This is a genomic window from Prevotella sp. RM4 (assembly GCF_000701965.1).
Classification (GTDB): domain Bacteria; phylum Bacteroidota; class Bacteroidia; order Bacteroidales; family Bacteroidaceae; genus Prevotella; species Prevotella ruminicola.
On the sequence record NZ_JNKG01000013.1, the window covers coordinates 1 to 56,401 of the forward strand.

The following is a 56,401-nucleotide window of genomic DNA, read 5'->3' on the forward strand; positions in this document are numbered from 1 at the left end:
TATCTGATGATGGTTTTGCGCTTTTGCACTTTTGCAAACTTGACATTAAGGTATTGGATATTTTAGTAAAATATCTCTATTATTATATAATATATATATTATATAATAATAGGCTTTAAATTATAGATTTCTAAAAACCTTTAAGTCAAGTTTGCAAAACCGCAAAACTGCAAAAGTTATTCCGCTTCTGGGATATCACTCCACTTGGTAGTGTAGCTTGGACTGCTATCTGCCATAGAGTTTTGCGGCGAGGGCGCCGCTGATGTTGTGCCATACGCTGAAGATGGCACCGGGGATGGTGGCCAGGGGGTAGGCGGCAAAATGGAGTACGGCTAAGGATGAGGCCAAACCGCTGTTTTGCATGCCTACCTCGATGCTGAGGGCTACACGTTTGGGATGGGGTAGGCGTAGCAGGCGGCCGATGGCATAGCCTACACTGAGACCTAACAGATTGTGCAATACGACGGCTGCTACTACAATGGCGCCTCCTAACAGCAGGCGACTGGCATTATGGCTGACGATGATGCCTACTACCAGGGCGATAACCACCGACGAGAGGGCTGGCAGATAGGGGGTGACGCTGCGGGTGGCACGGGGCATGAAACGCTGGCACAACAGGCCTGCCACGATAGGGGCTATGACCACATATATAATGCTGGTGAGCATGCCGATGGTATCTACATTGACCATGGTGCCTGCCATGAGCCATACCAGCAACGGGGTGAGCACAGGCGCCAGGAGGGTAGAGCAGGCGGTCATGCCTACCGACAGGGCCAGATCGCCCTTGGCCAGATAGGTGATGACATTGGAGGCGGTGCCACCAGGACAGCAGCCCACGAGGATGACGCCTAAAGCCAACTCGTTAGGGAGCTGCAATGCCCACGAAATAAGGAATGCCAACAGCGGCATAACGGTGAACTGGGCCAGGCAGCCTAACAGGATGTCCTTGGGGCGACTGAGCACGATGCGGAAGTCGGCTGGCGAGAGGGTGAGTCCCATGCCGAACATGATGACTCCTAACATGGGATTGATGGTGTAGGTGCTCATCCAGTTAAGACTTTGGGGGGCGAACAGCGCTACTGCTGCCACCACTACTACCAATGCGCCCATCCAACGGGCTATGAAGTTACAAATGCGTTTCATGGCTGCAAAGGTACAACATTTTTAGCAGAGTGTACAACTTTCTTGTTAAAATCTATTAAAACACGCTTGTTTTCCAATTAAAATATGTACTTTTGCCCTTGAAATAATAGGTAAAAAAATATTTGTAAGTAAGATGAATAATCATTCAGTTGTAGGCGCAAAAATCAAGGGCCTTAGAGAAACCAAGAATCTCAGCATCGACGTGATTGCTGAGCGCAGCGGACTTACCGTAGAGCAGATAGAGAGTATTGAGAATGATGTGAACCTGCCATCGCTGGGTCCACTGATTAAGATTGCTCGTGCTTTAGGTGTTCGCCTAGGTACCTTTATGGATGATAACGATGCCCTTGGACCTATTGTTTGTCGCGCCGAAGATCGTGAGAAGGATAGCAGCATCAGCTTTAGCAACGGCGCTACTGATGCACGTAAGCACATGGAGTATCACCCATTGGCACAGCAGAAGGCTGGTCGCCATATGGAGCCATTCGTAATTGACATTAACCCCGAGGAGAACCCCAACTTCCAGTTGAGCGACCACGAGGGTGAGGAGTTTATCTACGTGATGCAGGGTGAAGTAGAGATTGTGTATGGTAAAGAGACCTACACCCTGAAAGAGGGCGACAGCATTTTCTACGACTCGATTGTAAAGCACCACGTACACGGTGCCCCTGGCAAGAGTGCAAAGATTCTGGCAGTAGTTTACATACCATTTTAATACATTAAACATTAAACATTAAGGATTAAGATGAGTGATGTAAAATACGATATGGCGGGCAGACCGCTGCCTGATAGAACTTATCCAGCCGAGACCGGCTCGGAGGGATACAAGCTGTGGGAAAGAACTCTGGGCGAATGGCTGGAGTACTGGGCTGAGACTACTCCTGATAAGGAATACATAGTATATTCGGATAGAGACCTGCGCTTTACATGGAGCAAGTTTAATGAGCGTGTGGATAATCTGGCCAAGGGCCTGATATCTATCGGCGTTAAGAAGGGCTCGAATGTGGGTATCTGGGCTACCAATGTGCCCGACTGGCTAACCTTCCTGTATGCTACAGCTAAGATTGGTGCAGTGCTGGTAACGGTGAACACCAACTACAAGCAGAACGAGCTGGAGTATCTGTGTAAGGACTCGGATATGGAAGTGCTTTGCATTACCGATGGTACATGGGATTGTAACTATGTGGATATGACCTACACCATGCTGCCAGAGTTGAAGACTTGCGAGCGCGGACATCTGAACAGCGAGCGATTCCCTTACCTGAAGAACGTAGTATATATAGGTATGGAGAAGTATCGCGGTATGTATAACACCGCCGAGCTGCTGCTGTTGGGTCAGAATATCGATGACGAGACACTGAACACGATGAAGAAGCAGGTGAGCTGCTACGATGTGTGCAACATGCAGTACACCAGCGGTACCACAGGTTTCCCCAAGGGTGTGATGCTGACTCACTACGGCATTTCGAACGATGGTTACTTTACCGGCGAGAATATGGGCTTTACACAGGATGATAAGTTGTGTGTATGCGTGCCCTTGTTCCACTGCTTTGGTGTGGTGCTGGCCACGATGAACTGCTTGACTCACGGCTGTACCGAGGTGATGGTTGAGAAGTTCGACCCACTGGTAGTGCTGGCCTCGATACACAAAGAGCGTTGTACCGCCGTTTACGGTGTGCCTACGATGTTCATAGCCGAGCTGAATCACCCGATGTTCGACATGTTCGACCTGAGTTGTCTGCGTACAGGTATCATGGCCGGATCGCTCTGTCCTATCGAGCTGATGAAGCAGGTAAGCGAAAAAATGTATATGACCATTACCAGCGTGTACGGACTGACCGAGAGCTCGCCTGGTATGACGCAGACCTGCCTGAACGACACTTTTGAGCAGCGTTGTACTACTGTGGGACGCGACTTCCCATTTGTAGATGTGAAGGTGCTCGACCCAGAGACCGGCGAGGAATGCCCCGTTGGCGTGCAGGGTGAGATGTGCTGTAAGGGCTTTAATGTGATGAAGGGCTATTATAAGAATCCAGAGGCTACGGCCGAGGTGATCGACAAAAACGGCTATCTGCACTCAGGCGACCTGGGTGTGAAGGACGAGCAGGGCTTCTACAAGATTACGGGTCGTATCAAGGATATGATTATTCGTGGTGGTGAGAACATCTACCCACGCGAGATTGAGGAGTTCCTGTATCACATGCCTGGCATTCGCGATGTACAGGTGGCTGCTGTGCCATCTAAGAAATATGGCGAGGCCGTGGGTGCCTTTATCATCCTGGAAGAGGGTGTGGAGATGACGCCCGAGGATGTGCAGCTGTTCTGCCGAGGTAAGATAGCCCGATACAAAATTCCGAAGTACGTGTTCTTTATCAAAGAATTCCCGCTCACGGGATCAGGTAAGATCCAGAAATTCAAACTAAAGGAGATGAGCCTGAAACTATGTGAGGAACAAGGAATTGAGGTGGTCTAGACCACAATTGAACATGGAACATTGAACATTGAGATTTTAGAGACCTATGACTAGAAGATACGCGATAATACTACTAACAGTGCTGCTGTCGATATTGACTGCAGGGGCTGTTAATGTGTCACCGCGTGTCTTCCGTAATTATACCGCAGCTAACGGTTTGGCCGATAACGGTGCCCAAACCATTCTTTGCACCAAGACAGGCCGACTGGTGATTACCACCGCAGGTCAGATTAACTTCTACGACGGCGCCTCGTTCTCGTATATCGACCCGCTGGATGAGAACATCTACGCCCTGTCGGATTATCGTGGTAATTACCATCTGTACTTCGACAAGTATCACCACATCTGGCTGAAGAACACGGGTAGCGTTACTTGTGTAGAGCTGATTACCGAACGCTTTGTGCCGAGCATTGAGGATGTGTTTGCCGAGTTTGGTGTGAAAGAGCGCGTGATGGACTTGTTTGTGGACCGTACGGGTGTGGTTTGGCTGCTGACGGCTAACGGACTGTATTCGGTTGCAACCAAGCAGTATATTAAGCCTCGTGCGGGCTTGAACCTACAGGACCTGGAGGTGTATAAGGACAAGTTCCTGATGCTGTTCTACGAGAACGGACTGATGGAGATGTACGATATTGCCAAGGGTAAGCGCTTGACCGAGAACCGACCCTATAACGACGAAATGGCCCGCCACTATGCGGCTTCGTCGCTGGTAATGATGGACAGCACCAAGGTGTACCAGATACGTAACGGTGCCAAGGAGGCCATACTGATGCAGTACGACGTGCCACGCAAGGAGTGGACCGAACTGCTGCGCACACCTTACCACCTGAACAGTTTGGTGAAGCACGACTCGCTGCTGTATGTGCCTTGCGAATACGGTTATTGGACAGTACACGAGAGCAGCTACGAGACTACCCATTTCGAGGCACTGAGTATTTTGTCCGGGCAGCCGCTCGAAACCGATATCAATGTGATTGCCTTCGACCGCCAGGGTGGTATGTGGGCCGGTACCGAGAGTCGCGGTATACTTTACTCAAGGCCCTACAAACCGCCATTTATACCCTATGCCTGGGGAACACCTACAGCTAACCAGCTGGGCTCTATGATGAGTAACGTAAACCAGTGGCCAAAATTCCGCGACCGCACCGTGAACTGCGTGTTTAAGGATTCGCGAGGCTGGACGTGGGTGGGCACATCGCAGGGCTTGCAGGTGTATCGCCGCGAAAGCGACCTGTTGCCACAGGTTTACACCACCAAGGATGGCTTGTACAACAATATTGTACACTCGATAGTAGAAGACCAAGCCCACCACATCTGGGTGGCTACCAGCTACGGTATATCGGTAGTGCTGTTTGACGAGGATGACAAGGTACACTTTATCAACAGCTACAACGAGTACGACCATGTGCCTAACGAGGTGTTTGTGAACGGTAAGGCCATGCTGCTGCCCGACGGGCAGATAGCCATGCAGTCGCTCGACCATGTGGTGCTGTTTGATCCTACCAAGATGTCGACACTCGACAACAGTTATCCGTTTAAGATTTATCCTAAGCTGATAAAGCTGATGGTTAACGGTATAGATGTGAACCCTACTACCGAGATTGACGGAAAACGCATACTGGATCGTGCCCTGAGTCGTGTCTGGGGCCTGGATCTGAATTACAATCAGAACTCGTTGACGCTGGTGTTCTCGGCTTTGAACTACTTCCGTCCGCAACAGACGTTCTATCGCGTGCGTGTGCTGGGGCTCGACGAGGAGTGGCGCATACTGTCGCCATTCAGTTCTGATATGGTTGACAAGGATGGCCTGCTGCACCTGCCGCTGATAGCGCTGCGCCCAGGACACTACACCATACAGGTACAAGCTTCGTTAGCACCCGATATATGGGATACCAAACCTTACGAGTGGACCATCGACGTGAACGAGCCTTGGTGGCGTTCGGTAGGTATGTTCGGACTGTTGGCCTTTGTGCTGGTAGTGATGGCGGGTATTAACCTGTTCTACTATATGAAGAATGCCAACCTGCGTGCTATGCGTAACAGCGAGGAGATTGGCCTGATTAACCGTATCTACGCTTTTGTGGACCGTTGTAACACCAGCGCCGAGGTACTGGAGCCAGTGGTTGAGGAATACACTTTGGCACAGCCCGACCCGCAGGTAGAACTGGATGAAGACTTCCTGAAGATATATAAGAAGATTGCCCATGTGGTAGAGTTTGAGCGCAAGAAGAAAAAGATGACCATGCGCCGACTGAGCAATGCCGCCGGCATGGATGCCAAGACGTTCTATCAGGTGATTACCACCAATATATTCAAGAGTCCGCGACCACTGATTAAGCAGGCCCGACTGCAGCAGGCCGAGCGCATGCTGCGTAACACCAAGGAGCCGCTTGAGGTGATAGCTGATAAGTGCGGATTTATTTCGGTAAACTTCCTGATATCGCAGTTCTTCCAGGTTCACCACGTTACTCCCGACCAGTATCGCAGAAAGCGCTAAGGCGCCAAGTGCGGTCGGTAGTGCCCTTGTAATAAACTAAAGCTTGATATTGATTTTCGGTTTGGTAATAGTTGCCCTCGCTGGCTAACTGTTGCCCATCGGCTGTGGTGTACTGGTAGTTGTAATAGCCTTGCTTCTGTAGGATGCTGGCTGTGTAGAGCTCGTTCACGGGGTCGTAATACAGCATGTAGTCGTCGGCACCTGTAGCAGTAGTCCAGCGGCCGCTGATGTAGATAGGTCCCTGGCGTGGTACACGCAGGCGGTAGTTTACCCACACATACTGGCCAGTGGTGCTTACCTCGTGGTAGTCGCTGTTGCGGATACAGAAGGCGCCGTTGGCATCCTCGTCGTACAGGTAGTTGGGGCGGGGGGCATCTACAAAGGTGTAGGCCTGATAGTTCTCGCCATCCCAGGTAATGTGGTCGATACCCATGGTGGGATGACTCACATCCAGCACCTCGAACTTACGATACTCGTTGCCCGCATCGAAGATGAGCTCGCGGTTGTGGCTCCACTCCAGACCGTTGCGGGTGGTGATGTTGGGTTTTATGCCCTGGCGCATATTGCGCTGCTGGTGGTTCTGCATCACTACGGCGTAAATCTGCGTATCGGGGTTGGTAACGGGCAGGCTGCCATAGTCGAGCGCCATCGCAACCTGCTGGTGACTCACTCGGGTGTCGATATCGGTGTTAGGGGTGCTGCTCAGGCTCAGGCGCATACTCTGCTCGGTAACCATAAACTCGGTTACCAATACCTCGCGGTTGTCGTCGTCCTCGTCCAAAATATACAGGCGGTAGTTGCCACTCATCAGCAGCTGGCAGCGGTCGTTGGGCAGCTGCAGCTGGTAGTGGGTGTAGGGTACGATGGTGTTTATGGAGTGGGCGTAATCCTCGATGGGGGTGCCGTTGAAGCCTGAAAGCCAGTCGCTCTCGAACAGCTCTTCGCTTGGTGTCCAGTCGGCCTCACAATGCTCGAGGCGATACACGTAGCGATGGTAGTCGTGCGAGAGTTCGTCGAACTCTACCGTCAGCACATCGTCGCTATGCAGGCGCATCACAGGGGCATTCAGCCAGTTCTGGTTCACCATCGTAACCAGCGTCTTGATGTTGGGCTGGTTAATGCGGTTCTCGGCTTGTGCGGCTAATGGCAGCAGCCACAGCAGGGCTAACAGGCAGCGGGCAATCATCGGCGGCGCTCAGTAATTATACCGTGACGATAGGCGTAAAGCAGCTCCTTCAGGTCGGCAATCTGTGTGCGCAGCTCTTCGCCCTTATCGGTATCGGCCACCAGCATGCGATGGGCCGACATCTCGATAATCTGTGTGGTAGATTTAATATCTATTTCGCGTGCTATAGCATCGCGGGCCGAGGTAAACGGCTCGTGCTGAACCAGTTGGAAACCGCGCGAGTGATATACCAGGGTGTAGCCGGCAATACCAGTCTCCTTGTGATAGGCCTCGGAGAAACCACCATCAATCACCATGAGCTTGCCGCCTGCCTTGATAGGATTCTCGCCGCTACCGGCATGTACGGGCACGTGACCGTTGATAATATGGCGGTTGGTGCCTTTTACGCCGAAGGCATCCAGTATGCGGTCGCAAACCTCCTCGCTGTCGCGCAGCTTAAAGTAATTGCCTTTCTCCTCCTTATAGGTGTCCTTATCTACCAGGAAATAGCGCTCGAAGGTGGCCATCTTCGACTTACAGAACAGGGGCGACTCCTTACCGCACCACAGGTACAGGAAGTAGTCGCGGGCGTAATCCTTATCATCCGAATCGTTCTGGAAGGCCTCGCGGATCATCATGCCGATATTGTGCATCAGCTCCTTGCCCGAGTATTTCCTGCCTGGATAGATCTCTATCTCCTTGAGCGAACCATCGTCGTTGAGCGGGATGGCGGCGTGGAACAGCAGGTTGCTGTTGCTGATGGTGTACATGCAGCCGTGCGACAGCAGCGTGTTGATATGCTTGTGCAGCTTTTCGCTGATGCGGAACGAGTGGTGCAGCTTCTGCATCAGGTCGGCCTCCTCGGCGGTGAGCTTGTTAGGATGCAGGGGATTAACGGTGGGGAAGTTACAGCTCTTCATCTCGTAATCCTTACCATCGATGTTGCAGGTGCCCTTTTCGTAGTTTACCATACTGAGCATACAACGGTCGGTCATCTGCCACTCGGGACGGCGGGTAAATATCTCGGCCTCGGTCTTAAACTGCAGCACGGCGATGGCCTTGTGCATCTTGGCGGTGAGCTGCTTGGTCTTCTCGTCCATCGTGTTGCCTGGCAGCAGCTTGGGCTGGAACTCCAGACAGGGGTCGTTGCCATACACGTCGAGTGCAAAGGTGGCCAGGGGTACCAGGTTAATACCATACTCCTCGATGGTAGTCAGGTTGGCATAACGCAGGCACAGGCGCAGCACGTTGCAGATACAGGCATCGTTACCAGCCGAAGCGCCCATCCACAGCACATCGTGATTGCCCCACTGGATATCCCACGAGTGGTATTGGCGCAGGGTGTCCATGATGATGTGGGCACCAGGACCACGATCGTAGATGTCGCCAAGAATATGCAGCTGGTCGATGGCCAGGCGCTGGATCACATTACAGATGGCGCAGATAAAATCATCAGCACGACCTGTAGAGATGATGGTGTTTACAATCACGCTCACGTAGGCGGCCTTATCGTTGTCGCTCAAACTCTCGTGCAGCAGCTCCTCGATAATGTAGGCAAAATCCTGTGGCAGCGATTTGCGCACCTTCGAGCGGGTGTACTTACTGCTCACGTCGCGGCACACTTTTACCAGTTGGTGGATGGTAATGCGGTACCAGTCCTCTATATCTTTTTCCTGAGCCTTAATCAGCTCCAGTTTCTCTTCGGGGTAGTATATCAGGGTGCACAACTCTTTCTTCTCGCTCTCACGGATATCGTTGCCAAACAGCTCGTTTACCTTACGCTTGATGTTACCCGAGGCATTCTTCAGGATATGGCGGAAAGCCTCGCTCTCGCCGTGAATATCGGCCAGGAAGTGCTCGGTGCCCTTAGGCAGCGCCATGATAGCCTCGAGGTTGATAATCTCGGTTGAGGCGTCGGCAACCGTGGGGAACGATTGTGCTAACAGTTGCAAGTAGTGCAGATCAGTTTCATTGCCGGTAAGATGTTTCATATCTTAAGATGGTTTTTCAGATTGTTACGTAATACGTCGGTCTGTTTATCGTCGAGCGGGTCGATGGGCATGTAACCCTCGTCTAATAATACCTGCTCGCTCAGAACCTGAATCAATCGGGCTGCACGCTTGGTAAGATTGGCGTCTTCGAGTGCTTCGGCCAGCTGGTCGTCGTTCACGTTGTCGCGATACAGCTCGCGTGTCAGCTCCATCATGTTCAACAGAGTAGGGGCTTTGAGCACCTGACGGATGATGCGCATCAGGTAATCGGTCTCGTCGCCCTGATAATCGCCTATCAGCTCCTTGATGGGCTGGGGGCGATGGTATTTCTTGGGGAAATAGGCCGCAATCCTCGCTACGTCGAGTAGTGGCGATGTGTAGTCGAGTATGCGGATACCGTAGTCGGTATAGTTGCTGATGTTCTCATGCTCGGCATATATCAGCAGTCGTCGCCAGTCAATCAGGCGGGCATCCACCTCCTTGGCCTCTTGCTCCACCCAGCGCTTATCGCCCATGATACCTGCCTTGATAATCACCTTGAGGGCACGACGGGTGAGGTCGTCCATCAGTTCGAGGGTGTTCGAGTCGAGTATCTTCTGATAGATGGCAAATGTTTGGGCAGCCATCTCGGCAGGACTGATGGTGTTGGTGGTAACGGCATTGTGAACCTCCTCAACCCGTGGGTTCCACCCCAGCTCCATAAAGCTCTGTCGCTCCATTTTGCCCAGGGTAATCACTGCATAGGCCCCCTCGATAAACTCGCGCTGTACCAGCGTCATAGCGGCACGCTGCTGGGCGGGCAGCATCTGCAAGGCAAAGGGCTGCAGCTGTCCGTGAGGTGTTACTACGGTACGGATATTAAGCTTACGGGCGCAACGCATGGCCTTGGTGTGCAGCATCTGGTTGGCGCCATGAATGTGGATGATATCGGCCTGGGCGTCGCGAGCCTGTTGGTAGAAGGATTTGCTGTTATCGGCCACTACCACGGTGGCACTCTGTCGTAATCCCTCTACCAACAGCTGTACATGACGTTGTATCAGCTCGTTATTCTTTGGGTAGATATGTAATATATTCATATCTGCAGAACTGGTTTTTCCAGAAAATGCGCCAACGCAAAGCCTGACGCTGAACAAACGATGGCTTGAGTTCGAAGTACTTCAGCACATCGAAGGCCACCGATTTCTTGATAACGATGAAATCGTAACGCCCCCAGCGGTAGTGGTGGCGCTTGCGGGTTCTCACCTTCTTTAATCGGCGCTCTATGCGTGTAATATGGTCACTGGCATCATCTACATCGACGAATGCCTGCAGTTTAATGCCTTTCTTGGTAAGATAGCCTAACGTCAGGTCGGCGGTGTCATCAAAGGTATCGTTGATGGCCTGCAGAATATCTGCGTTTACGGGCGCATGACTGGCGTTGGCAAAGATTAACCAATCGTTTTTCGCTGCCTTGATACCAATGTTATAGGCCTGCTTTTTGCTCATGGCATGCCCTTCTGACTTGGGTAGGAAGGTGGTATAGAGGTTGGGGTAATCTTTTTTAAGAAGCTTGAGTATATCAGGCGTCTCGTCGGTAGAAGACTCATCTACCACCACAACCTCGTAGCCAGGCGCATACTGCTGGGTGAGGAAAGCCGTTAAGTTTTCCTGCAGCTCGTACGCCTGGTCGTACACGGTCATGATAACAGAGAATCTCCGTTCGTCTTTATTCATTTTATAATTTTTACATTTTTACATTTTGCTTACAGCTCATCGCTCATGTAGCCCTTTGGCAGGCGGCGACAGTTGTACTGCGACGCCATAATCTCGCCATAGGCACCAGCCGATCGGATGGCCAGCAAATCGCCGCGCTTAGCCTTGTTCAGGTCGATCTGCTTAGCAAACACGTCGGTGCTCTCGCAGATAGGACCTACCACATCATAGGCCTCGGGTGCTTCGTCGCTGGTGATATTCTCAATCTTATGGTAAGCCTGGTAGAGTGCCGGGCGGATGAGGTCGGTGAAGCCTGCATCGACAATGGCAAACTTTTTAACTGCACCTTCCTTAATATATAAGGTACGTGTGATAAGGCTACCGCACTGAGCCACAACGGCACGTCCCAGCTCAAAGTGCAGGGTTTGTCCGGGCTGCAGTTTCAGCTTCTTGGCATAGGTGTCGAAATAAGCCTTGAAATCGGGAATGGGCACACGGTTGGGGTGCGCATAGTCGATACCCAGTCCACCACCCACGTTGATATGCTCAACACGGATGCGATGACTGATAAGCTCCTGCTGCAGCTCGTTTACGCGATTGCAGAGTGCCTCGAAATCGCCCATATCCAATATCTGCGAACCAATATGGAAGTGCAAGCCTACAAATTTTACGTTCTCCATCTTCTCGGCCTCGCGAATCACCTTTACCATATCGCCCATAGCGATGCCGAACTTGTTCTCGGCCAGTCCGGTGGTGATGTTAGCGTGGGTGTGGGCACCCACATTGGGATTCAAACGGAAAGCCACGCGAGCCACCTTGCCCTTCTGGGCTGCCAGCTCGTTGATAACCTCGAGCTCGGGGATGCTCTCTACGTTAAAACAGAAGATGTCGTTGTCCAGTCCAAGTTTGATTTCCCAATCGCTCTTACCTACACCAGCATAAACGATTTTCTCCTTGGGGAAGCCTGCCTTGATTGATGCTTCAACCTCGCCGCCGCTTACGCAATCGGCACCCAGTCCGGCTTCGCGTATGATGCGCAGAATGCGTGGGTTGGCATTTGCCTTCACGGCATAGTGCACCACAAAGCCTTCGTGCTTGCTGGCTTCGTTGTTAATCGTTTGTAGTGTCTGGCGCAGCAGAGCTGTGTCGTAGTAGTAGAAAGGTGTCTCAATCTCGTTGAACCTCTCTACTGGGAATATTCCTTTAGCCATTGTCTTGTTTGTCTCTTTCTAATTTTTACATTTTTAAATTCTTACATCTTTATTTTTTAAAGATGGTGTCGCTCAGCTTCTGCAGGGCGCGCTTCTTGTCCTCTTCGCGAATCAGGAACGAGATGTTGTAGTTAGAACCACCGTAGCTTACCATGCGAACGGGGATATCCTTCAGCGCGTCGAGGGCGATAGTCTCGAAGCCTACATTGCTCCAATCCAGGTCGCCAACCACACAGATGATACACATGTTGGTATCAACGGTAACGGTGCCGTACTTCTTCAGTTCATCCACAATCTCGCCCAGGTGAGCGCTGTTGTCGATACTCATCGATACACCAACCTCTGAGGTACAAACCATATCGATAGGAGTCTGGTAGCTCTCGAAGATCTCGAATACCTTACGCAGGAAACCGGTAGCCAGCAGCATGCGTGATGACTTGATCTTGATAGCGGTGATGTTGTCCTTAGCAGCGATAGCCTTGATCTTGCCATACTCGGTCTTGTTGCTGATGGTAGTACCCTCGGCCTCAGGATCCATGGTGTTGAGCAGGCGAACGGGGATACCAGCATACTTGGCAGGCTGCACGCAGGTTGGGTGCAGAATCTTAGCACCAAAGTAAGCCAGCTCGGCTGCCTCCTCAAAGTGCAGCTGGTGAACAGGCTCTGTGCCGTCAACCACACGTGGGTCGTTATTGTGCATACCATCGATATCGGTCCATATCTGAATCTCATCAGCACCGATAGCAGCACCAATCAGCGAGGCTGTGTAGTCGCTACCACCACGCTGCAGGTTATCAATCTCGCCATAAGCGTTGCGGCAGATAAAGCCCTGAGTCAAGAATACCTGAACACCCTCGTGCTCCTGCATCAGCGCAGCCAGCTTCTCCTTGATATATACAGGATCGGGCTCGGCATTCTTATCAGTACGCATAAAGTCGAGTGCGTTCAGCAGTACGGCCTTGATACCAATCTCGTTCATGTAGTTAACCACCATGTTGGTCGACATCATCTCGCCCTGAGCCACAATGCTCTTCTCCTCGAAAGAAGTAAAGAGCTCCTTGGTGAACGAGCGCAGGTAGTCGAACTCGCTCTTCAGGAACTCGCGGGTTGCGGCCTTGGTCTCGTCCTTGCTGTAAAGCTCGTCAACATGCTTGTCGTACTTCTGCTCCAAGCGGTTAATCACCTCGTTAGCACCATCGGGGTTCTTCTTGTAGAGATAGTCGGAAATCTCGACAAGACTGTTGGTGGTGCCCGACATAGCTGAGAGCACTACGAAAACTGGTTCGTTAAACTTGGTAACAAGTGCTGTTACCTCCTTCATTCTCTCTGGTGAGCCGACGGATGTTCCGCCGAATTTCATTACTTTCATAAGCCTTATATTTTTAATTTTCTAATGCTCAATCTTTAATGTTTAATCTTTAATCTTTAATGTTTAATGTTTAATGTCTCAAGCCTTTGGCTTGATCACCACCTGTTCCATCTTGCCATCCAGGCACTGGAAGGCTTTGCCAGGGTACTTGTTTACCAAGCCGATGTTGTGGGTCGACATAATCACAGCAGTACCTGTTTCGGCGATGCTCTTCAGCAGCTGCATAATGCTGTCGGCTGTGTCCTTATCCAGATTACCTGTAGGCTCGTCGGCGATGATGAGCTTAGGATGATTCAGGATGGCGCGGGCGATGGCCACACGCTGCTGCTCGCCACCCGACAGTTCGTTGGGCATCTTAAACAGTTTCTCATCGAGGCCGATTTGGTCCATCACCTCGCTGATGCGGTTGTTGATGGCATCGTTATCTTTCCAACCTGTGGCCTTGAGCACAAAGCGCAGGTTTTTATATACGGTGCGGTCGCTGAGCAGCTGGAAGTTCTGGAACACCACGCCCAGGTCGCGGCGCAAGCCAGGAATATCTTTGCGGCGGATGGTCTTCAGGTCGCGCTCCAGCACGATAGCCTCGTCGGCCTCGTCAACATCCAGTTCGCCGTAGAGTGTCTTCAGAAGCGAACTTTTACCCGAGCCTACGCGACCAATCACGTACACCATCTCGCCCTCGTTAACCTCAAGGTTCACCCCCTCGAGCACCTTAATGCCCGAATCCTGGTAAACGTTTACATTCTTATAATTAATCAGCATTCTATTATTTTTTTTTGCCAAAATTTACTATTTCATTTTGCCAGCGGCTTTGGCTTCGCGGCGCTGCTTGTCCCAGTTGGGATCGTGGCGCTTGTGCAGCTCGTCGGCCACCTGCTCAATACGCAAACCCTTGCTGGTGAGCAGTACGGTGAGGTGATACAGCAGGTCGCTGGCCTCGTAAACCAGGTGCTCGTCGGTACCGTTGGTAGCCTCGATCACTGTCTCCAAAGCCTCTTCGCCCACCTTCTGGGCAATCTTGTTGATACCATCCTTAAACAGTTTGGTGGTATAGCTGCCCTCGGGCATCTCCTGGTGGCGCTTGTCGATAAAGTCCTGAAGCTCGGTCAGGAATGCTACGCCGCTATCGTTGGTCTCGCCCCAACAGGTGTCGGTACCTGTGTGACAGGTTGGTCCGTCGGGTGTTGCCTTTACCAGCAGGGTATCGTTATCGCAGTCCACTTTGATATCTACCAGATGCAGGAAGTTGCCGCTGGTCTCGCCTTTGGTCCAAAGGCAGTTACGACTGCGACTCCAGAATGTAACCTTCTTGGTATCGATGGTTTTCTGGTAGGCTTCCTCGTTCATATAGCCCAGCATCAGCACGTTCTTAGTTTGGGCATCCTGGATAATAGCGGGCACCAGGCCTCCGCTCTTTTCAAAATCTATCTTCATTGTTATATTTGACAATTTGACTATTTACTATTTTACAATCTGACGTTTATACCCTCATCTTTTAGATAGCGTTTGAGCTCGGGGATGGGGATTTCGCCGAAGTGGAACACACTGGCGGCGAGGGCGGCATCGGCATGACCATCGATAAAGGTGTCGCGGAAATGCTCGCGCTTACCGGCACCACCGCTGGCGATGATGGGTATAGAGAGGTTGTCGGCCAACTCGCGCAGAGCCTCGTTGGCATAGCCTTCTTTCACACCATCGTGGTCCATCGAGGTAAACAGTATCTCGCCTGCACCACGCTCCTGGGCCTCGTGTGCCCATTCAAACAGGCCGCGCTCAGTGCGCTCGCGTCCACCTTTCAGGTAGCAATGCCATCCATCAGGATCGAATCTCGCATCAATGGCCACTACGCATACCTGCGAACCAAAGCGACTGGTAATCTCGTTAATCAATTCGGGGCGGCGGATGGCAGCGCTGTTCACGCTCACCTTATCAGCTCCGGCATACAGCAGGCGCTCTACATCGGCCAGCTCGTTAATGCCACCACCCACGGTAAAGGGGATATTTATCTCTTTAGCCACACGTGTTACCATGTCGGTAAACGTCTTGCGCCCCTCGAAACTGGCTGTGATATCCAGGAAGCAGAGCTCGTCGGCACCTTGCTCGCTGTAGGCCTTACCCAGTTCAACCGGGTCGCCAGCCGAGCGCAGGTTTACAAAGTTGGTGCCTTTAACGGTCTCGCCATCCTTCACGTCCAAACAGGGTATGATTCTTTTTGCTAATCCCATCTTTATCTATTAAGTTTAATCAGTTCGCGAAGGTCAATCTTACCTTCGTAAATGGCCTTGCCGAACACAACGGCAGGTACGCCGATTGCTTCGAGGGCCTTGATATCTTCGATACACGATACACCGCCACTGGCTATCAGGTGCAAATCGGGATATTTCTTCATCACGTCAGCATAGAGTTCAAAGGCTGGACCGCCGAGGGTGCCGTCTTTCGAAATCTCTGTGCACAACACGTTCTTCACACCAGCATCCACGTATTTCTTGAGGAAAGGCAGCAGGTCTTCTTCCGAATCCTCCTTCCAGCCGTTGATGCTGATTTTGCCATTGCGCACATCGGCACCCAGAATCATGCGGTCAGGACCGTATTTCTGCAGCCACCAGGTAAACAGGTTGGGCTGGGTAACGGCAATAGAACCAACGGTTACCATCTGTGCGCCAGCGTCAAAGGCTGCCTCGATATCGGTATGGGTCTTAATGCCACCACCGAAATCTACTTCGAGCGATGTTTCAGACGTGACCTGAGTAAGCACCTTGCTGTTAACAATATGTTTTGATTTGGCGCCATCAAGATCTACCATGTGCAGACGCTTAAAGCCGATGCGTTCAAACTCGCGGGCCATCTCTAAAGGCTCGCCGTACTCGGTTTTCTGGTCGTAGTCGCCCTTGGTCAGTCGTACACACTTACCAGCAATAATGTCGATAGCGGGAATCAGTTCAATCATAAGTCTATAAAGTTTTTAATAATCTGTTCGCCCACCTTACCACTCTTTTCGGGGTGGAACTGGCAGGTATAGAAATTATCCTTGTGCATTGAGGCCGAGTAGGGCAGAATGTAGTCTGCCGTAGCGATGGTCTCGTTACACACAGGCACATAGTAGGAGTGTACAAAGTAAACGTAAGGGTGCTGGCCTAAATTTTTTAGAATCGGGTTATCGCTCACCCGCAACTCTTGCCATCCCATACACGGCACCTTGTCCTCGTGGCGTTGGGGCTGGAAACGTTTTACTTCGGCATCAAAAATGCCTATACACTCGGTATCGCCCTCCTCAGAGTGGCGACATAATAGTTGCTGACCTACGCAGATGCCGAAAACGGGCTGCTTCAGGTCGCGTATCAGCAGGTCGAGCTTGCGGGCCCGCAGATAGTCCATCGCTTCGCCAGCATGACCTTGTCCAGGAAACAGTACCTTATCGGCCTTCATCAGCAGTTCGGCATCGTCGGTCAGCGTGGGCTCTATACCCAGGCGCTTCAGTGCGTTCACCACCGAATAGATATTTCCTGCGTTGTATTTTACTATTGCAACTTGCATTCTTTTTCTCTTTTTTGCTAAATATTAGCTAAATATAATCGTCTTGTTCTTGTATGTGAGGATTTTGCGCTGGATGTGCTTGCTCACAGCGTGTGAGAGCACGATTTTCTCCAAGTCCTTACCCTTCAGCACTAAGCTCTCGGGTGTGTCCTTGTGGGTAATACGGGTAACATCCTGCTCGATGATTGGACCGGCATCCAGCTCGGCTGTAACATAGTGGCTGGTGGCACCGATAATCTTCACACCGCGCTCGTAAGCCTGATGATAGGGCTTGGCACCGATAAAGGCTGGCAGGAACGAGTGGTGGATGTTAATGATATGATGCGGATATTCGGCTATCATCTCGTCGCTGATAATCTGCATGTAGCGGGCCAGCACGATAAACGAGATATCCTCTTTCTTCAGCAGCTCCATCTCGGCCTTCTCTACCTCCTCCTTGTTGCTGTGGTCTTTCTTAATGCTCCACACATAGTAGGGAATGCCGAATTGGTCGGCCACGTAGCGCAGATCCTCGTGGTTGGATACGATACAAGGAATGTCGCAGTTAAACTCGCCAGCCTTCCATCGTGCCAGCAAGTCGTACAGGCAGTGACTCATCTTACTAACGAAGATAGCCATACGTGGACGCTTATCGCTGAAGTACAAGCTGAATTTCATTTGGTAACGCTGCGCATAAAGGGTGGTGATGTACTCGTAAATCTTGTCGCGAGGAATCATAAATCCTTCCAGTTCCCACTCAATACGCATAAAAAACATGCCGTCCACCTTGTCAACATACTGATCCAGGTAAACGATATTCCCCTTATTATCGGTGATAAACTTAGTTACTTCCGAAATAATGCCCTGCTGATCGGGGCAGTGGAGTAGCAGAATTGCTGTTGTTTCCATCTCTACATCTTTATTTTTTTACCTATAAAATTCAAGGTGCAAAGATAAATAAAAAGATTGTAAAAACTGCCGAAATTTGAATAAATATCTAAACTTTGCCAAAAATAGTGCTCTAAATCGTAAAATATGCGTTTTTTTTGCTAATTTTGCAGCCGAATTGATAGTAAATAACACGAAATTGTATCATTATGGAATATATGTCGCAAGAAGGCTGGGACAAGCTCGTAGCCGAATTGAAACAACTGGAGACGGTAGATTTACCTGCTTGTAAGGATGCCATCAGCGAGGCGCGCGATAAGGGCGACCTGAGCGAGAACTTTGAGTATCATGCTGCCAAGCGCGAGCAGGGCCGCCTGTTGGGTCGTATCAGCTTTCTGCAGAAGGTGCTCGAGAATGCACGCGTGATTGATACCTCGCTGTTGGGTAAGGATTGCGTGGGACTTCTGAGTAAGGTTGAGATGACCAATTTAAATAACAATGCTAAGATGACTTACACCATCGCAAGTCCCCACGAGGCAAACCTTCGAGAGGGTAAAATCAGTATCAAGTCGCCTATTGCTCAGGCCCTGTTAAATAAGAAGGTCGGCGATGTGGTAGAGGTGCGTGTGCCCGCTGGTATGGTGAAGCTTAAGATTGAAAATATCACAATGGAATAAATAACACAAAAATTATGAAAAAGATTGTATTGATAACAGGTGCCACAAGTGGCATTGGTGAGGCTTGTGCCCGCAAGTTTGCCCAGAATGGCGACAAGGTGATTTTGACTGGACGTAACCAGGTCCGTATGACAGCGATAGCCGACGAGCTGAAGGCCCAGGGTGCCGAGGTGCTTACCTTGATGTTTGACGTGCGCGACCGTGAGGCTGCCCGTCAGGCTATCGAGAGCTTGCCTGCTGAGTGGCAGGAGATCGACGTGCTGGTGAACAACGCCGGACTGGCCTTAGGTCTGGAGCCCGAATTCGAGGGTAACAGCGATGATTGGGACGGTATGATTGATACCAACGTAAAGGGACTTCTGACTATGACCCGCCTGATTGTGCCTGGTATGGTGGCACGTGATCGCGGACATGTGATTAATATGGGTTCGGTAGCTGGTGATGCTGCCTACGCTGGCGGTAACGTGTACTGTGCTACCAAGGCTGCCGTTAAGGCGCTGAGCGATGGTTTGCGTATCGATGTGGCTAACACCGCCGTACGTGTAACCAACCTGAAGCCCGGACTGGTAGAGACCAACTTCAGCAACATCCGTTTCCACGGCGACGAGGAGCGCGCTGCCAATGTATATAAAGGTATCAAACCTCTTACCGGCGACGATATTGCCGATGTAGCTGTTTACGCTGCAAACGCTCCCGCTCACGTGCAGATAGCCGAAGTGCTGATTCTGGCTACCCATCAGGCAAGCGGAAGCGTGATTGTTCGCAAATAAGTCTATGCGGCTGCGCTGTTTATTGCGCGGTGGCTTGTTTCATCCCCTCAACAAACTTGGCTTGTAACTGTGCGGCCAGTAGGTTGTGGGGATTTAATTTGAGTGCTTTCTCGAAGTTCTGCAGCACATCCAGATAGTACTTCTGTCCGTTCTGCGCTGGGTTCTGCACAATACGCGTCATGTACAGGAAACCACGCAGGGTGCACAGATCCGACTGGTCGGCTCCCTTCATCTGTGCCATCTGATTGATGGTCTGTTCGGCCTGTGCCAGCATCGGTTCAGCCTGGGCGGCATGCGGGTTGGTGATGGCGAAATTCAAACTGGCCAGCGCCAATTTGTACTTAGGTGCCACGCTGTCGGGCTGCATGGCCTCCAGGCGCTTCAGCATGCCAATCTGGTTCAGCATCTCATCGGCCGATGGCTGCTGTGCCTGCTGGGCATACAGGTTAATCACACTTGCAAAAACTAACACTACTGTAGCAACTACGTGCTTAAAAATTACTGATGTCATAAGCTTTATTATTTTTAAGTGAAACTAAAATGGTTACATAGAAAAATCTGTCGCGATTAGATATGATGCCCTTTCCGTTGGCATCGTAACGATGGATGTTGGTGCGGCCCAACACGTTATTGAGCGAGGTGTAGATAATCACCTTTGGACTGAGAAGATACGTCAGGTTTACATCTACGCTGTTGTAATGCGGGGTGGTGCCCTGGGCAAAGTGTCGCCCTGTGGCATAGCTCTCGCTGATACCAAAGATGCACTTGCCGATGCTGTATTTGGCTGAAAGGCGCAGGTTGTGGCGCGAGGCAAAGCTGGGTGTGCTTAGCTCGGTATAATCCTGATACAGACGCTCTGAATCGTTCAGCGAGTAGGCGAGGGTGGTAACGAGGCGTGGACTGATAGAATGGTCCTCAACGAACACATCCACACCCCTGCTGGTGCCATAGCCATCAGCCAGCCACTCGCCCTGCGGTATTCGGGGCAGATGGCGATAGCGCTTTAGATAAGGCTCGATACGCAGCAGACTCGATGCACCCTTGTACTGCATGCTCAGTATCACGTGATTAGCTGTGCTCTGGGGTAACGTGTTGTTGCTCTGGGCCAGCTGGTCGTCGTTAGGTGTCTGACTGTACCGGCCTGCCACCAGCGATACCTGCCACTGCTTGTTGGGTATATAGCTCAGGGTGGCGCGTGGCATCAGCTGCCAGCGGGTGCGCATCAGTTCGGCACGGGCGGATAGGTTCACAAATACCTTAGGCATTACGCGCAACTGGGCATCGGCATGGGCACCAAATATGTTGTAATCAAGTGTGTACTGATAAGGCATGAAGTCCAGCGTGCTGTGGCGCAGGTAGTCTTCAATACCTGTAGATAGCTTCAGGCGATCGTTCACCACCTTGCGCAGTTCGGTCTTCAGGTGTATCTCGTTGCGATGGTTGCGGTAGTGGTCGCCAGCGCTTACGGCATCATCGATATGATTCCAAACACTCGAGTTGGCTACGCCTACAAACAGCGTGGTGCCGCGGGCGATAGGCGCCTTGTAAGTCAGGTTGGCATAGATGTTGTGCTCTTTCAGACTCAGATGGCGATCGTCCTCGTGCAGGCCTACCGAAGTCAGGTTGTAACCCACATACGATTTCAGCACGCCGCCACAGGTATATTCCTTTTTATATTGTGCCTCGCCCGAAAGCTTGCGATAGGGTCGGGTAAAGTCCTGGCGCTGGGTAAACAATCGGTCGTAAAGGGCCATGCTGGTATAGGTGGCGTTAAACGACAGAGCACTGTTGGTAAACGCTTTGGTACCGCCTATATTCCAATCCACCAGCGAGGCACTTACGCCCAGTTTGTCGCTGGTAGCCATATCGGTAGTCTCCATCGGAAGCACGGCACTCAGCGCCTGTCCGTATTCGCCGTTGTAGCCACCTAAGGTAAAATTGATACCCTTAAACAGGAATGGCGAAAACCTACCACGCACGGCAGTATTCTCGGTATTGGTACTGTAGGGCACCAGCACGTGCATGCCGTTCACAAACGTCTGGCACTCGTCGCTCTCTCCGCCACGTACGTATAGTTTACCGTCTTCGCCCACCTTCTGGGTGCCGGGCAGCGACTGCAGGGCAGCTACCACGTCGCCACACGAGTTGCCGCTCATCACTACATCCAGCGCGTCCATCGTTTTAAAACCGTCGCTCTTGCCAAAACTATAGGTGCTGGCTGTTACCACCACCTCGTTGATGGCTGTGGCACGTTCTTGTAGGCGTACATCTATATCCTTCAGCGTGCTTACAGGGGCGGTGCGGGTATAGTCGTCGTAACCCATATAGGTCACCTTCAGCGTTACCTCGCCCGTCTGGGTGGTCTTAAAACTGAATCTACCTAAGGTATCGGTCAGGCATCCGTCTATCGTACCTACAATAAATACATTGGCGGCGGGCAGGGGTGTGCGGCCGTCGGTTACTGTTCCCGTTACGGTGGTTTGTGCGGCCAGGTTGCAGGCCCAGAGCAAACCGATGATGATATGTGCAAACTTCTGTTTCATGCCGCAAATGTACGGCACGTTTTTCATAGTTCCAAATTTTGCTGACCATCAGCTAAAACTACTGACGGAAAGCTAGCTGCGCTGACGAATGACGCGTTTCGAGGACGAATGACTAAGCAATAAAATCCTTCAGTCGGGGCACGTATTGGCGCGATACAGGTATGGTGGTATAGCTGTTTGTAAGGCGCAGCTGGTAACCGTTGCTGTTGCCCTTGGCCTGGGTGATATTATTCACGTTTACCACAAACGATCGGTGGCACTGAAAGATGTTCTCGTACTGTCGCAACTCGTCGATGGCTGTCGATAGGGTGGTGTGCAGCTCAACGGTGGTGGGCTTGTCGTCGCGCAGGTAGCACACGGCAATATTGTTTTTCTGCGCCTCAATATATAATAGGTTATTAATGGGCAGCTCCAGATCGTTGCCACGCACGTTCTGATCGTGTATCGTGATGGTAATGTCGCGCTGTTCCTCGGTGGTGTTGCTCAGCAGCGCCTCCATCTGGTGCTTCAGATAGCGGTTGTACTCTATACCTACCGATATGGCTGTGATGGCGGCACCTATAATCAGCGTCCACCACAGAAACTGCAGGAACACACCCGCACTGAAGGGCACGCTGAACAACAATACCAACAGCATGAAATTGCCGATAGCAATAAACAGAATCAGTCCTAACACCGCTGCAGCATCGTGCCATACGCGCAGGGTTTTAACCAGTTTGGGTAAATTTTGCATCACCGTGTAGCCATACACTATGTAGCACACCATCGTTACCAAGCCGAAAGCGGCTGCCACCAGGCATTTGTTGCCCTGATACTGACTGAATCCGAACGGCTGCAGTAAGTAGAGTATGGCCCAGATAATCACACCATATATCACACTGTCTCTCAACCAGTGTTTGCTTTGCCCAAAGGGGTATTTTCGTGTCAACAGATTCTTCATCCTGCGTTAAAGTTTCAAGTTTCTGGCCACAAAGGTACAACTTTTTCGTAAATTCCTCAAAGAAATAGGGATTTTCCTATCCGTCGTATCGAAAAATTTCGCATCTTTGCACCGTTGAATCAATCAAAACATGAAAGCGTATGAAAGAGAATCGACTGATTGCATCGGCACTGATAGCTATAGGTATCGTGCTTTTGGGCGTGTTTATCAAGGCTGGTATTGATAACTTTGCCAACAAGGATCGTAAGGTAACGGTTAAGGGCCTAGCCGAGCGCGAGGTGCCTGCCGATAAGGTTACATGGAGCATTGGCACCAAGGTTACTGGTAACGACCTGCCCCTGCTGTACGAGAACATTAACCTGCAAACCAACAAGATTAAGAAGTTCCTGACCCAGAACGGACTCGAAGAGAAGGAGATAACGGTTAATCCGCCTACCATCAGCGACCTGGAGGCACGCGAGTGGGGCGACAACCAGAAGAACTTCCGCTACATTGTTAACACCACCATTACGGTGGCCACCAACAAGGTAACCGAGGTTAATAAGGCCATCTTTAAGCAGGCCGAACTACTGAAGCAGGGTGTGGCTATCGAGAACAGCAATCCGCAGTACGAGTATGCCTCGTTCCAGCAGATGAAGCCCGAGATGATGGCCGAAGCCATTAAGAATGCGCAGAAAACCGCCGTACAGTTTGCCGAGGCCAGCAATAGCGAGTTGGGACAGATTCAAACAGCCGGACAGGGTCAGTTTGAGATCGAGGATCGCGATCAGAACACGCCTTACATCAAGAAACTGCGCGTGGTAACTACGATCACTTATTCACTGAAAGATTAGTTTTTTAAGGCGTACGGCCATCATCAATCGATGATGGTCATACGCATATCAATATCGTTGGTAGGGCGATCGGCACGGCCTGTAGCTGTGTTCTGAATCTGCTCTACCACGTTTAATCCTTCCTCAACCTCGCCAAACACGGTGTACTGTCCGTCAAGATGGGGTGTACCGCCTACGGTAGAGTACAGCTGCATCTGCTGGTCGGTCAGTCCCTGCTTGCCAACCTTGTTCTCAGCTTCGGCTATCAGCTGGTCCTGCAGCTCCTGCAATCCTGCACGGTTGCGCTCGCGGCGCATCTGCATAATTTCTTCGCGACGGGCTTTGGCCAGGTCGTTAAACGCATCCTGCACCTTCTGCATACGTATCTGCTTACCCAGCTGGTTCAGCTGATTCTCCTTATACACCTGTCCCCATACAATGTAGAACTGCGAGCCGCTGCTACGGCGCTCGGGGTTAACCTCGTCGCCCTGACGTGCTGCAGCCAGCGCACCACGCTTATGGTACAGGTTGTCCTTAATCTCTGCCTCCAGTGTGTAGTCAGGACCGCCCACGCCCAGCATCTTGCCGGCGGGCGCTCCCTTCGAGTCGGGATCGCCACCCTGAATCATAAAGTCCTTAATCACACGATGGAACAAGGTGCCATCATAATACCCCTCTTTTACCAGTTTTACAAAGTTGTCGCGGTGGATAGGAGTCTCGTCGTACAGGCGAACGATGATATCGCCCAATGTAGTTTCAATCTTAACTTTCATATGCTCAAATTTTGGGTGCAAAGTTACTAAAAATTTGGCTTTTGGCGCACTATTATCATCATTTTGTTTGGTGGTTTAAATCTAAAAGCGTATTTTTGCACCCCGAAACTGTTATGCGTCGTAAAGAAATCATGCAAGGCTTTCGCGACGGTATCCCCATAGCCTTAGGCTATTTTGCCGTTGCTTTCTCGCTGGGCATCATTGCCAAGCAGGCAGGCTTGTCGGCTGTTATCGGTTTTGTTAGTAGTTTCTTTACCCGTGCCTCTGCTGGCGAGTATGGTGTTTATACGTTGGTGGCTGCCCAGGCCGCCTATGCTGAGATTGTAGCCATGTGTTTGGTGGTTAATCTGCGATATATGTTGATGAGTGCCGCACTCTCACAGAAAATCGCCCCTGGCACCTCGTGGTTGCATCGTGTGCTGATGGCCAGCTGCGTAACCGACGAGATTTTCGGCATCTCCATCGCCCGTCAACCTTACTGCCCGCCCGCTTATACCTATTCCGCAGCCCTTATCTCTACGCTGTTCTGGGCGTCGGGCTGTGCGGCTGGCATTGTGGCTGGCGGCATGCTGCCTGCTAACATCGTAGCCGCTTTGAGTGTGGCCCTTTACGGCATGTTCCTGGCCATTATCATGCCCCCTGCGCGTGCCGATCGTAATGTGCTGTATGCAGTGGTGGCCAGTTTTGTGCTCAGTGGTCTCTGCGCTGTAGCTCCTGTAGTGAGTGGCTGGAGTAGTGGCACCCGCACCATCGTGCTCACCATCCTTATCTCGGCTGTTGCAGCCTGGTTGAAACCTGTTGATGTCAAGGAGGAGGCTTATGGATAATCGTAGTATCATTATCTGCATCCTGCTGGCCATCATCACCACCAACCTGATCCGTGTGGTGCCCATGTTGCTCATCAAAGGCGAAATAAACAACCGCTTTGTGCGCAGTTTCCTGTATTATGTACCTTATGTCACGCTGGCCGTCATGACCTTCCCCAGTATGATACAAACCACCATCTCGCCTCTCTCAGGTATTGTGGCCCTCCTTGTAGGCATTATCGCAGCATGGCGCCGTTTGGGACTCTTTCCCGTGGCTGCCATTTGTTGTGCCATCGTTTACCTGATGGATAGCGTGATGTAATAATATTAAAACAATGAGAAATAAACTATTAATGATGCTAATCTGCTGCATGGCAGCAAATGTATTGATTGCCTGTTCGTCGGCTTCTGGTAACGTTTCCGACAGCACCATCGACGAACCTACTGAGAATGAAGAACAGAACCAACAGGATCTGCCCTTTGGCTTTTGCGCCCTGTCTTCACGTACCGACGCTACCCAAACCTATCATATCACGGGCGGCGGCTATTATTCCTACCCTGTACCAGAAAGTGCTACAGGTGTGGTAGTATTGACATCTGATGGTCGGGACATGAAAGCTGCTATCGAAAGTGCCATCAAGAACAGTAAGAACAAAGTGATTATCTTCGATGGCTCGAATGGCGACTTTATCGTGTCATCTACTATCAAAGTAACCGTTTCGGGCAAGACGCTGCTTGGCATCAACAATGCCCGTCTCTGCACCCAGTGGGATTTGACCGATGAAATGAAAAAAGCCCTGAACGATGCTGGTGTGCCCAGCATGAGTACCAGCGATGGGGGAGGAGTGTTAGTAAACGGCACTGAGGTAAAAGAGCAGGCTGAATACAACACACGTAAGATACTGATTGAGATGACAGGCGATAAAAGCGAAAACTATCGTCAGGCTGGTATTTTCACCCTTAATAACTGCCAGAACATCATTATCCGCAATCTGAAATTCGTTGGCCCTGGGGCTGTTGATGTTGGCGGCACCGACCTTCTTTCATGCACAGGCACTAAGAATTGTTGGGTAGATCATTGTGAGTTTACTGATGGATTAGACGATAACTTTGATATCACGAAGTCGTCCGACTTCCATACTGTTAGTTGGTGCACCTTCAGTTATACCAATCGTTCGTATATGCACCAGAACTCCAATCTCATTGGTAGCAACGACAACGAAGCAACAGGTTTCCTGAACACCACTTTCGCCTTCAACTGGTGGGGTGTGGGTTGTCAAGGACGTATGCCTATGGCCCGTGTTGGTAAGATTCACATGCTGAATAATTATTTTAGCAGCACCACGGCCTATAATGGCATCAATCCACGTAAGAACTCGGAATTCCTGATAGAGGGTAACTATTTCGACAAGGGCGTTGCCAAATATTACAGTCAGAACGATGCTGTGGCTGTAACTTGGGCGGCTGATAACTATATAGCCGAAGCAACCAGCGTCCCATCCTCTGTTGGCGCTACTGTTTCGGTGCCTTATCAGTATTCGGCAGTGCCCGCCAGTCAAGTTCCCACAATGGTCAAACAGGGTGCCGGCGCCACTCTCTTTCGGTAGTCATCAATTCAACAAGCTCACCCCGCTTCCCATAGAACAGCGCGCTCAGGGTGAGCCTTTTTTATTTCATGACCAGTGTTATTCATAAATGCTTAAAAAATAGAGCCGAAAGTTTTTTTGCTTTCGGCTTTTTTCGTATCTTTGCGATAGAAATCGCGAAGATACTCACGCTCGGCATAAAAAAGATTGAAAATCTTTTGTTCTGCTCTCGACTTTTTCGTATCTTTGCAGGCATGAAACCAGCTCAGATATTTTACCAGTACATCTGGATTATTAATACGCTTAGGGCCTATCATAAGTTGACCCTGGGCGAACTGAACCTGAAGTGGATGGATGATGGCGTAATCGACGGCAACCCGTTGCAGCGTTCGACGTTTAACCGCCATCGCGACTCCATCCTGGCTATGTTTGGCATCATTATCGATTGCGAGCCGAAAACGTATAAGTACTACATCAGTAACATGGAGGCTCTGAGCGATGGTGCTGTAGAAAGTTGGCTGTTCTCCACGCTTACTGTGCATGGCGTGCTGGCTGATAGCGCTGCTGTGAAGGATAGATTGGTGCTTGAAAATGCACCTGCTGGCGAGGAATATCTCGACGTGATTATCCGAGCCATCCACACGAATCGTCGCCTGCGTATGGGCTATAAGAAGTTTGAGGCTGAGGGGTACGAGAAGCTGGTTTGTCCCTATGCCTTGAAGTTGTTTCACCAGCGCTGGTACTTGTTGGCACTTAACGATGAGGAGCAGATGCGTATATACGCCCTGGATCGCATGACGATGATGGAAATAACCGACGAGACTTTTGAGATGCCCGCCAATTTCTCGCCGCAGGAGTATTTTGCTGAATATTATGGTGTGCTGACGGATAATACGCCAATGGCACACGTGGTGGTGCGAGCCCATAAGTGGATGCCGAACTATCTGCGCACGTTGCCCTTGCACCACTCGCAGCGAGAGTTGGAATCGACACCCGATTATACGGATTTTGCGTTCGATATCCGACCAACATCCGACTTTTTGGGCGAGTTGCTGCGCCACAGCGATGGCATAGAAGTGCTGGAACCACAGGAAATTCGTGTGAAAATACGTAAAATGATAGAGGAAACGCTTAAAAGATATTAAAATTCAGAGAGGTGTCCCAACTTTTGGGACACCATCCGGTTTATTTTGCACCCGATAACTTGATTGTCGAACTAAAAAATGATTATTGTTATGGAAGGTGCATTTATTATGTTTGTAATCGTGTTTGCCGTAGGTAGCATGGTGAGCGAGCTGATTAAGAATGTTGATACAGATTCAACGGTAACTGAGTAGGAATGAAGATTATTCATGTGGATATGGACCAGTTTTTCGCGGCTGTAGAGCAGCGCGATAATCCGGAACTGAAGGGCAAGCCGATAGCGGTGGGGCACGATGCCGAACGTGGCGTGGTGTCGACTGCAAGCTATGAGGCCCGACGGTTCGGGGTGCATTCGGCGCAATCTATACAGTTGGCTAAGCGTCTGTGTCCGCAACTAATCATCGTTGAGCCGCATTATCAGCGTTATAAAGAGGTGTCGATGCAGCTACACGAGATATTTCACGATTATACCGACCTGATTGAGCCGATATCGCTGGACGAGGCTTTTCTGGATGTAACGGAGAATAAGCGGGGGATAGAACTGGGTGTGGATATCGCACGCGAAATAAAGCAGCGCATACGTGAGACTACCGGACTGACGGCTTCGGCAGGTGTAAGCTACTGTAAGTTTCTGGCTAAGATTGCCTCTGACTGGCGCAAACCTGATGGACTGACGGTGATTCACCCCGACAGGGCGCTCGACTTTATTGCCCAGCTGAAGGTGGAGAAGATTTGGGGTGTAGGTCAGAAAACGGCTGAGAAGATGCACCGTATGGGCATTTTTACGGGTATGGATCTGAGGAACACGTCGCTGGCACGATTGACTCAGGACTTTGGTAAGATGGGGCAGGTGTTTTACGACTTTGCGCGAGGTATTGATACCCGTCCTGTAATCAGTGAGTGGGAGCGGAAAAGTGTGAGCTGCGAACAGACTTTTGAGACGGACATCAGCGAGAATGCTGCTGTTACCATCCACCTATATCAAACGGTGATGGAGCTGGTGCGCCGTATCGAAAAGAACGATTTTGAGGGGCGTACGTTGACGCTTAAGGTTAAATTCCTGGATTTTAAACAAATCACCCGCAGCATGACTGTGGATCATGTTCTTTGCACAAAAGATGATATTCTGCCATTGGCCAAACAACTGATGCAAGGAGTAGAGTTTCACTCGCATCCCATCCGTTTGTTAGGCTTGGGAGTGTCCAATCTGGTCACTTCAACACCACAAAAAGGTCCCCAATGGATAGAGCTAGAACTCCCCTTCGCCCCCTGGCCCGATGAATAAAAAAAGTTGATTTCGCGAACGCTACAGAGCATCACTTTTTCGATTTTTTAAGATGAAAAGTGTATTGTGTTTAATGTTTTTTTTGTACCTTTGCAGCCGTTTTTAGGATTTCGTAATTAATAGTGCTCGAAATTCTTCTCTGGATTTGTTCCCTAATCCGAGAGGTTTGTAGCGCATTGTGGCAAACGGGAGGTTTGTCCGAACCATGAAGGTTCATTATTCGTATTTCCGAGGGAAGGAATATTTTAGTACGAGTAATGAATTATAAGAGAAAAAAATTCTTTTTAATGAGTAGTCGCAAGTATTTTTGTGCTCTGACAGTCTCGATGATCGTCGGAGCAGGTTGCTGTGTACCTACGTATGCACAGCACAAGATGAGTCTTCAGTCGCTTTTTGACCTGGCTGACCGTCAGAATCAGCGCATTAAGGTGAGCGAAGCGGCATTGAAGGCTGCAGAAGAAGGGGTGGCATCGGCTAAATCTGCCATGCTGCCAAGTGTTGAATTCGGTGTGCAAGGCTCTTACACGGGCAATGCATTCCTGATGTCAAGAGGTTTCTCTACCAGTGGCACCACGGAGTATATTGTTCCGGGATTGGGGCCTCAGCAGGTGCAGAATGGCAAACAGCCCACACCACATTGGGGCAACAGCTTCACCGCTCAGGCAAGTCAGGTGATCTATACTGGTGGGGCCATCAGCTCAGGCATTGAAATGGCAAAGCTGGGACGCCAGTTGGCTGAGCTTGATGTGGAGAAGAATCGCCAGGAGGTGCGCTTCTTGCTTACCGGTTATTATCTTGACCTCTACAAACTGCAGAACCAACTGCAGGTGATAGCGAAAAACATAGAACTGACAGAGAAGGTCATAGAACAGATGAAGGCGCGCCGCGAACAGGGAACGGTGTTGAAGAACGACATCACACGATACGAACTGCAACTGCAAAGTCTTCTGCTTACAAAGACACAGCTTGATGATGCACAGAAGATTATCCGTCATCAGATAAGCACAGCCATCCATCTGCCTGAGGGTGAGGATTTCGATGTGGATACGCAGTCGTTAGAGCAGGAGAGTAGGGCACTCAAAACACTCACCTCTGAAGGCGAGTGGCAACAGACTGCAGCTGAAAACAACTTTGGCATTCGTCAGGCTTCGCTGGCCACAGAGTTGTCGGAACAGAAAATCAGAAACACGCGTGCGGCTTCACTGCCATCGGTGGCTGTGGTTGCCGAGAACAACCTGGCTGGTCCATACACCTCCGACCTGATTCCAAAGAATGCCAATGTCAACGTGTGGTTTGTTGGCATTGGTGTGAAATACAATCTGTCAAGTCTCTGGAAGAACAAGCATGCTATCCGTAAGGCGAAGCATGAAAACATTCAAGCAGATGAACGAGTGCAGTTGGCTCGTGAAGGCGTAGAGAATGGTGTACAGGCCTGCTATACCAATCTGCTGACCAGTTCAGTAGAGGTGAGCACACAGGAGAAACAGGTTGAACTGGCCAATCAGAACTACACCGTGGTGAGGAATCGTTACGACAACGACCTGGCCTTGCTCACCGACATGCTTGATGCCTCGAACATGAAACTTTCTGCCGATATGGCTTTGGTTAATGCCCGCATCAACATGCTTTACAATTATTTTAAACTTAAATATATAACAAATACACTATAAAAATGGAAAAGAATAAGATTACGACTTATATTTATAATGCGATTGTGATACTTTGTATCGTAGGCGGCGCTGTTTATGCTGCCAGTCAGTTTATGCATTTCGGTGGTGGCGAGGTGACGGATAATGCCCGTGTGTGCCAGAATATCGTACCCCAGAATTGCCGCGTGCAGGGCTTTATACGCGAGGTGCGCTTTACTGAATTTCAGGAGGTGAAGAAGGGCGATACGCTTGTTGTCATTGAGGATGCCGAGTTCCGGCTTCGTCTGGCTCAGGCAGAAGCCGATTTGACCCGTGCTGAGCGCGGTTCGCAGGGTACAGCAAGCAGTATCCATACCACTAAGACCAGTATCGGCGTGACCGAAGCAGGCATTGAAGCTGCTCGTGTGCAGATGGAGAATGCAAAGAGAGAGGATGCGCGTTTTCAGAAACTTCTGGAACAGGATGCCGTTACACAGCAGCAGTATGACAATGTCCACACGGGGTATCTGAGCGCCAAGGCCGGATATGAGCAGGCACTTCGTTCGCGCAACACACAGACGGCCGTTGTGGCAGAGCAAGGACATCATCTCTCGGCCTCCGAGGCAGCCATCGAGCTGGCACGTGCCCAGGTGGAGATTGCCCGCCTGAACCTCTCGTATTGCTACATCATTGCCACTTGCGATGGTGTGGTGGGTAGCAAGGATATTCATGTGGGGCAGCTGGTTAATCCCGGTCAGACAATGGTGAGCATCGTTGACAAACATGAGAAATGGGTGGAGGCCAACTATCAGGAGTCGCAAATGCCCAATATCAAGGTTGGCAATAAAGTAAGTTTTACTGCCGATGCTGTTCCCGATGTGGAATATACAGGTGTGGTTGAGCGTATCAGCGATGCCACAGGCAGTGCGTTCTCGCTGGTGCCTATCGACAATGCCACCGGCAATTTCGTCAAGGTGGAGCAGCGTGTGACGGTGCGTGTGAAGATTGATGTCAACGATGAACTGCAGAAGCTGCACGGTGGTTATAACGTGGTTTGTAAGGTCGAGGAGTAATGGGAAAGCTGACTGAGTTTTTGATGAAAGCACCACCGCCACCAGCAGGCATGGGTTTCGCTATGCCGATGATGAAAGGGTGGGTGCCTCGCAAGTTGCAGCCTTGGATTTACGTCCTTACGGCTCTGTGCTTCCAATTCTCGGGAGGTATATATCTGGGTGCTCTCGACGAGATTCGTGGCACCACCAACTTCATGATAGAGGATGTGATGTTCCTGCTCTATGCCACGCTTGCGGGCATGGCTATGTGGTTCCCTATGTTGTTCAGGATGAAGTTTCGCTTCACCAATCAGCAGTTGCTATGTACTTCGGCCATCGTGATGGGCATCTGCAACGTTATCACGATGCATAGTCAGTCGATGCCTGTACTCGTTGTGACATGCTTCATTGCAGGAATTGCCAAGATTCAAGGAACATTCGAGTGTATGAGCAACATCCAGTTGTGGATTACGCCAAGGCGCGACTTCGCCGTATTCTTCCCTGTGCTCCACATCATACTTCTCACAGCCATTGAAGGCGGTGGCTGGCTTGCTGCTTGGATGGGGCATCATTTTACATGGCAGATGATGCACGCTTTTACTGTGGGCACCATGTCGTTTGTGTTGCTGTCACAGATAGTGCTGTGTCGTCCGTTCTGTCCTATGCCCAACAGGTTCTCGCTGAAGGGGACCGACTGGCAGGGCGCTTTACTCATCTGCGTCACAATGCTTCTGTTCTCGTACATCTTTGTCTATGGCGATCACTACAGGTGGTTCGCAAACCGGCATATCAGAATGGTGGGAGCTTTTGCACTCATCTTTGCAGGACTCACCCTCTACCGACTGATTCACAATCGCTATCCATACGTCGAGCTGCGACTGTTGAAATGCCGCAACGTGGTACCCATACTCATCGTCACCATATTGGCAGAACTGGCTTTCGGTGCCGAGCATACACTGGAGGAGATACTCTACACAGAGGTCGTTGGATTGGAAGAACTCACCAAGGAGAGTCAATATATGTGGGCATTGCCAGGCATGTTCCTGGGTATAGCGTTCGACCTCTACTGGCTAAAGGTTCAGAAGTGGAAGGTATGGAAACTGATAGGCATCGCTTTTCTGTCCATCAGCGCTTACGCCTTGCTGATGTATTCCACGGTAAGTATGGCGGTGAACATCGAGCAATACCAACTGTCAATCATGCTCCGCGGCTTTGGTTATGGCGTTCTTGCACCAACCCTGATGTGGGCTTTGGACGAGTCGGTACCCAGTCTTGAGATGTTCTTTATGGGACTGTTCGTGTTCAACATCCCGCACATGTATCTTGGGGGTGCTATGGGTTATGGTTTCTATACCACCATTTTCTCGCATTTCCTGAATGAGGACATGATGAACTATGGTCGTCAGCTGACACTCACAAACCTCGACCTCTCACAATTTGATTTCGGGGCGTTCATGGGCAATAGTTATTTGCATTCTATGATGCTCGTAGCTATTAAACAGGTGTATGCTTACGTCATCTGGTTTGCCCTGCTTCTGGCGTCTGTCTTCCTGTTGTGTGATATTCCCGCTGTCAGAACAAACATACGCAAAGTGCCTCTATGGCCTGTATTGGCAATAGAATATCTGGCGAGGAAACATAAGAATGCTTAACTGAGTTTAATGGATTGTCAGCATAGTTTAGCGAGTTTAAATCCGTGCCAGTTTGACTTCAGCGATTGTCATTCTGGCACGGATTCCTTCAATCGGTTACCACTTCATTGAAATGTTCCTTGCCCCAAGCTATCAGAGCCGTGAGCGCTGGCATCAGCGATTTGCCTGTCTCTGTCAGGGAATACTCCACTCGGGGAGGGACCTCCGGATAGACCTCACGATGTACCAGGTGGCTCTGCTCCAGATTCTTCAGCGTCTGCGAGAGCATCTTCTGGGAACAGTCCGTCATCAGACGACGGATCTCATTAAAGCGCAATATACCCGTCATTCCCGACCCTTGGTCGCCTACCCGTTGCCTTTCGCTGGTGTGAAGCATATAGAGCACCAGCATAGACCACTTGTCACCGAAACGACTCACTACTTGCCTGATAGGACAGGCTAAATATTCAGCTTTGATATCTGCCATAACTATTGATTTTGCCGCAAGGACAGTGCAAACCGAATGCAATCGAGCTCGCTCGAATTGCTGAGGTGCAGCCTGTTCTCGCTGAGTTTACTCAGCAAAGGTAGCAAAAAGTTACCAAGTAACATCATTATACTTAGTTAATCTAAGTTAACGCCACTTTCGCAGAAGCCCGATAACATCACAATTCCTACTTTTTGGTAACTATCTCACCAAAAAGTGCCTTCTTGTGGGAATGATTTTTTCGCTGTACCTTTGCAGCGTCAAAACGAACAAATAACATTTTAAACGAATAAGAATTATGAAACAGATTGAAACAATTAAGAGTGGAAAGAACTTCAGCGCAGTAAGCGTAGGTAAGATGAGTGAGATTATCGAGCACGTGCTCCCCATGGGACCGAACGTAACCATTCAGGGCAAAGTATTTGCAGGTCAGGCCGTAGGTGCAACTGGCAGCGAACTGAGTTTCCAGACACTCGTTCCTGGTCAGGACAGCGGTTTCCTGCACACCCACAAGACTCACGAGGAACTTTACATTATCCTGAAGGGTGAAGGCCAGTATCAGGTGGATGGTGAGGTATTCCCCGTCAGCGAGGGCACCATCATCCGTGTCGCTCCCGATGGCAAGCGTGCGCTGAAGAACACGGGCAGCGAGAACCTGACTATGCTCTGCATCCAGTACAAGGCCAATGCCTTCACCGAGGCTGACAGTCCCATGACTGATGGTGTAATTCTGCAGGAAGAACTGAAATGGTAAGCGAGATGTTCGACAAAGCAATTCAGTTTCTGAAAGACCACAAAGAGATTGCCTTCGCTACCAGCGAGGGCAATTTGCCTAAGTTGCGCATCTTCCAGATTATGAAGCAGGAAGGGCATGTGCTCTACTTCGCCACTTCTGCTAAGAAGACTGTCTATCGGGAGTTACGCCAGAATCCCAATGTTGAGATACTGGCCTACGCAGATAATATTTCCGTTAGATGTTCTGGTATGGTGAACTTCAACGTCGAGGATGATGTGAAGCGATGGATATATGACAATAATCCCGTGCTGTCTCGTCTTTATACGAGCTATGACCAGATGGAATATTTCTGTCTGCCAATAGCAGAGATGGACTATTACGACCTGTCTCCAACACCGCCGGTATTCCAACATTTCGATCTCATTTCAGGCGAAATAGGAACTGGTTTCGTCGGTGAGAGATACAAGAAATTGCGATGCTCGCAGAAGTAGATGCCCTGCCATGTGCCGAGATTCAACTTTTGTTAAAACTGATGGCAAAGATAGCGATTTTACGCTGATTATTGGTAATTTTGCAACAAAAGTTCTTTTTTTTATGAAAAGCGAACAAGTTCGAGCGGCGAAAATGGGCTGCATCTCAGCAAAAAGCAAGCTTTCTGCATTCGATTTGCACCATCTTTGCCACCATATTTAAATGAATTTAGGGCAAAAGAGTATTATAAAACAAATAATATGAAGAGTTTTAAGTCAACAGCGTGGCTACTGCCACAACCAGTGCTGATTATCGGCACTTACGACAAAGAAGGTAAACCCAACGCTATGAATGCCGCTTGGGGAGGTCAGTGGGATATGCATGAGATTATGATCTCACTTGGTTCACATCAGACGACGGACAACCTTGCCGTTAATCCTGAGTTTACTCTTACATTCGCAACAGCTGACACTTTAGTAGCGTCCGACTATGTGGGCATCGCTAGTGGCAGGAACACCCCTGACAAGATGCAGAAAACAGGTTGGACTATCGAGAAGGCTCCCAATGTGAATGCCCCTGTATTCAAGGAGTTCCCTATGACGCTTGAATGCCGTGTAAAGCAGAAAATTGACGAGAGTGAGACAGGCTACTACCTCATAGCTGAAATCGTGAACATTCTCTGCGATGAAAGGTATCTGGCAGAAGATGGGAAACCAGATGTAGAGAAAATGGAACTTATCACATTCGACCCGGTACATCATACTTACATACAGTTGGGAAAGACTGTTGGTAATGCTTTCTCTGACGGCAAACAGTTCTTGGACGAGCCAAGCGGCAAAGCCGGGCGGAAATGAGCTTCATCAAGTACATAGCAGACGAGAGCCACTACAAGGAAGTTCGCAAGCTCAAGCATAAATGCTGCAAGGACTGTGGCCGTAGAGATTATTGTTCAGACCCGATAAAATAAACGAATATGAGGAAATCAAGCAGAGAAATGGATGCCACCTTCGCTTTTGAGGTGCTGGATAAGGCTCCGTATGTCACCGTCAGTTTTACACGGCCAGATGGTAGCCCTTATGGTGTACCCTTGTCATTGGTACGTACAGACGATAAGACTTTCTACTTCCATTGTGCTATGGAAGGAGAAAAACTGGACTGTATAACAGCTAACCCGATTGTTGCATTGTCGGCAGTCACCAGATGCACTCCTACCGTTGGCCCAAAGGACGGAAGTTTTTCACTCCAATATAAATCAGCGATGGCAGTTGGAAATGCAGAAATCGTATCAGATAGAGAAGAGAAGATAGAGGCTCTGAGGGCAATATGTCTGCGTTTTCTCCCCAAACATATGGATGCCTTTGATGATGCAATCCAGCGTAGTTTAGAAAGAACGGCAGTAGTTAAGATAACTCTTACAGCACCTCCTACTGGTAAGCGTAAACAGTATGACAAGCAGGGTGAAGAAATGAAATGGGGACGAATGGAATGAACAAAGTACGAATCACAGCCATACGTCAGACTGTCGATCACTCAATCTTTATCTCTCTTATGACATCAAGTGGGACTTTCTTCCCATCAGTAAACTCGATGCACTTTTCATACTCGTCGATGCGTTTCACATTACCGGTATAAGACTGATAGGAACCTCCTGCCTTATGTTCGTCTGGCACGAAATACTCGATGGTCACAGATGGATGCTCTGGCAATATGGAAACAATTAATTCCATTTTTCGATTCATTTCCTCATTGCCGGATTCACTCAAACCTACCCAGTCATCTGTAAAGCGCCCAGACTCTCGAATTGCAGCATCATAGCCTGTCAATGCGGCAAAGGGAGCAAACTGGGCTGCACGGTTCCACATTGACATCCTCGGGTGATGCTTTGGCTCATAGTGAGGCAGATTGATGATATCGTCGTAGTCGTGGGTCATGCCTTGTGTCCTCCTATTTGCTCGTTGCGTTCCTTGGCCGTGGCACCTTCCTCAAAGTTCAGACCTCTAAGGATGGCATTCTTGCCGAAACGCTGTTTGATTTTCAACTGTGCTTCCTGCATTCGGCGTTCTTTGTCCAGCTTTGCTTGCTCCTCCTGACGCTGTTTCTCTAATGCTTCGTAATCAGTGAAGAGATCAAGTTGCTGGGGAGCATTGGCCTGTGCAAATACCGATGCCTCCGATACCACATGGTTCGTTGTCAGGTTCAGCCTGCGAATCAGCAAATCTGGATTCACATGGCTGTCAAACAACTCTGAAGCACCTTCCATGATAAGGCGCGAGGATGATGTGGGTTTCTCGAAATTGAACGTGCCGTGAGCATGTTTTGGCACATCCTTCCCGTAATAATTGGCAGTAATCTCACCGTCATATTTCTCACGAATTTCTGGTCGTGTCAGACATTCTGCATCATAACCTACGGTCAGCACCAGCTGGTCAGTCATCAGGCGCTTCGATACGAGATCGAGTGCCATTCCTTCTGCCATTTCCTGTATCACCACACGGGCTTTCTTGAATGTGTAAGGCTCCTGCAGCACCTGTCCGCTACTGAAGGAGTTGGTCTCAGGACGATATGCCTTTACAGACTCCATCGTACACGGTTCCCATCCCCAAGCATGGTCTATCAGCAGTTCGGCATTCACGCCAAAGAGCCGGTAAAGCAATCCTTCGTTCTGTACAGACATCCTGGCCAACTTACCCATCGTGTCAATACCATAGACAGCCAGTTTCTCTGCTATGCCTCTGCCTACACGCCAGAACTTCGTGATAGGCTGGTAGTCCCACAACTCACGTCGATACGACATTTCATCTAGTTCTGCGATACGCACTCCGTCTTTGTCGGCAGGTGCTTTCTTGGCTACAATGTCCATTGCCACCTTTGCCAGATACATGTTTGTGCCGATGCCAGCCGTAGCTGTGATGCCCGTAGTGGCCAGCACGTCGCGGATCATCTTCATGGCTAGTTCATGCGCCGACAACTTATAGGTTCTCAGATAGGCTGTCACATCCATAAACACCTCGTCGATGCTATAGACATGAATATCCTCTGGAGCAATGTATTTCAAGTAGGTCTCATAGACCTTGGTGCTCACTTCCATATAGTGAGCCATACGTGGCGGTGCAGCGATATAGTCGAGTTCGAGACTTGGATTGGCTTTCAGTTCCGGGCCATTGTAGGATTTGCCTGTCATCCTCCACCCGGCAGATCTCTTGCGCTCGTTGTTCACCTCGCGCACTCTCTGAACCACCTCGAACAGTCGCGCACGTCCTCCGATGCCATAAGCTTTGAGCGAAGGAGAAACAGCCAGGCAGATGGTTTTCTCCGTCCGGCTTACATCTGCTACCACGAGATTGGTGGTCAGCGGGTCAAACCCTCTGTCCACACACTCCACTGAAGCGTAAAACGACTTCAGATCGATGGCAATATATGTCCGCTGCTGCTCCGACATACCTTAATTATTCTCAAAAACAGCCACAAAATTACTCATTAATCCTCAGAATTTATCAGAATTGACTAATTTTGCAACATTATTTAGGAGAATAGCCATGCCAAAAGAACGAAACAAGGCAGACTCGTATCGTGAGAAGGCTTACGAGGGTGACACCAAGGCAATGAACAACCTTGGGGTCTGCTATGAGCGTGGCACAGGCGTAAAGGTCAATCTGGAGATGGCTTTCGAATTATTGTAAGGAACACGGATATAAGTGGTATTAAACTATCGAATGATGAAACTGAAGAAACGAAAAATCAAGTATTCGGCAATATTCTTTCTCTGCTGGTTTGCCTTTCTGGTCTTTCTTGTGGATGGAGTCCTGAAATTCCAAACTTTGGTTGACTATTTCGGGTCGTACGCATTGTTAGAGGTTGCATTGCTGCTATTGGTTCTTCTTCCAACACTTGCAGTTTACGCATTTACAAAAGAAAAAAAGTGATGGCAAATGCTCTGTTATATTATCTGATAGTCATCAATGTCGTGACCTTCCTGGTCTATGGCATTGATAAGTGGAAGGCCAAGCAAGGTAGCTGGCGCATTTCGGAAGCAACGTTGCTGATGCTTGCAGTCATCGGAGGCACTATCGGAGCTTTGCTTGGCATGCAAGTATGGCGCCACAAGACGATGCATTTAAAGTTCAAGTATGGCCTACCTCTGATTCTGTTGGCTCAGATTGCACTCATGTATATGATAAGCGAGAAATAGAGATTCCATGACGCTGACCTACATCTTCCATAGCGGCTTTGTGCTTGAAACGGAGCAGTCCATCCTAGTATTCGACTACTGGATGGATCCCAGTGGTGTGATGGATGGTGTGCTAAGGAGCGAGAAGCCCATGTATGTCTTCTCCAGCCACTTCCACGAAGACCACTTTACGAAGGATATCTTTGAGTGGAAGAAGCTGCGTGAAGGTATCACCTACATTCTCTCCAAGGACATCTACAAACATCGGAGAGCCAGCAAGGAGGATGCTGACGTATGGTTGGCAAAAGGTGGTATGTGGTCTGACGATACCATATCCGTATGGGCGTTAGGCAGCACAGACAGCGGCGTATCGTGGATTGTTGAAACTGAGGACAAGGCTGCGAATAAGCGAGAGCAGAGCCAAGCTTGCTTGGAGTCTGCCGAGCGTAAGCAGGCTCGACCAAAGGTCAAACGTATCTTTCATGCGGGTGACCTGAACAACTGGTATGCCAAGTTTCTGTCAGACGACAATCCTGATCAGCAGCGATACAGCTTTGAGATGGAGGAGGTGTTTAACCCGATAGCTCACGAGAAGCAATTCCTTGGCGAGCTGAAGGACATCCGCAAGGTTGCCGACAGTTTCGATGTGGTGATGTTTCCCATAGATGGACGTGTCGGTAACGGCTATACCCTTGGTGGCCGGCAATTCATCGAGCGGTTCAAGGTCGGACTGTTCGTTCCTATGCACTTCACTACAGGCTTCGAATCTTCATGGCGCATGAAGGAATTTACTGACGAAAAGGACATCACTTTCTGGGAAATCAACAGGGAAGGAGAAACTATTGAAATCTGAGTGCCGCTCGAGCTCTGCTCGCCGCTACCAACGGGACGCAAGAATGCCATCGTAGGCATTGACATCGACTATGAGACTGTCGGAGCCAATGGCTCAATGCTCATGGTAGCCACCAGCGGAGCGGCAGAGCCGAGCGTACGGAAGCTGATATGTCACAGACAGATGAATCAGAATATATCTTTTAAATTGCATTTTATAAATCATCTGTGCCAACTGCTATATTATTGCCTAACTTTTATATAAACTTGTTTTTATAACTCTATCACACGGAAAGTGTAAGGGGGTAGCGTGAGGGCGTTGGGGCCTGCTACTCCTTGCTTCATCTCAAGCGTCTGGTCGGTGGGCTGACCGCTGAACTCCTCGGTCTTGCTGTCGGCTGGGATAGTGAGGCCGTTGGCTTTGATGGTGAGCTCTACGGGCAGGGCGTTTACCAACTTGAGATAGCGACGGCCGGTGGCACTGTGGCGAACCAGACTGACGCCTACGCGATGTTTAAGTTCGGGGGCAATCTGGATGTCGGTGCTCACGTACTTGTCGCCACCATATACCGAGAACATGCGCTGAACATGGTAGGCAGGGGTGGGGCGGACTTCGGTGTTAGAGAAGTAGATCATGTCGGGATCCCAGTTGTGGTGCTTATCCTTGGCCAGCATCGGGGCGTAGCTGGTCATCTCTACCACGTCGCCATTGCGCTCAACATCGGTGAGATAGAGGGCTTCGGCCAGTGCGGTCTCGATATTGGGACGCTTGACATTGGTTGAGGCTGCATATTCGCCAAGATAAACCTTAGGCATGGTGCGATCGTAACCGTCGTAATAGTTGCGATGGTGCATGAACCAACCGGTTGACTCGTAGTAGTGCTCATCAACCATATACTGCAGCTCGGGATGGCGCTTGGTGAAGTCCCATCCTTCGACGTAATCGGCACTTGGGGCGTGGAAAGGTCCTACGGTGCCACAAATCTTAATCTCGGGATATTTCTGACGGATGGCCTTGCAGATCATCTCGTAGCGCTCTTCGAACACGGTGCCGATGATGTCCTCGTTGCCTATACCTATATATTTAAGGTTGAATGGGGCGGGGTGACCGGCATCAGCGCGAAGCTTGGCCCACTTGGAGGTGGCGGGATCGCCATTGGCCCACTCAATCAGGTCGAGCAGCTCCTGGATGTAAGCTGGCATCTGATCCATAGGGATGCCGCACTGCTGACCGCCTATACCCTGGGCGTTGGCGGCTGAGTTCTGGCATGGAACGCCTGCTGCAAGCACTGGGAGTGGCTCGGCACCGATGTCTTCGCAGAACTGGAAATACTCGAAGAATCCCAGTCCGCGTGTCTGATGATAGCCCCAGATATTGAAGTCGGGTTTGCGGTCCTGAAGTGGACCTATGGTGTGGTTCCAATGGTAGATATTGTCGAGGCCCTGACCATGGCTCATGCAACCGCCTGGGAAACGGACGAACTTGGGCTTCAGGTCGGCGATGACCTGAGCTAAGTCGCGACGCAGACCGTTAGGACGGTTCATAAATGTTTCTTGTGGAAAGAGCGAAATCATATCGAGTCCCACACGGACGGACTTCTGCGGAATGATGGCCAGACGGGCCTTGGTGCAGCTCTTCTTGGTGCTGAGCACGCAGGTGTACTGTTGCCAATCGGTGCCCTGGGTTTTGAGTTTGCTGCTGGCAAGTATGGTGCCATCGGTGCCTATTAGCTGAATCGTGAAGTTCTGCTTCTGACCGTCGGCCAGAACATACATCGAGAAGTTGTACTTATGGCCGGCCTCTACGGCGATGCCATCCCACCCCTCGTTCCACAGTGTGTCGGCAGCAATCACAGCATAGTGGGGATTGTTGCTGCTGAGTGGGTGCTGGGTGGAAATATCGATAGGACTGGCTGAGTGCCAGGCGGTGGTGGCGTTCCACTCGCGACGATCTTTTGCGTTGTATTCGAAGTCGCGGTTCTGAATCAGTTCGGCATACAGACCGCCATCGGCAGCATAGCTGATGTCTTCGAAGAAGATACCTATCAGTTTGTCGCTGATGGTCTTCTCGCTGTTGCTCACGTGAAGTGTGGCTGTCACAGGCTGATGGGGCAGCAGGGAATTCTTGGCATCGTCGTGCATGCGCTCACTGCTGAGACGTGCGTCGGCCTGCAACTGTTGGAAGTGACTAGTGATGGTGCTGAGCTCCTGCGCTGTGATGTCGAAGGTGTTGCCCTCGTGCAACTTGCCTGCTATGGTGGCGGTGTCGCGCGTCCAGGCAGCCTGATCGATCAGGCTCTTCTGGTCTTTGCTGAATTGACGGAAGTTGCCCGATGCAGATACCCAGCGCTTGTCGCCGGTCTTCGTCTGATAATAGATGTCGAAGGTGCCATTGTCATTGGCAAAGACTACCGGCTTGAGGCACTGTGGCGTTGACATCACAGGATAGTCTTGTGGGCGCCAGGTTACCAAGTTGCGGCTATAGGCTGCGGCAAAGAGTGGTGAACTGTCGTTGACCTGAAACACCAGGCGCCAGGTGCCATCGGCAGCGCGGGCCACTGAGGGGTGGTACATGCGCTTCTCGGCTCCCCATGTGCCATAGTCGGACGAGCACAGCTGACCCATCTCCTGCCAACCGTTGGGGGTGAATTGTGCTACATGCAAGCCGGCGTGCTCACCTGGGCTATAGACAAACACGCGCTTGGTGGTCTGAGCGCAAACGCTGATAGACGCTGTGGCGAAAATGCCTAAGAGGTAAAATCTTGATTTCTTCATTATTATTGTGTCATTAATTCTTTGAGGATGCAAAGGTAATGAATTATAGCGTAAAAATGCAAGTGAAATTCAGAAAAAGTTGCTTGGGAAGGAAATATCTTCAAAAACTTTTGTATATTTGCACCCGATATGATTATTACTATCTTTTTAAAACGTTACTATTTTGGAACTATTATGAACTGTAAAAAATCGCTCTTTATGGCCTGCTGGGCTGCTGTGGCTGCCACCGCACAGGCACAGATAACCATTGATATCGATGCACAGCAGCGAGGCCCTAAGGTGAGCCCCATGCTTTATGGAATCTTTTATGAGGATATCAACCATGCCGCTGATGGAGGCATCTATGCCGAACTGATCAGAAACCGCTCGTTTGAGGATGGACCGCGCTTTGGTGCTCCTGCCGACATGCAGGGGTGGGCTACCGTGGCTGCAGAGCCTTCTGTGTTGGCCGCCCGTCTCATTCAAGACTCGAAGAAAACGCCTCTGCTCAATAGTGCCCAGCACCATGCCCTGCAGTTGGATGTCAAGGCATCACCAGCTGCGCCTGTAAGTCTGATTAACGAGGGCTACTGGGGGATTAACGCCGTGCAGGGACGCACCTATCGTCTGTCGTTCTGGGCCAAGGCGCCAGCCTATAGGGGCACCGTGAAGGCAGAACTGCGCTCGGCCGACGGAAAACAGGTGTACGCTCAGCAGCAGGTGGCTGCATTCGCCTCAGCTAAAAAGCGGGGGTGGACAAAATACGAGGCCACGCTGACCGTTCTTGACAATGATGCCCAGGCGCAGTTCGCGCTTGTGTTCGATGGTGTAGGACAGGTGCAGCTGGATATGGTGAGCCTCTTCCCACCCACATTCCGCAATCGTGAGAACGGTATGCGTCCTGATTTGGCCAACATGCTGTGGCAGTTGCATCCTAAGTTTATGCGATTCCCTGGTGGTTGTTTCGTGGAGGGGCAGGAGAGTCCCGACAATGCCTTCCGCTGGCAGCGCACCATCGGTCCTGTCGAAGAGCGTGAAGGCCACTGGAATGTGAACTGGGGCTACCGTACCACCGACGGACTGGGGTATCATGAGTATCTGCAGTTGGCTGAGGATCTGGGGGCCAAACCGCTCTACGTGGTGAACGTGGGGATATGGCACGGCGGACAAACACCTTACGATAGTATCCAACCATGGATAGACGAGTGCTTGAATGCGCTGGAGTATGCCAACGGTCCCGTCAGTTCCAAGTATGGAGCCATGCGTGCCAAAAACGGTCATCCAGAACCCTTCGGAATAGAATATCTTGAGGTGGGTAATGAGAACAACCAGCCCGATCCGCGGCAGCAGAGCGATCACTATTACGAGCGTTACGAACAGTTCTACAATGCCATCAAGGCCAAATATCCCGATATGAAAATCATAGGCAATGTGGTGGCTTGGGGCGATGATAATCCGAAATGGGGCAGCAGTCTGCCCGTGGATTTGTTGGACGAGCATTATTACCGTTCGCCCGACTGGTTTGCAGATGCTTTCCACAAATACGACAGCTACGACCGCCAAGGACCTAAGGTGTATGTGGGTGAATATGCCGTGACCAATGGCTACGGCACGCTGGGCAATATGAATGCTGCACTGGGCGAGGCCATCTATATGATGGGTATGGAGAACAATGCCGACGTGGTGGAACTGGCATCTTATGCCCCTATCTTCGTCAACGAGAATGATGCCCGTTGGCGCCCGGATATGATACGCTTCAGCAGCAGTCGTGCGATGGGCACTCCGAGCTACTACGTGCAACAGCTCATGCCACAGCATCTGGGCACGCAGGTGCTGAAAGTGCAGCAAACTAATCCTTATAAAGATAAGGTGGTGAAACAGATTACGCCAAAGCAGAGTAGAGTGGGGTATGGTACATGGAACACACGCGCCACTTTCCAATGTGATAAAGAGGTGGACTGCATGTATGGCGACTGGCAGATAGAGGGTGGCATGCTGCACCAGACTGGACATAAGGATGCCACGCGCTGCATTCAGAAGGATGTCATAGACGGCGATCACTATACCTGTAAGTTCCGCTGTCGCAAAGACGAAGGGGCCGAGGGCTTTATCGTCATCTTTAACTATGTGGATGACAAGAACTACTGTTGGGTGAACCTTGGCGGATGGACCAACTCGCAGCATGCCATCGAGCAGATTAGCAATGGCGGCAAACTGCTGACCGACAGTAAGCGTGGGCGCATTGAGGCAGGACGCTGGTATGATGTTACCCTGCAGGTGGCAGGCGACAGTGTGAAGGTATGGCTCGACAATGAGCAGCTGTTTGATACTGTGCTCAAGCGCGACCACACCAAGGGTATCTACTCATCGGCCACCATCAACGACGCCACTGGCGAGATTATTGTAAAAGTGGTGAACAACGATGATGCTGCCACCACAGCTCGTATTAGTCTGAAGAACTTTGCGCCAAGCGAAGCCCGAGTAGTGAGGTTGGCAGCCAACGACGGTATGGAGGAGAATACGCTCCAGCAGCCCACAACCATTCATCCAGTAGAGCAACAACTCTCGACAGCTGATGACCACGTGATGCTAACCGTGCCCCCATATTCGCTGAACATCGTCACAATAAAAACGTCGTGACTGCGAAACAGGCTCTTTTTCTCATTTTTTTCGTGATTTCAATATCCGGCATATCCTCAGGATGGTAGGCTTCACTTCCCTTGAATGCTTTGCCAGCAAAGCCGAATGGAGCGGCAGCATAAAATACAGGATCTACCAATATCCGCTTACCTGCTAACTGAAACAGATAAGATGAATGCCCAAACCATACGATGAGTTTTTCATCCTTTTCCAACTTGTGTAGGTCGGTCTTTATGACAGGCACGGAATCTTTGGGCTCAACATCGGGAGCTTTGTCAAAAACAAAACTCCACATGGCTTGAAAAAGATTCTTGTCTCCGGTCATGGTGACGGTTTCAAGCTCATTGTTAAACTTTCCCTCTTTCCATTGGGGTGACCTCTTTATGCGTTCCAGTCTTGCCCCACTTGGCAGTTTACCGAATTGGGGCAGGTTGATAACGACACACGTTGTCAGTGCCAGTAGAAAGATTACAAACAATATAATCGTTAGCATCTTTTTGCTGCCTTTTATCATGGCTTATTGCAGTTTACTGTAAATTTCGTCTATTACTGGCTCTAACCACTCGTTCGATGCTCCATCCTGCACATCCTTATGATACGTGAGATGCTGGAACCACGAGTTTTTCTGTGCGCCGTGCCAGTGCTTCACCTCGGCAGGGATGGCGATGACGGTGCCGGAAGTCATCTCTTGCGGCTCTTTGCCCCATTCCTGATACCAGCCGCGCCCAGCAACGCAGATGAGCACTTGTACCTGCTTGTGGTGAATATGCCAGTTATTGCGGCAGCAAGGCTCGAAGGTGACGTTCATCACACCACCACCGACATCTGCCAGATAGCTCTGACCAATGAAATACTTTCCGTAAGGATTAGGCTCGCCCTTGGGCCACTTGGTGTTCAGGGTGTAACCTTCGTTGCAGAGCCAAGTGCAGAGCTCATCGACCTGTTGCTTTGAGTTGCCCATATTCACGGCGCCCTGTTTGTGGGCAGCCAGTTGTGGAGCAACACCATCGAGACCGCTCAGGGCTGCTACGGTTACTATCTCACGATCTGCAGCAGAGAGCTGGTCGCCAGCGAAGATGTCACCAAAGAGGTGGGACTTCAAATAGTAGTCGTCCTGCGGACAGAACTCATAGTTAAAGGGCTTTCCTGAGAGTTGTGTCTGGTTCTTCATGCCCAGTTCGTATGCTTTCTTGGCATTGTCCCATTCTGCAGGACGTTTCCAAGGCTTGCCTTCCTGCCAGTTCGCTTGTCTGTTTTCCAAAACCTTACTCAGCACGCCAAGTGCATTCAGCGAACGAGGAAAGCCGGTATAGGCATAGAGTTGCGAGAAGGCCTCCTTCAGTTCGTTGATGGTTACGCCCTTGTTGAGAGCCATACGCACGGTAGGCTCCAAACGATTCATATCACCCTGTGCCATGAGGCAGGCACATGCTGCCAATCCCTTTTGACGCTCTGTCAACGTCTGTGCATCTGCTGTTGCCATCATCAATAATGCTACAAATAAATAGACGATTCGTTTCATATTACATGCTCTCCTTAAGAATCTCTGTCACGTCTGACTTCGTCAGATTCAGATAACCGGCGGGATAGCAGATGGTGCCCTCGGTGATGCCGGGAATCATATCTTCAGTGGCACCCAGTTGAGTGATGGTCAAGGGCAGACCTATCTCTTGCATCCAGGCTTTCAGGGCCTGCAGACCAGCTTCGGCTATCTGTTCGTCGGTCATTCCGTTGCTCTGGATATTCCACACGTTCTTGGCGAAGCGCACAAACTTAGAAAGACCGTTCTGCATGGCGCGGCGATAGTAGGCCATTGAGACAGATGCCAGCGCATAGCCGTGTGGGGCATGTGTCCAAGCACCCACGCTGTGACCAATCATGTGAACCATCCAGTCCTGCTGCTTGCCCAGCCCGATAAGGGTGTTCAGTGCCCATGTGGCTGTCCACATGATGTTCGAGCGTGCCTCGTAGTCCTGAGGATTCTTTACAGCGATGCGGCTGCTGTGGATGACAGAACGCATCAGTCCTTCAGAGAGGTAGTCGCTGGTGTTGTCATCGAAGTCCGAGAAGTACTGCTCCATGATGTGGTTCATGATGTCGTAGATACCCGCCTTCATCTGGTTCTCGGGTACGGTCATCGTGAACTTCGGATTGAGGATAGAGAACTTAGGCATCAGACGACTGTCGAACACATGCCCCACCTTGAAAGTATGCTCTGTATCTGTAATCACAGTGCCGGCGTTCATCTCAGAGCCTGTGCCAGCCATCGTCAGGATACAGCCCACAGGCAGCAGTCTCTGGTCCTTAGCGGGATTTTCCTGCTTCAGCCAAAACTTGTCCCAGTAGTCGCCTTCATAATTGACAGATGCAGCCACGGCCTTCGAGTAGTCGCAAACGCTGCCGCCGCCAAGGGCAAGGATCAAGTCCACCTCGTTCTCGCGGGCAATCTTGACACCCTCATGCAGTTTCTCTAAGGTGGGATTGGTCATCACGCCAGGGTTCTCAACGATGGTCTTGCCTGCCTCTTTGAGGATAGCCACCACCTGGTCGTAGATGCCGTTACGCTTTACACTGCCACTGCCGTAGTTGAGCAGCACCACTGGGCCGTAGCCCTTCAGTTCGTCCTTGAGGAAGTTCAAAGACTCATCACCAAAATACAGTTTGGTTGGGTTGTAATAAGAAAAGTTTCCTAACATAGTTGTTTTTTTATTATCCGTAATTCTCAATAAGATACTTCACAAACTGTGGGTCGCCGAAATCTCTGGTACCAGCGTCATGCCGCTTCATCTTGGCAATCTGAGCCATATCATCGTCACTCAGCGAGAAGTCAAAGATGTCGATGTTCTGCGCCATGCGCTCCTTGTGGCTCGACTTGGGAATAGCCACGATACCGCGCTGGGTGAGCCAACGGAGGGCGACCTGGGCGGCTGTCTTGTTGTACTTGGCACCGATAGAAGCCAGCAGTTCACTCTTTATAATGCCGTCAGTGCCCTGTCCACCGAGCGGGTACCAAGCCATCATCTTGGTGTCAAACTCGTCGAGAATCGGTTCGATGCCCGTCTGCTGAGAGAGCGTGTTGCACTCCAGCTGGTTCACCATAGGCTTCAGCTCTACATAGTGGGCGAAGTCGAAGAAACGGCCTGCCTGGAAGTTGCTCACGCCGATGGCGCGCACCTTGCCAGCACGATAAGCCTTCTCCATAGCCCGCCATGTGCCGAACACGTCGCCATAGGCCTGATGGATGAGCAACAGGTCGATATAGTCTGTCTGCAACTTGCGCAGACTCTCATCGATGCTCTTGGCAGCCTTTTCCTCACCAGCATTAGAAATCCATACCTTTGTAACGAGGAACAAGTCTTCGCGCTTGATGCCACTCTTGCGCCAGGCATTGCCAACGCCCTCCTCATTCTGGTAGGCCTGTGCCGTATCAATCAGGCGATAGCCTACACTTAAAGCATCACTCACGCAACGCTCACACTCGTCAGGACTTACGAGAAACACACCGTAGCCCAATGTCGGCATCTTCACACCGTTTGATAATGTAATGTACTCCATAATCTTCAATTTTTAATATCCTAAACCATTCAGCCACTTCTCAACCTTTTTCTTTTCTGTCCTTACCTCGTGTCCATAGATGCTAAAGCCCTTTGTGACATTAGCCCCAGGGAATGCTTCCTTCACATCCTCCACACAGTTGGCCAATCCAGAACCTTCATGAGTGGTAAAAGGAATGACGGTCTTACCCTTCAGGTCGTTAGCATGCTTCTTGAAGAAGGTGAACATCACTTGCGGATAGGTGCCCCACCATACGGGGCCACCGATAAACACAGTGTCGTATTTATTTAGGTCGATGTCGCCTTCATATTCTGGCAACTCACCGTTTTTAACTTCTTCCTTTGCCAGATTGATGAGTGGTGTATAAGCCATGCCGTCGTACTTGTGGGTAACGATTTCAAACTGCTCTGCACCTGTCACTTCTGTGATGTAGTCTGCCATAATCTTCGTGTTGCCCACCTCAATGTTTCCTACTGCGTAGTTGTCTCCCGCATGTGAGAAGAATACTACCAAACTTTTACCATCCTTGTTCATAACTTCCTCCTGTTTTGCGCCACCGCTGCAAGCTGTGGAAATCAGCAATGCTATGGCAGCTGTGATGATACTTTTGATATTCATTTTAAATATACTGTTGAATTTGGGTGCAAAGTTACGACGATTTCCTGATACTTTTGTTTCACAAATTACTTCACAATTTTCACTTTTTGCACAAATCGTTCGTTTACTTATAAAATAAAGTGTATTTTTGCAGCAAAAAGCAAGATATGAGTACTGATTTTCAATATTCTACAGACTTCTACGGGATGAATGCCCTTGAGTTGAGCCACACCTGCATGCACTTGCTTTGCTTGGCAGGTGAGGCAAGTTTTGTGTTCAACGAGCATTGCTACCACATTATCAAAAACGACTTGGTTGTGATACCGATGCCCGATAGAGTAAGAAACCTTGCGGGACATACTGACTTGCAGGTGGAGTGGTTCGCCGCCGACTACAAGTTCCTGCAGAACCTGTTGCCGTCGAACAACTACAGCATCGGAGGCAGTATCTCACTGAACCACGATCCAGTCATCTCGCTAACGGATGAGCAGGCTGCCATCTTGCTGGCAGACTTCCACCGCCTGCGCGACCGCATGGACGACAGCCACCTGCTGTTCTACCGCGAACTGATGGGGAGCCTCTGCCTGACGATGATGTACGACATCTTCGAGCCGCACGCCCAGCGCGACGCCACCGATACGCATACCGACCGCACGGCCTATATCGTGAAGCAGCTGATGCAACTGCTCTCCACAGGCATTAGCCGGACGGAGCGTGAGGTCACTTATTACGCCGAGCGCCTGAACGTCTCGCCCAAGTACCTCTCCGATACCGTGAAGCGCGTGACGGGCCACAGCGTCAGCTCGTACATCCACCGCCACACCGTACCCATACTGAAAAACTATCTGGGCGACGAGCGTCTGTCGCTCACCCAGATAGCCGAACTGATGGATTTCTCATCGCTCTCCCATTTCAGCCGCTACTGCTCCAAGCACCTCGGCCAGTCGCCCAGCGACTACCGCCAGAGCCTGCAGCCGAAAAGGGAGTAACTATTTTTCGCCCAATTGTCGAGCGCATAGCCATCGGGGCCTACGCTGCCCTCGGGCGTACCGAAGGTGTATGTCATATTCATTAAATTAACTATTTGTTGTATTCTTTATTATAGGTTATAAACGTTTTTTGATTCTATTCATCCGGCTGCTGACCGTCGTGAGCCTTCCAAACACACTCGGTAATCTTCATGTCTGAAAAAAGGGCGGTGAATGATGATTCCTCTGGCGAACAGGCATATATGCCGAAACTGATTTCGTCGGCAGCAGCATACATGTGACAGATGCGCATCTGACTGAAATTCTCGCCATCGGTAGAACATTCGATGCAGTAGTCATCCTCTCGGCGCGAGAAACGGTACCACATGGTCTTGACATCGGCAGGGATAGCCGTCGTAGCCCAATCAGAATAGCCCTTGTTGGTGGCTACGCTGCCTAAGTGCTGGAACTCGTCGTTCTCATATTCCACAGAACCTTTCAGCCAGTTCTCGCTATCCAGATACATCACGATGCCGCATTGGTCGAAGCGCTGATGGCTCTGCGTGAAGTCGGTCTTCACCACGAAACTGAAGAATTTTTCCTTTGTCTTCATCTGTAGCACGGGCGCATTGTCGTTCTGGAAGTGATAGTACGTGCGCTGCCATAGGTCGGTGTGCGGAGCGGTAGTGATGGCTATGGTATCACCTTTGACCTCAAAGGCTTTAGGCTCCCTCGTCCATTGCAAAGCATTCAAGTCTATGCGCCCGCTATCGGCAAGTGCCACCTTTACGTCGTCCACAAAGTCGGTTGTCTCCACCTTATTTTCTCTACTACCGCAACCCGTCAGAGTTGCTGTTGCTACCGCTGCCATAAGCATGATGTTTATTATCTTCATAATCGAATTACTGTGTCATTTATTGAACTCAATGATGGCACTCACCTCACTCCCTATAGACAGGGAAATGATGATACCGTCAGTTGTTTTGTAAATAATAGGAGTCAGACTATCACCAAGTTTGGCAGCTACGCGATATTCCACACGAAGACCTCGAACCACGAAATCCTCCGGCAACAGTTCCATTGCCATGCGGACATAGTTGGCATTATTCAGATGCTTGTTGTAGTCGATGTCGGCACGAAGCACCTTTATTGGCTCCAGCACTTCACCCTCCGTCTTAGGCAGGATGATGCGGCGGTCTTTGTAGTTCATCTCCAGCTGTGGCTCCAGCTTCATTGATTGTATGGTCGCTTCGTTCACACGTTTCAGTTTGCCCGCCACCTTGTCAACGAATGCTCCCATGCTCCATGTCTTGTAGCAGGGATTTCCCTGTGCGTCGTAGATGAACGTGTTGCGGAATCCGAACATGGGCTTCATGCCATAGACTGAGGTTGTTACTGTCAGTTCCTCTTTGTAGTCAGGCACACGGATAATCTCTACCTGGCGTGTTGCCAGTAGCTGAGCCATATTCTGCTGCAAGAAGTAGTCCTTGACTTCAGGTTCGCTGTCAATCCACATCTCTGAGCAGTCCTGCATCATCTGGAGAGCGGAGTAGAGTTTCAGTTTTCCTTCGCTGTCGCAGGTGCTTGTCGTTACTTTATAATTCAAACTGTACATGATTATTTCTTCTTTGTTTTAGTATGTTATTCCTTGGCCTTTGCCACCAGTCGCTTGCCCAGTTCGAAGGCTTTTTCGAGGTCGATGGGGAATTGCGTGTCGCGTACCTCTGCCTTGTGAACCTCGCTGAAAGTGGCGGCATCGTAGCGGTCGTAGTTCGGGAACTGATATGTGTCGTAGGAGCATAGTACTTCTGTAGGGCCGAACACACCGAGTTGCTGGGCAGAGGCGTCCATCAGGATATGATAGTTCATCTGACGATATACTTCTTCATTAGGGCAGTTCATCGTATAGATGGTAGCCGAACAGATGCGCTTCAGTACGACGGGCTTGGAATAGTCGGAGTAGTTGACAGCGGGAAACTCCATTCGCTCCATAAAGGCACGTAGTGCTGCTGAGGGGTAGCCGCAATAGTTGGGTGAGCCGCACGCCAGCACGTCGGCCTCCACGGCTTTCTGGAGTATGGGCTGCAGGTCGTCCTTGAAAGAGCAGACACCCTTTTTGCCGCCCTTGACCTTACAAGCGAAACACGACATACAGCCCTTGTAGTTCAGGCTGCGGTCGTAGAGATTCACCAGTTCTACCTCGGCACCAGCCTCCCTGGCACCATCCATGGCACGCTTCAGCAGCTGTGCCGTATTGCCGTTCTTACGCGGACTTCCATTGATAAATAATGCTTTCATAATTTTTAAAGTTTCAAGTTTCACCTTTGACCTTTAAGTTTTAAGCTTTAAGCCTTTGACTTTTGACTTTAGACCTTTCTTGCTCTCGCTTACTCGCATACTTGGCCTTTACAATCTCAAAAGAGTTTCGTGTCAGCTCCTTTAGCAAGTCATCTGGCGCAGAATTTGGGTTGATACCTATCCAGTGCTTGGGCGATTCGTTGTACGGATTGCCAATACACTCATACTGTGCCTTCAGGTCCTCGATGCGCTCAGGCTGGCATTTCAGTGATATGACAGAGAAGTCATTGCAATCGAAGAATGAGAACATATGTCCCATCACGTAGAACACCAATACCCCCTCTCCGTTCTTGAACTTCTGGAAAGGAAGTTTTTCTTCAATGTCTTCGCCTAATGACAGGCAATACTCGCGATAGTCTTCTATGTTCATACTGCATTTTTTATTTATTCCGATAACTACTGTATGATTGCCAAGCTTCACTTACATCTACAGGTTCAAAGTTTTCTTCAAAGAAGGATGCTTGAAAGTCCTCTTTAAAAGGTGACCAATTACCGCATATCTTTCCATCATAAGCTATTATAGGCTGGAAAATGCCGCTATTGTTATGGGCACGATGCCTGTGTTCTGGAGGAAGCACGATGTCACGACTCTTATAGCTGATGAGGTATTCATCGTATGGAGGAATCAGGAGGAACTTGCCTTTACGAAATCCCCTTATGCGGCATTCTTCGGTCAGATAGAACTCCCTGCCTTTCCACTTCTCCATGTGAATGCCGTTGCCAAGGAGTGCAATGCCTTTTCTACAGTCGCTGATGTTAAGTCCTGACCACCATACAAAATCCTTCAGTGTAGCTGGTTGGCGACTCTGAAAGTACTTATGAGTAAAGTAAGCCAACGCCTCGTCTCTGTCCATCTTTGCGGATGACTTTATCTTATCTGATGTTAGCGCGTAGGTAGCTTTGAGCGGTAACAAATCTCCACTACAAAGGATGCCTGCCATTTCTGCCATGCGGATATGATAAGACAGGCGATGGTCGCCCATCTTCAAACCTTTTTCTGCCAACGCCAGAACGAAATCATCTTTTGTCACACTCCTTTTGCCTGCTGCTGTCCGAACGAGAATATCTCTGACACGCATCAGTTCTTCATCGGGTATGGTTATTCTATTGCTGCTCATCCATCCCTTCGTGACGGCAATTGCTTTTGGAGCAAATAGGTCTATCATAGACCAGTAATCTTCAGCAGATACCAACTGCCAAGTGCCTCTCATCAGGTGCAGACGGATAATCAGTCCCTCATCAAAAGCTTTCTTGAAAGCCTTGAATGAAGGTTTGCGCGTGCGCATTGCCACAGCCCAGCGCATCATACGATATTCCTGTGCCTGCATGGCACCCATGTAGCTGACCACCTCAGTAGGTGTACTGAACTGTGGAGCGATGAGCTGCTGGTTGAGAAGTCTGATGGCAACAGGATTCATATCTCACATTTTACATTTCATATTTCAATTTAATGTCCAACCATTATCACCATGATATATCATCTGTCTGGTCATGCCACCATCGATACATATGTTCTCGCCCGTGATGAATCCTGCCTTGTCAGAGCAGAGAAAGAGCACCATATTAGCTATATCCAATGGATTTCCAACACGTCCTGCCGGTTGTTGAATGGCATCGGAACCTTCATAGACGGTGTAGGCCGTGTCAATCCACCCTGGAGAGATGCTGTTTACACGAACCTTTCCAGCAAGACTGACTGCCAAGGCGTGAGTCAAAGCCGCTATGCCACCTTTTGCTGCAGTATAACTTTCCGTCTGTGGCTGACTCATACGATCACGTGAGGAAGATATATTGACGACGGCCGCTCCCTTTGCGAAATGTGAAGCAAAGAGTTTGGCAAGATAGAAAGGTGCTGTAACACCAACACTCAGGGCATACTGGAACTCCTCATAACTACACTCGTTTATGCCCTTCATCAGTGGCAGGGCATTGTTGATGAGATAATCCACATGCCCATGCTTCTCAATGACATCCTTGGCAAACTGCTCCAGCACCTGTTTGTCAGCAAGGTCGCCAACAAAGTGGTCACCCTGCTGTTTATCGATTACGCAAACAGTTGCTCCAAGTTTCTCGAATTCTTCTGCTATACATCTTCCGATGCCTTGTGCACCACCTGTGACGATTACTATTTTATTATTGAAATCCATATTTGTGTCAGTTCGTTAAATTGGAATTTATATGATTTCTTTTTTGAATTTTGCGGGATTACCAGCCACTAAGGTCCGTGGAGCGACATTACTGGTTACCACAGAACCTGCTGCAATGACTGCACCATCACCTATTACGACACCAGGCAGTATCACGGAATGGCCACCAACCCAAACATCATTGCCAATAGTAATTGGAATTCCATAGCCATCAAGCGTTCTACCTTCGGGTTGGAGACGATGACCAGCTGTATAAATTCCCACATCAGGCCCAATCAGACAGTTATTGCCGATGTGTATTTCTGCAACGTCGAGCATCGTACAATTATAATCAGCATGGAAATTGTCGCCAACATGGATATTCTTACCAAAGTCGCAATGGAAATTATCACCAACGAAAGGATTACTACCAGAAGATCCGAACAATTCCTTGACAATTTCTTGCTTCTGGATTTGATTGACCAAAGATAGACTGTTTAATCGCTTGATAAGCTCAGATGTTTTGGTTAACTGTAATAGCACATCTTCACTAATATCTGTACGACTGAATGTTATCTTTTCCATAAATTCCGATTTATCTGTCTTTTATCTCTATCTTTTTTATCACCTTGGCTGGAACGCCACCAACAATGGTATTCGGTTCAACATCCTTTGTCACCACGGCACCAGCAGCCACTACGGCTCCATCGCCGATGGTTACTCCTGCAAGAACGGTGGCATTGGCTCCAATCCATACGTTTTTGCCGATGTGAATTGGTGCATAGCTCATACTCTGGCGCTTGGCCGGGTCAAGGTCGTGATTGATGGTTGCCAGCACGACATTGTGTCCGATGAGTGCGCCCTCGTCGATGGTGATGCCACCTTGGTCTTGGAACTTACAACCCATGTTGATGAAGACCCGTTCACCAACGATGGTGTTCTTTCCGCAATCGGTATGGAACGGAGGAAACATGCCTACCGTCTTGGGTACTTCACGCCCCCAAAGTTGTTCCAGCAAATCGTGCAACTGCTCTGGAGTATGGTACTTCCCGTTAATTTCTGCCGTTTTCTGCAGAGCCTCCTGCGACAGCTGATGGAACATCATGTGGACATCACCACCGC

General features: G+C 50.0%; 57 protein-coding genes and 1 pseudogene (1 of these 58 cut by a window edge). 24 read left to right on the forward strand and 34 right to left on the reverse strand.

The genetic code is table 11. From position 1 onward, the window contains the following. Positions 1 to 225: 225 nt before the first annotated feature. Positions 226 to 1,143: a bile acid:sodium symporter family protein gene (locus T499_RS0111970; RefSeq protein ID WP_033151181.1), complete on the reverse strand. Its 918-nt coding sequence runs from the start codon at positions 1,141 to 1,143 to the stop codon at positions 226 to 228. A 133-nt stretch (positions 1,144 to 1,276) separates the two neighbouring features. Between T499_RS0111970 and T499_RS0111975 the strand changes: the two genes are divergently transcribed. Genes T499_RS0111975 through T499_RS0111985 form a run of 3 tightly spaced genes read left to right on the forward strand, consistent with a single transcriptional unit; the run spans position 1,277 to position 6,113 of the window. Continuing rightward, positions 1,277 to 1,858 (forward strand): helix-turn-helix domain-containing protein, encoded by a 582-nt coding sequence (locus tag T499_RS0111975; protein WP_013063601.1) that lies wholly within the window; start codon positions 1,277 to 1,279, stop codon positions 1,856 to 1,858. Positions 1,859 to 1,909: 51 nt separating this feature from the next. Beyond that, on the forward strand, positions 1,910 to 3,616 hold the full coding sequence (locus T499_RS0111980; protein ID WP_052173736.1) for an AMP-binding protein: 1,707 nt from the start codon (positions 1,910 to 1,912) through the stop codon (positions 3,614 to 3,616). Positions 3,617 to 3,662: 46 nt separating this feature from the next. Beyond that, positions 3,663 to 6,113, forward strand: coding sequence for a helix-turn-helix domain-containing protein (locus tag T499_RS0111985; protein WP_084163141.1), 2,451 nt, complete (start codon positions 3,663 to 3,665; stop codon positions 6,111 to 6,113). Here the strand turns inward: T499_RS0111985 and T499_RS0111990 are convergent. The 12 genes from T499_RS0111990 to purU all read right to left on the reverse strand — a co-directional run bounded on the left by T499_RS0111990 (position 6,082) and on the right by purU (position 17,963). Next, positions 6,082 to 7,299: a type IX secretion system plug protein gene (locus T499_RS0111990; protein WP_052173710.1), complete on the reverse strand. Its 1,218-nt coding sequence runs from the start codon at positions 7,297 to 7,299 to the stop codon at positions 6,082 to 6,084. The genes T499_RS0111985 and T499_RS0111990 overlap by 32 nt on opposite strands. Next, positions 7,296 to 9,269: a fructose-1,6-bisphosphatase gene (locus T499_RS0111995; RefSeq protein WP_033151183.1), complete on the reverse strand. Its 1,974-nt coding sequence runs from the start codon at positions 9,267 to 9,269 to the stop codon at positions 7,296 to 7,298. The genes T499_RS0111990 and T499_RS0111995 overlap by 4 nt, the downstream gene beginning before the upstream one ends. Next, positions 9,266 to 10,345 (reverse strand): glycosyltransferase, encoded by a 1,080-nt coding sequence (locus tag T499_RS0112000; RefSeq protein WP_033151184.1) that lies wholly within the window; start codon positions 10,343 to 10,345, stop codon positions 9,266 to 9,268. The genes T499_RS0111995 and T499_RS0112000 overlap by 4 nt, the downstream gene beginning before the upstream one ends. Further along, positions 10,314 to 10,982, reverse strand: a complete 669-nt coding sequence (locus T499_RS0112005; protein ID WP_084163143.1) for a glycosyltransferase family 2 protein — start codon at positions 10,980 to 10,982, stop codon at positions 10,314 to 10,316. Before T499_RS0112005 ends, T499_RS0112000 begins: the two co-directional genes overlap by 32 nt. A gap of 29 nt (positions 10,983 to 11,011) precedes the next feature. After that, a complete protein-coding gene (lysA, locus tag T499_RS0112010) occupies positions 11,012 to 12,172 on the reverse strand; it encodes a diaminopimelate decarboxylase (protein ID WP_033151186.1) in 1,161 nt (386 codons plus the stop codon). Between the two features lie 49 nt (positions 12,173 to 12,221). Beyond that, the gene (locus T499_RS0112015; RefSeq protein ID WP_013063559.1) at positions 12,222 to 13,541 is read right to left on the reverse strand and encodes an aspartate kinase; all 1,320 of its coding nucleotides are present in this window, start codon (positions 13,539 to 13,541) and stop codon (positions 12,222 to 12,224) included. A gap of 78 nt (positions 13,542 to 13,619) precedes the next feature. Then, entirely contained in the window at positions 13,620 to 14,303 is a 684-nt protein-coding gene (locus tag T499_RS0112020; RefSeq protein WP_033151187.1) for a cell division ATP-binding protein FtsE, read from the reverse strand. Between the two features lie 27 nt (positions 14,304 to 14,330). Then, positions 14,331 to 14,975: a bifunctional phosphoribosyl-AMP cyclohydrolase/phosphoribosyl-ATP diphosphatase HisIE gene (hisIE, locus tag T499_RS0112025; RefSeq protein ID WP_033151188.1), complete on the reverse strand. Its 645-nt coding sequence runs from the start codon at positions 14,973 to 14,975 to the stop codon at positions 14,331 to 14,333. 32 nt (positions 14,976 to 15,007) lie between these two features. After that, positions 15,008 to 15,766: an imidazole glycerol phosphate synthase subunit HisF gene (hisF, locus tag T499_RS0112030; protein ID WP_033151189.1), complete on the reverse strand. Its 759-nt coding sequence runs from the start codon at positions 15,764 to 15,766 to the stop codon at positions 15,008 to 15,010. Positions 15,767 to 15,768: 2 nt separating this feature from the next. Then, positions 15,769 to 16,488: a 1-(5-phosphoribosyl)-5-[(5-phosphoribosylamino)methylideneamino]imidazole-4-carboxamide isomerase gene (hisA, locus tag T499_RS0112035; protein WP_033151190.1), complete on the reverse strand. Its 720-nt coding sequence runs from the start codon at positions 16,486 to 16,488 to the stop codon at positions 15,769 to 15,771. Then, entirely contained in the window at positions 16,485 to 17,075 is a 591-nt protein-coding gene (gene hisH, locus T499_RS0112040; RefSeq protein ID WP_033151191.1) for an imidazole glycerol phosphate synthase subunit HisH, read from the reverse strand. Before hisH ends, hisA begins: the two co-directional genes overlap by 4 nt. 24 nt (positions 17,076 to 17,099) lie before the next feature. Beyond that, the gene (purU, locus tag T499_RS0112045) at positions 17,100 to 17,963 is read right to left on the reverse strand and encodes a formyltetrahydrofolate deformylase (protein ID WP_013063047.1); all 864 of its coding nucleotides are present in this window, start codon (positions 17,961 to 17,963) and stop codon (positions 17,100 to 17,102) included. 188 nt (positions 17,964 to 18,151) lie between these two features. Here purU and greA point away from each other — a divergent pair, with 188 nt between their 5' ends. Together greA and T499_RS0112055 are read left to right on the forward strand one after the other, a co-directional pair. Further along, positions 18,152 to 18,619: a transcription elongation factor GreA gene (gene greA / locus T499_RS0112050; protein ID WP_013063638.1), complete on the forward strand. Its 468-nt coding sequence runs from the start codon at positions 18,152 to 18,154 to the stop codon at positions 18,617 to 18,619. Between the two features lie 14 nt (positions 18,620 to 18,633). After that, positions 18,634 to 19,389, forward strand: coding sequence for an SDR family oxidoreductase (locus tag T499_RS0112055; protein ID WP_013064615.1), 756 nt, complete (start codon positions 18,634 to 18,636; stop codon positions 19,387 to 19,389). 19 nt (positions 19,390 to 19,408) lie between these two features. On the opposite strand, the gene T499_RS0112060 is transcribed toward T499_RS0112055, so the two are convergent. The 3 genes from T499_RS0112060 to T499_RS13950 form a co-directional block, all read right to left on the reverse strand. Continuing rightward, a complete protein-coding gene (locus T499_RS0112060) occupies positions 19,409 to 19,900 on the reverse strand; it encodes a hypothetical protein (protein ID WP_013063834.1) in 492 nt (163 codons plus the stop codon). Then, complete coding sequence (locus T499_RS0112065) at positions 19,881 to 21,932, reverse strand: TonB-dependent receptor (RefSeq protein ID WP_033151194.1); 2,052 nt, start codon at positions 21,930 to 21,932, stop codon at positions 19,881 to 19,883. Before T499_RS0112065 ends, T499_RS0112060 begins: the two co-directional genes overlap by 20 nt. Positions 21,933 to 22,044: 112 nt before the next feature. Then, positions 22,045 to 22,872 (reverse strand): LytTR family DNA-binding domain-containing protein, encoded by an 828-nt coding sequence (locus T499_RS13950; protein WP_052173712.1) that lies wholly within the window; start codon positions 22,870 to 22,872, stop codon positions 22,045 to 22,047. Between the two features lie 140 nt (positions 22,873 to 23,012). Here T499_RS13950 and T499_RS0112075 point away from each other — a divergent pair, with 140 nt between their 5' ends. Beyond that, complete coding sequence (locus T499_RS0112075; protein ID WP_013064955.1) at positions 23,013 to 23,705, forward strand: SIMPL domain-containing protein; 693 nt, start codon at positions 23,013 to 23,015, stop codon at positions 23,703 to 23,705. Positions 23,706 to 23,728: 23 nt separating this feature from the next. On the opposite strand, the gene T499_RS0112080 is transcribed toward T499_RS0112075, so the two are convergent. Beyond that, positions 23,729 to 24,457, reverse strand: coding sequence for a peptidylprolyl isomerase (locus tag T499_RS0112080; protein ID WP_013065474.1), 729 nt, complete (start codon positions 24,455 to 24,457; stop codon positions 23,729 to 23,731). A 113-nt stretch (positions 24,458 to 24,570) separates the two neighbouring features. On the opposite strand from T499_RS0112080, the gene T499_RS0112085 reads away from it, so the two are divergent. From T499_RS0112085 to T499_RS0112120, 8 genes are all read left to right on the forward strand, one after another. Beyond that, entirely contained in the window at positions 24,571 to 25,284 is a 714-nt protein-coding gene (locus tag T499_RS0112085; RefSeq protein ID WP_033151195.1) for an AzlC family ABC transporter permease, read from the forward strand. Continuing rightward, the gene (locus T499_RS0112090; protein WP_013064808.1) at positions 25,277 to 25,585 is read left to right on the forward strand and encodes an AzlD domain-containing protein; all 309 of its coding nucleotides are present in this window, start codon (positions 25,277 to 25,279) and stop codon (positions 25,583 to 25,585) included. Before T499_RS0112085 ends, T499_RS0112090 begins: the two co-directional genes overlap by 8 nt. Before the next feature lie 13 nt (positions 25,586 to 25,598). Beyond that, entirely contained in the window at positions 25,599 to 26,870 is a 1,272-nt protein-coding gene (locus T499_RS14325; protein ID WP_084163147.1) for a pectate lyase family protein, read from the forward strand. Positions 26,871 to 27,103: 233 nt separating this feature from the next. Beyond that, a complete protein-coding gene (locus tag T499_RS0112100; RefSeq protein WP_033151196.1) occupies positions 27,104 to 27,994 on the forward strand; it encodes a helix-turn-helix transcriptional regulator in 891 nt (296 codons plus the stop codon). A gap of 194 nt (positions 27,995 to 28,188) precedes the next feature. Then, on the forward strand, positions 28,189 to 29,277 hold the full coding sequence (gene dinB, locus T499_RS0112105; RefSeq protein WP_033151197.1) for a DNA polymerase IV: 1,089 nt from the start codon (positions 28,189 to 28,191) through the stop codon (positions 29,275 to 29,277). A 287-nt stretch (positions 29,278 to 29,564) separates the two neighbouring features. Next, positions 29,565 to 30,947, forward strand: a complete 1,383-nt coding sequence (locus T499_RS0112110) for a TolC family protein (protein WP_052173715.1) — start codon at positions 29,565 to 29,567, stop codon at positions 30,945 to 30,947. Between the two features lie 2 nt (positions 30,948 to 30,949). Then, a complete protein-coding gene (locus T499_RS0112115) occupies positions 30,950 to 31,978 on the forward strand; it encodes an HlyD family secretion protein (protein ID WP_033151198.1) in 1,029 nt (342 codons plus the stop codon). After that, positions 31,978 to 33,609, forward strand: a complete 1,632-nt coding sequence (locus tag T499_RS0112120; protein WP_033151199.1) for a hypothetical protein — start codon at positions 31,978 to 31,980, stop codon at positions 33,607 to 33,609. The genes T499_RS0112115 and T499_RS0112120 overlap by 1 nt, the downstream gene beginning before the upstream one ends. 88 nt (positions 33,610 to 33,697) lie before the next feature. On the opposite strand, the gene T499_RS0112125 is transcribed toward T499_RS0112120, so the two are convergent. Continuing rightward, the gene (locus T499_RS0112125) at positions 33,698 to 34,075 is read right to left on the reverse strand and encodes a winged helix-turn-helix transcriptional regulator (RefSeq protein ID WP_033151200.1); all 378 of its coding nucleotides are present in this window, start codon (positions 34,073 to 34,075) and stop codon (positions 33,698 to 33,700) included. A 298-nt stretch (positions 34,076 to 34,373) separates the two neighbouring features. Between T499_RS0112125 and T499_RS0112130 the strand changes: the two genes are divergently transcribed. From T499_RS0112130 to T499_RS0112150, 4 genes are all read left to right on the forward strand, one after another. Then, a complete protein-coding gene (locus T499_RS0112130; protein ID WP_033151201.1) occupies positions 34,374 to 34,829 on the forward strand; it encodes a cupin domain-containing protein in 456 nt (151 codons plus the stop codon). A gap of 5 nt (positions 34,830 to 34,834) precedes the next feature. Continuing rightward, positions 34,835 to 35,302, forward strand: coding sequence for a pyridoxamine 5'-phosphate oxidase family protein (locus T499_RS0112135; protein WP_033151282.1), 468 nt, complete (start codon positions 34,835 to 34,837; stop codon positions 35,300 to 35,302). Positions 35,303 to 35,542: 240 nt separating this feature from the next. Then, positions 35,543 to 36,136: a flavin reductase family protein gene (locus tag T499_RS0112145; RefSeq protein WP_052173738.1), complete on the forward strand. Its 594-nt coding sequence runs from the start codon at positions 35,543 to 35,545 to the stop codon at positions 36,134 to 36,136. Between the two features lie 119 nt (positions 36,137 to 36,255). Beyond that, a complete protein-coding gene (locus tag T499_RS0112150; protein WP_033151203.1) occupies positions 36,256 to 36,771 on the forward strand; it encodes a pyridoxamine 5'-phosphate oxidase family protein in 516 nt (171 codons plus the stop codon). Positions 36,772 to 36,808: 37 nt separating this feature from the next. Here the strand turns inward: T499_RS0112150 and T499_RS0112155 are convergent, their stop codons facing one another. Both T499_RS0112155 and T499_RS0112160 read right to left on the reverse strand, forming a co-directional pair. Next, on the reverse strand, positions 36,809 to 37,213 hold the full coding sequence (locus T499_RS0112155) for a YolD-like family protein (RefSeq protein ID WP_033151204.1): 405 nt from the start codon (positions 37,211 to 37,213) through the stop codon (positions 36,809 to 36,811). Next, positions 37,210 to 38,721 carry a Y-family DNA polymerase gene (locus tag T499_RS0112160; RefSeq protein WP_033151205.1) on the reverse strand — a complete coding sequence of 504 codons (1,512 nt, stop codon included), beginning with the start codon at positions 38,719 to 38,721 and terminating at the stop codon, positions 37,210 to 37,212. The genes T499_RS0112155 and T499_RS0112160 overlap by 4 nt, the downstream gene beginning before the upstream one ends. A 97-nt stretch (positions 38,722 to 38,818) precedes the next feature. Here T499_RS0112160 and T499_RS14720 point away from each other — a divergent pair, with 97 nt between their 5' ends. The 4 genes from T499_RS14720 to T499_RS0112175 are packed head-to-tail and all read left to right on the forward strand — an operon-like array spanning position 38,819 to position 40,303. After that, entirely contained in the window at positions 38,819 to 38,962 is a 144-nt protein-coding gene (locus T499_RS14720) for a sel1 repeat family protein (RefSeq protein WP_143010939.1), read from the forward strand. A gap of 36 nt (positions 38,963 to 38,998) precedes the next feature. Then, positions 38,999 to 39,205 (forward strand): hypothetical protein, encoded by a 207-nt coding sequence (locus T499_RS0112165; protein WP_157054610.1) that lies wholly within the window; start codon positions 38,999 to 39,001, stop codon positions 39,203 to 39,205. Then, positions 39,205 to 39,471 carry a DUF1294 domain-containing protein gene (locus T499_RS0112170; RefSeq protein WP_033151207.1) on the forward strand — a complete coding sequence of 89 codons (267 nt, stop codon included), beginning with the start codon at positions 39,205 to 39,207 and terminating at the stop codon, positions 39,469 to 39,471. The genes T499_RS0112165 and T499_RS0112170 overlap by 1 nt, the downstream gene beginning before the upstream one ends. Before the next feature lie 7 nt (positions 39,472 to 39,478). Continuing rightward, positions 39,479 to 40,303 (forward strand): MBL fold metallo-hydrolase, encoded by an 825-nt coding sequence (locus tag T499_RS0112175; protein WP_033151208.1) that lies wholly within the window; start codon positions 39,479 to 39,481, stop codon positions 40,301 to 40,303. A 251-nt stretch (positions 40,304 to 40,554) separates the two neighbouring features. On the opposite strand, the gene T499_RS0112180 is transcribed toward T499_RS0112175, so the two are convergent. Beyond that, positions 40,555 to 43,056 (reverse strand): alpha-L-arabinofuranosidase C-terminal domain-containing protein, encoded by a 2,502-nt coding sequence (locus T499_RS0112180; protein ID WP_033151209.1) that lies wholly within the window; start codon positions 43,054 to 43,056, stop codon positions 40,555 to 40,557. 174 nt (positions 43,057 to 43,230) lie between these two features. On the opposite strand from T499_RS0112180, the gene T499_RS0112185 reads away from it, so the two are divergent. Further along, entirely contained in the window at positions 43,231 to 45,675 is a 2,445-nt protein-coding gene (locus tag T499_RS0112185; RefSeq protein WP_033151284.1) for an alpha-L-arabinofuranosidase C-terminal domain-containing protein, read from the forward strand. On the opposite strand, the gene T499_RS0112190 is transcribed toward T499_RS0112185, so the two are convergent. The 5 genes from T499_RS0112190 to T499_RS0112210 are packed head-to-tail and all read right to left on the reverse strand — an operon-like array spanning position 45,656 to position 49,848. Next, complete coding sequence (locus tag T499_RS0112190) at positions 45,656 to 46,189, reverse strand: MBL fold metallo-hydrolase (protein ID WP_052173717.1); 534 nt, start codon at positions 46,187 to 46,189, stop codon at positions 45,656 to 45,658. The genes T499_RS0112185 and T499_RS0112190 overlap by 20 nt on opposite strands. Positions 46,190 to 46,192: 3 nt before the next feature. Beyond that, positions 46,193 to 47,197 carry a carboxymuconolactone decarboxylase family protein gene (locus T499_RS14510; protein ID WP_084163151.1) on the reverse strand — a complete coding sequence of 335 codons (1,005 nt, stop codon included), beginning with the start codon at positions 47,195 to 47,197 and terminating at the stop codon, positions 46,193 to 46,195. Between the two features lies 1 nt (position 47,198). Then, entirely contained in the window at positions 47,199 to 48,371 is a 1,173-nt protein-coding gene (locus T499_RS0112200; protein WP_033151210.1) for an iron-containing alcohol dehydrogenase, read from the reverse strand. Between the two features lie 13 nt (positions 48,372 to 48,384). Continuing rightward, on the reverse strand, positions 48,385 to 49,230 hold the full coding sequence (locus T499_RS0112205) for an aldo/keto reductase (RefSeq protein WP_033151211.1): 846 nt from the start codon (positions 49,228 to 49,230) through the stop codon (positions 48,385 to 48,387). Between the two features lie 12 nt (positions 49,231 to 49,242). Next, entirely contained in the window at positions 49,243 to 49,848 is a 606-nt protein-coding gene (locus T499_RS0112210) for a flavodoxin (RefSeq protein ID WP_033151212.1), read from the reverse strand. Between the two features lie 146 nt (positions 49,849 to 49,994). On the opposite strand from T499_RS0112210, the gene T499_RS0112215 reads away from it, so the two are divergent. Beyond that, the gene (locus T499_RS0112215; protein ID WP_033151213.1) at positions 49,995 to 50,816 is read left to right on the forward strand and encodes an AraC family transcriptional regulator; all 822 of its coding nucleotides are present in this window, start codon (positions 49,995 to 49,997) and stop codon (positions 50,814 to 50,816) included. Positions 50,817 to 50,952: 136 nt separating this feature from the next. On the opposite strand, the gene T499_RS0112220 is transcribed toward T499_RS0112215, so the two are convergent. The 8 genes and pseudogenes from T499_RS0112220 to T499_RS0112255 all read right to left on the reverse strand — a co-directional run. Beyond that, complete coding sequence (locus tag T499_RS0112220; protein ID WP_084163183.1) at positions 50,953 to 51,666, reverse strand: DUF1349 domain-containing protein; 714 nt, start codon at positions 51,664 to 51,666, stop codon at positions 50,953 to 50,955. A 39-nt stretch (positions 51,667 to 51,705) separates the two neighbouring features. Then, positions 51,706 to 52,410 carry an acyl-[acyl-carrier-protein] thioesterase gene (locus T499_RS0112225; RefSeq protein ID WP_084163153.1) on the reverse strand — a complete coding sequence of 235 codons (705 nt, stop codon included), beginning with the start codon at positions 52,408 to 52,410 and terminating at the stop codon, positions 51,706 to 51,708. A 26-nt stretch (positions 52,411 to 52,436) separates the two neighbouring features. After that, positions 52,437 to 53,093, reverse strand: coding sequence for a flavodoxin family protein (locus T499_RS0112230; RefSeq protein WP_033147777.1), 657 nt, complete (start codon positions 53,091 to 53,093; stop codon positions 52,437 to 52,439). Between the two features lie 40 nt (positions 53,094 to 53,133). Continuing rightward, complete coding sequence (locus T499_RS0112235; RefSeq protein WP_084163155.1) at positions 53,134 to 53,523, reverse strand: MmcQ/YjbR family DNA-binding protein; 390 nt, start codon at positions 53,521 to 53,523, stop codon at positions 53,134 to 53,136. 10 nt (positions 53,524 to 53,533) lie between these two features. Further along, entirely contained in the window at positions 53,534 to 54,571 is a 1,038-nt protein-coding gene (locus T499_RS0112240) for a winged helix DNA-binding domain-containing protein (protein ID WP_033151214.1), read from the reverse strand. A gap of 24 nt (positions 54,572 to 54,595) precedes the next feature. Then, the gene (locus tag T499_RS0112245) at positions 54,596 to 55,300 is read right to left on the reverse strand and encodes an SDR family oxidoreductase (protein ID WP_033151215.1); all 705 of its coding nucleotides are present in this window, start codon (positions 55,298 to 55,300) and stop codon (positions 54,596 to 54,598) included. A gap of 45 nt (positions 55,301 to 55,345) precedes the next feature. Then, positions 55,346 to 55,495, reverse strand: a pseudogene (locus T499_RS15165) (DapH/DapD/GlmU-related protein); the annotation flags it as partial. A gap of 379 nt (positions 55,496 to 55,874) precedes the next feature. Then, on the reverse strand, positions 55,875 to 56,401 hold the 3' portion of the coding sequence (locus T499_RS0112255; RefSeq protein WP_033151217.1) for a DapH/DapD/GlmU-related protein. The gene runs 52 nt beyond the window's last position; only the last 527 of its 579 coding nucleotides appear in the window; the start codon falls outside the window, past its right edge; the stop codon is at positions 55,875 to 55,877.

Coding starts and splice junctions, on each gene's coding strand:
- T499_RS0111970 (WP_033151181.1), bottom strand. CDS start 1,143: ATGAAACGCATTTGTAACTTCATAGCCCGTTGGATGGGCGCATTGGTA.
- T499_RS0112005 (WP_084163143.1), bottom strand. CDS start 10,982: ATGAATAAAGACGAACGGAGATTCTCTGTTATCATGACCGTGTACGAC.
- T499_RS0112110 (WP_052173715.1), top strand. CDS start 29,565: ATGAGTAGTCGCAAGTATTTTTGTGCTCTGACAGTCTCGATGATCGTC.
- T499_RS0111990 (WP_052173710.1), bottom strand. CDS start 7,299: ATGATTGCCCGCTGCCTGTTAGCCCTGCTGTGGCTGCTGCCATTAGCC.
- T499_RS0112170 (WP_033151207.1), top strand. CDS start 39,205: ATGGCAAATGCTCTGTTATATTATCTGATAGTCATCAATGTCGTGACC.
- T499_RS0111985 (WP_084163141.1), top strand. CDS start 3,663: ATGACTAGAAGATACGCGATAATACTACTAACAGTGCTGCTGTCGATA.
- T499_RS0112090 (WP_013064808.1), top strand. CDS start 25,277: ATGGATAATCGTAGTATCATTATCTGCATCCTGCTGGCCATCATCACC.
- T499_RS0112065 (WP_033151194.1), bottom strand. CDS start 21,932: ATGAAACAGAAGTTTGCACATATCATCATCGGTTTGCTCTGGGCCTGC.
- T499_RS0112225 (WP_084163153.1), bottom strand. CDS start 52,410: ATGTACAGTTTGAATTATAAAGTAACGACAAGCACCTGCGACAGCGAA.
- T499_RS14720 (WP_143010939.1), top strand. CDS start 38,819: ATGCCAAAAGAACGAAACAAGGCAGACTCGTATCGTGAGAAGGCTTAC.
- lysA (WP_033151186.1), bottom strand. CDS start 12,172: ATGGCTAAAGGAATATTCCCAGTAGAGAGGTTCAACGAGATTGAGACA.
- T499_RS0112145 (WP_052173738.1), top strand. CDS start 35,543: ATGAAGAGTTTTAAGTCAACAGCGTGGCTACTGCCACAACCAGTGCTG.
- hisF (WP_033151189.1), bottom strand. CDS start 15,766: ATGGGATTAGCAAAAAGAATCATACCCTGTTTGGACGTGAAGGATGGC.
- T499_RS0112210 (WP_033151212.1), bottom strand. CDS start 49,848: ATGAATATCAAAAGTATCATCACAGCTGCCATAGCATTGCTGATTTCC.
- dinB (WP_033151197.1), top strand. CDS start 28,189: ATGAAGATTATTCATGTGGATATGGACCAGTTTTTCGCGGCTGTAGAG.
- T499_RS0112200 (WP_033151210.1), bottom strand. CDS start 48,371: ATGTTAGGAAACTTTTCTTATTACAACCCAACCAAACTGTATTTTGGT.
- hisIE (WP_033151188.1), bottom strand. CDS start 14,975: ATGAAGATAGATTTTGAAAAGAGCGGAGGCCTGGTGCCCGCTATTATC.
- T499_RS0112215 (WP_033151213.1), top strand. CDS start 49,995: ATGAGTACTGATTTTCAATATTCTACAGACTTCTACGGGATGAATGCC.
- T499_RS0112115 (WP_033151198.1), top strand. CDS start 30,950: ATGGAAAAGAATAAGATTACGACTTATATTTATAATGCGATTGTGATA.
- T499_RS0112160 (WP_033151205.1), bottom strand. CDS start 38,721: ATGTCGGAGCAGCAGCGGACATATATTGCCATCGATCTGAAGTCGTTT.
- T499_RS0111975 (WP_013063601.1), top strand. CDS start 1,277: ATGAATAATCATTCAGTTGTAGGCGCAAAAATCAAGGGCCTTAGAGAA.
- T499_RS0112075 (WP_013064955.1), top strand. CDS start 23,013: ATGAAAGAGAATCGACTGATTGCATCGGCACTGATAGCTATAGGTATC.
- T499_RS0112240 (WP_033151214.1), bottom strand. CDS start 54,571: ATGAATCCTGTTGCCATCAGACTTCTCAACCAGCAGCTCATCGCTCCA.
- T499_RS0112060 (WP_013063834.1), bottom strand. CDS start 19,900: ATGACATCAGTAATTTTTAAGCACGTAGTTGCTACAGTAGTGTTAGTT.
- T499_RS0112150 (WP_033151203.1), top strand. CDS start 36,256: ATGAGGAAATCAAGCAGAGAAATGGATGCCACCTTCGCTTTTGAGGTG.
- T499_RS0112000 (WP_033151184.1), bottom strand. CDS start 10,345: ATGAATATATTACATATCTACCCAAAGAATAACGAGCTGATACAACGT.
- hisH (WP_033151191.1), bottom strand. CDS start 17,075: ATGCAAGTTGCAATAGTAAAATACAACGCAGGAAATATCTATTCGGTG.
- T499_RS0112180 (WP_033151209.1), bottom strand. CDS start 43,056: ATGAAGAAATCAAGATTTTACCTCTTAGGCATTTTCGCCACAGCGTCT.
- T499_RS0112125 (WP_033151200.1), bottom strand. CDS start 34,075: ATGGCAGATATCAAAGCTGAATATTTAGCCTGTCCTATCAGGCAAGTA.
- T499_RS0112130 (WP_033151201.1), top strand. CDS start 34,374: ATGAAACAGATTGAAACAATTAAGAGTGGAAAGAACTTCAGCGCAGTA.
- T499_RS14510 (WP_084163151.1), bottom strand. CDS start 47,197: ATGAAACGAATCGTCTATTTATTTGTAGCATTATTGATGATGGCAACA.
- T499_RS0112085 (WP_033151195.1), top strand. CDS start 24,571: ATGCGTCGTAAAGAAATCATGCAAGGCTTTCGCGACGGTATCCCCATA.
- T499_RS14325 (WP_084163147.1), top strand. CDS start 25,599: ATGAGAAATAAACTATTAATGATGCTAATCTGCTGCATGGCAGCAAAT.
- T499_RS0112190 (WP_052173717.1), bottom strand. CDS start 46,189: ATGATAAAAGGCAGCAAAAAGATGCTAACGATTATATTGTTTGTAATC.
- T499_RS0112015 (WP_013063559.1), bottom strand. CDS start 13,541: ATGAAAGTAATGAAATTCGGCGGAACATCCGTCGGCTCACCAGAGAGA.
- T499_RS0111980 (WP_052173736.1), top strand. CDS start 1,910: ATGGCGGGCAGACCGCTGCCTGATAGAACTTATCCAGCCGAGACCGGC.
- T499_RS0112135 (WP_033151282.1), top strand. CDS start 34,835: ATGTTCGACAAAGCAATTCAGTTTCTGAAAGACCACAAAGAGATTGCC.
- hisA (WP_033151190.1), bottom strand. CDS start 16,488: ATGATTGAACTGATTCCCGCTATCGACATTATTGCTGGTAAGTGTGTA.
- purU (WP_013063047.1), bottom strand. CDS start 17,963: ATGGAAACAACAGCAATTCTGCTACTCCACTGCCCCGATCAGCAGGGC.
- T499_RS0112100 (WP_033151196.1), top strand. CDS start 27,104: ATGAAACCAGCTCAGATATTTTACCAGTACATCTGGATTATTAATACG.
- T499_RS0112020 (WP_033151187.1), bottom strand. CDS start 14,303: ATGCTGATTAATTATAAGAATGTAAACGTTTACCAGGATTCGGGCATT.
- T499_RS0112220 (WP_084163183.1), bottom strand. CDS start 51,666: ATGGCAGCGGTAGCAACAGCAACTCTGACGGGTTGCGGTAGTAGAGAA.
- T499_RS0112245 (WP_033151215.1), bottom strand. CDS start 55,300: ATGGATTTCAATAATAAAATAGTAATCGTCACAGGTGGTGCACAAGGC.
- T499_RS0112185 (WP_033151284.1), top strand. CDS start 43,231: ATGAACTGTAAAAAATCGCTCTTTATGGCCTGCTGGGCTGCTGTGGCT.
- T499_RS0112055 (WP_013064615.1), top strand. CDS start 18,634: ATGAAAAAGATTGTATTGATAACAGGTGCCACAAGTGGCATTGGTGAG.
- T499_RS0112230 (WP_033147777.1), bottom strand. CDS start 53,093: ATGAAAGCATTATTTATCAATGGAAGTCCGCGTAAGAACGGCAATACG.
- greA (WP_013063638.1), top strand. CDS start 18,152: ATGGAATATATGTCGCAAGAAGGCTGGGACAAGCTCGTAGCCGAATTG.
- T499_RS0112155 (WP_033151204.1), bottom strand. CDS start 37,213: ATGACCCACGACTACGACGATATCATCAATCTGCCTCACTATGAGCCA.
- T499_RS0112235 (WP_084163155.1), bottom strand. CDS start 53,523: ATGAACATAGAAGACTATCGCGAGTATTGCCTGTCATTAGGCGAAGAC.
- T499_RS0112165 (WP_157054610.1), top strand. CDS start 38,999: ATGAAACTGAAGAAACGAAAAATCAAGTATTCGGCAATATTCTTTCTC.
- T499_RS0112205 (WP_033151211.1), bottom strand. CDS start 49,230: ATGGAGTACATTACATTATCAAACGGTGTGAAGATGCCGACATTGGGC.
- T499_RS0112175 (WP_033151208.1), top strand. CDS start 39,479: ATGACGCTGACCTACATCTTCCATAGCGGCTTTGTGCTTGAAACGGAG.
- T499_RS0112080 (WP_013065474.1), bottom strand. CDS start 24,457: ATGAAAGTTAAGATTGAAACTACATTGGGCGATATCATCGTTCGCCTG.
- T499_RS0111995 (WP_033151183.1), bottom strand. CDS start 9,269: ATGAAACATCTTACCGGCAATGAAACTGATCTGCACTACTTGCAACTG.
- T499_RS0112120 (WP_033151199.1), top strand. CDS start 31,978: ATGGGAAAGCTGACTGAGTTTTTGATGAAAGCACCACCGCCACCAGCA.
- T499_RS13950 (WP_052173712.1), bottom strand. CDS start 22,872: ATGAAGAATCTGTTGACACGAAAATACCCCTTTGGGCAAAGCAAACAC.